Genomic DNA, 54,535 nt, shown 5'->3' on the forward strand with positions numbered 1-54,535 from the left:
GACGTCGATGTAGGAGGGCGTCACGGACACTGAATGCTTCTGCCGCGTCTCGACGTAGGAGCTAGCAAGCTCCGCCTTCTCCACGCGGGTCATGCCGTTGTAGGCCGGGTCAGTGATGTGCAGCTCGGTCGCCGCGGGAGGAGCGTCTAACCGCGACTGTCGAGCGGCCTCGAGCTTGCGCGCCTGGCGGATGGATTCGACGCCATCGGCCATGACGCCGTTAGCGCCGAGCGGGACTCCGACGATGCGCATCCTGTAGTTCTCGGGGATGGTCGGATCAAGGGTGATCTCTTGCGTCTGCTGATCCATCGACCACAGCCGGCGCGGAACAGGCACCCAGTCCCACACGGTCCCGTCCGTTGCGAGACGGCAAGCGAGTACGGCGTAGCCTTCCCAGAACAGCTCCTCGACGAGCTTCTTGTACGCCACGTATCGGTTCATGCCGGGGTAGTTGCACGAAGACACCCAGTAGGGCTGAATATCGTCGGCCACATCCGCGCCAGGCGCGAACTTCTCAAACCGGAGGGGAGCGACAAGCGCCTGATGCGCTTTCAGCGCCCGCTTGAGTTCCGGCACGCGGGGCGCATTCTCACGGGTCACGGCCTCGGGCGGGAGGTATCCGATGATCTCGCCGACAATGGCCTGCGACAGCGCGTCACTGGATCCGGGCGCGGCTAGAGCCGGTGCCCCGACCGAAGCCGAGGGCACCGGCACACCCAGGAGCCAATCCACGAACTTACCCACGAAATCAAGTCTGACGTGGGGTTTTTGGACACTGTGTCCAGGGCTACTGTGCTAGGAAACTCCGACAAAGGCGTCGGCGAGAGCGAGGGTGTCGGCCTCATCTTCTAAGGCGTAGAGCGCGCGGGAGACAGCCTCGATCGGCGTGATGTCGTCGTCAGGACGGTAACGCTCATCCGGGCGACCCAAGCCGAACGCCCCCGTGTCGCCAATCTTCCTCTTCACCGCGATCTCGACCGCCCCGTCGAGCGGCTCCTGCGAGTAGTGAACCAGGTTGCCCTCGCGAAGCAGCTTGAGCGTCAGCACGGCGGCGCGGCTGACATCACGGGTACCGAGGTAGCGCGCCTGAATGGGCGGGTTTGCGGTCAGCAGGGGACCGATCTCGATCGCCTCCGGTGAACGCCTGTCGTCGTACACGATGCGCCGATTGTGCTTCCGGTAGTTCAGCAGAATCTTGTTGCGCAGGCCGTCGACGCCGTCCTGATGGTGCAGGAGAGCTACGTGCCGACGCTCGCCCTCACCCTTCCATGCTGCGGCGATGGACGCCCAACGTCCGTCCGGGTGGATGGCGATCGCCACGGACAGCAACTTCGGCAGCTCAAGCGTCTCTAGCTCGGACTGCGGGCGCGCGGCATCCGACCAGTCCTTCGGGGGGATCAGGGCCGTGTTCGACCCCTCCTCCCCGATCTTCCCCAAGTACTCGGCGTCGAACGCGCCGGGGGTAACCTGCATCGCTTTCCAGTTATCGTGCACGTCGGACAGCGGCGTCGTGAACCCGATGCCCGGGTGGTAGAGCTCGACCAGCTCACGAACGCGCGCAACGGGATGATCCTCGTCGGGCTCCCACGCCTCAAGCTCCTCCGGGTCCGTATCGTCAGGGATGCCGTGGTGAAGGACGCCGGCCCCCTCCATCGTCAGCAGGTTCCACAGCAGGTTCCCGCGGCGGTACTCCGGAGCCGTCCCCGAGCCGATCATCTGCGGCTTGTAGCGCCCATCCATCGTCGGGGGTATCGACGTCATCAGATCCGCCCCAACCTCGGGGGTCGCATCCTGCGCCTCATCCACCCACGCGATGTCATAGGCGCCCGACGTGAAAGCCTCGTTACCCGGCGCGTAGGCGTTGAAGAACGTGCCCCTGTCGCGCCACTCGATTGCCTCCGTGCCCTTGCCTTTGTTGATGATGAACGGCCGACTCTTCGGATTCGGGTACAGACGTTCCAGGTGCGACACGATGTCCTTCCGGAATCGCTCCCCCGTCTTCTGCCCGCCGTCCCGCTTCGTCATCGTCCAGCCGACGAGGTAGTCGTCCCGGAACGCGCACCGGCCCAGGATGACCGCCTGCACCGCCGTCGTCTTCGTCGTGCGCCGGGGCTCGAGAATCGCGTTGAACTTCCGCCCCGCATTCAGCATGTCCGCGATGACGAGCTGCACCGGGGACGGCCCGAAGCCGCCATCGGGACGCTTGCGCTTGTCCATGCGCAGCAGACGCGCGCCCTCTAGGAACTCGCGCCTCGTCTCCTCCGAAGTCACCAACTCCGTCACCGTCGCAGCAGCCGGGATGCGCGACCGCCACTCAAGCCACGTCGCCTCATCCTGCAGGTCAGCGATCGTCGGCAGGGCGGGCGTCACGAGGCATCCGATCCAGGGAGGGGGACGCGTGTAGAGCCGTAGGCGGGGGTTGCCACGACACCCCCCAAAAAAGGGGTCACAGCGCGTCCGCCAGTCGGGAGGCGCTCAGTGTGCCGACGAGGCTGATGCGGAGTGAGACGCGGTCGGGGTCGTCGGTTTGGTAGAGCTGAACGCCGTTGTCTTCGACGTAGCTGACGTCCACTCCGATTGCGTTGGCGATGGCGATCTGCTGTCGCCGGTCGAGTGGGATCTCGTTTAGGCCCATGCGGGTTTCACCATTCCTGTCGTGTTGGTGCGGTGGCGTGCGTTGGTGATGCGGGCTCCGAGGCGTCCGCCGTGGCTGCGGTTCTCGTGTCGGTGTTCGGGTGCTGCGTTGTCGAGTCCTTCTCCTCCGTTTGGGTTGAGGTGGCCGACGTCGTACTTCTGCCCAGGTTCGATGAGGTGTCCGCATCGCCAGCATTCGACGTCGACGCCTCGTTCGTGTGCTTGCCGTACTTGCGTGCGGATGATCTTGCAGGTGCGTCGCCACTGTGGTGACTGGTGCTTGGCAGTCATTGGCTCGCCTTTGCGGTGAGGCGTCGGAGTGCCTTGAGCACGCCGGAGTGCGACATCTTGACGGCGGCGGCGATTGCTCTGGCGCTGAGTCCATCGGCTCGGAGGCTCGCGATCTTCACGTCTCGTTTTGCGTTGACCTTCGGGCCGTGGGGTCGGTTGAGGGTTTTGACTCGCGTCTGCGTTCCGTGGGTGCGGGCGTGCATTGTGGCTTCGAGTCGTGCTGATGTGTGGTCCCAGCACCATGCTCCGCGTTCGCATGAGGAGCATCCCCAGACTGCTGACCCGTCGTCTCCGGGATGCTCGACCCAGACTCCGAAGTTATCCACAGGGGGCAAGCTCTCGCTTGCGCCTGCGGGATCAATTGAGGGTTGAGCTAAGGGGTGGTCTAAGGGTTTATGTCCCACCGTGGCACTAGGGTCGTCCCACCCTGGCACTACCCCTAGTCCCACTGTGGCACTACCCCTAGTCCCACTGTGATACATGGGCGATGGGTCAACCGATGGGCCAGCACTAGGGTCAATGTGCTCGACCATGTGCTCAAGCAGGTGCTCAGATGCCATAGCTAGGGACCACCTCTCCGGTCGCGAAATGGTGAGGGAACGTGTCGTACTCGATGGATCCCTCGTTGTTGAACTGCTTGTGCACGAGGACCGGCAACGTCGCTGCGCGTCGGGACTTCGGGTCGTGCATCGGGAGGCAGTAGCGGGTGTTCAGCTTGGAGAACGTCCCGAACATCACCCAGGGTTCGCGCTCGATGAGGCCCTCTTTCTCTAGTTCGTCTAGCGCTCTGTTCACAGTCGAGTGACTCAGCGCGGTCTCTAGCTCGATTCGCTGCTGACTAGGCCAGGAGCGGTGTGCCCGCTCGTTGTAGTGGTCCGCGATGCTGACCAGCACGAACTTCGTCGAGGACTTGAGGCCCGTCCATGAGATCGCCCACCTGTAGGCGTCCATGCTCATTCACGCCCTCCTCTCGGGCAGGGCAAAGCCCCGAGAGACGTCATCGCCTCTCGGGGCTTCACTCGTTTCCGGGTCACTCGTCATCCAGCGCCCGAAGGTTGTCCTCGACGGTCCTGAGACGACGTATCGGCCGTGGAGAGATCTCCTGCGCAATGTCCTGCGCGTCGTCGAGATGCTCGTCCCTGAAGTCGCTCACTCGGCACCTCCGTGGCATTCGTTGCAGACAGCGGCGGTGGTACGCCCGTTCTCGATGACGGGGTGCCATCCGTCACGCTTGACCTTCTGCGGAGTTGCGGTGTTCCCGCAGGACTGGCACGTCACGCGGTACATGAGGTCGCGACGCGGGTAGCTGTTCCCGTTCAGTGGGCTCATGCCTGCACCTCCTCGACGGTTTCGCCGGAGAGGAACGCGGCGACGCGCATGAGGTGAGGGCGGACGGATTCGGCGTAAGCGTCCGCCTGGTCGTCTCCGATCTCGCTCTCGGCGGCGACGGCTTCCTCGAGGAGTTCGGCCGCGCGGCGCACGTTGTTGACGGCCCGCACGATCGGGGCGCGCTCGTCGGGTACGAGCGTCATGATCTTGCCCGGGTCAACGCCGAGGCGCTGGGAGAACCTGAACAGGTCGACCAGGGTCAGGCCGTCGAATTCTTCGGTCTCTTCATGTACTGTGGCTTTAGTAATCACGATGCCCTCCTGAGGCGTCGAACCCTCGTGACGATCTGGTTGCAGCCAAGTCACGGGGGTTTTTTCTTGTGCGAGATCCGCTCGCACGTCGGTTGTGTAAGCGGCCATCATCAGGTGCCGCTCGCGACGGGTCGCCAGCGGGTTGTCGTGTTGCCGTGCAGGCTGACGCCCGCCTGCGGATGCGCGGCGATGACCCCACGGCGGACCATTGCGGCGCGCGCGGTCCGGATCCGTTGCTCGGTCACGCGGGGCACGTCGGGGTAGGCCTCGGCACGCTTCTGATAGAGCGTGACGATTTGGTCGTCTGTGGCGGCTTCGATGCGTCGGAGGATGTCAAGGATGACGACCTCTCCTGGAAGGCGGCGGCGATGTAGGCGTCTATATCCGACTGTCGAAACATTCGGCGGCCGCCGATTTTCGCTGATCTCGGCGCGGTTCCCTGGTGAACCATCCATCTCAGACCCGAGTCGGTCGTGCGCATCTGTTGCGCAGCCTCCTTGAAGGTCAGCAGCTTGTTGCTCATATCACTTCCGTTCGAAGTCGTATTCGTGAATTCGGGAGTCGCTGGTGTGAGGCTACCCTAGCGCTGGAAGTCGCGCAACTGGATTTTGATGTGATGGTGCGGATACAGTGGTGGCGTGACGGAAGCGAAGACTCTGCGAGACAAGACCATTGGCGAGAACCTCGCGCGGATACGCGGCGAGCTGAGCCAGCAGGCGCTTGCGGACGCGATGAGAGACCGCGGCTACGAGTGGACGCAGGCGACCGTCTGGGCGATCGAAAAGGGGCGTCGCCCAATGCGACTAGCTGAGGCCGAAGCGCTGGCGGCCCTGCTCACCGTTGACATCACCGATCTCCTGCAACTTCCGAACTGGATACAGTTCGAAAGCTCAATTAGTGCTCTCGTGAAAGCGGAAACGGACGTTCTAGACGCGGCCGCCCGATTCGAGGATCACCTTCTCGAGGTAGCTCATTACGCTGACTTGCTCATCGCAGAGGGTGAACTGCCCGACGATGTTGAGCGCGAACTAGTTCGCATGGGGACAGTTCGATTTGAGGAAACGGTCGTCGACGTTGTGAGGCGCCGTGTGAACTTGCGCGGCTTCGGCTCCCCCTCCGGGAAGTACATGCGTCGGTACCTCAGTCGGAACGATGAGGAGAGTGATGGCGAGCGTCAAACAGAGGCCTAACGGTTCATGGCGTGCTCGATACCGCGACGCTGGCGGCAGGGAGCATGCACGACACTTCGCGCTAAAGCGTGACGCACAGCGCTGGCTTGATGAAGTCACGGCCTCCGTAGTTACCGGTATGTACGTCGACCCACGCGCAGGAACTGCGCTCTGGGACGATTGGGTGGCTGCGTGGGTCGAGCGGCAAGCATGGGCCCGTGGCACGGTACAGGCGGCTGAGACGGCGCTATACAGCGTTCCGTGGAGAAGCCGACCCATTGGTCATGTCAAGACGTCCGACGTCCAGGCGTGGGTGAGCGGTGAGACGAAGCGCGGCATCGCGGCATCTACCATGCGGACCCGTCTCAACTACGTGCAAATGGCGTTTCGTGCTGCCGTGCTCGATAAGGTCATTGCCGAGAGTCCCGCGTCCGCGGTCAAGCCTCCGAGGGCGCGCCGCACTGACGCAGCTATGGAGATCCTCTCGCTCGAGCAGACGGCTACCGTGCTCGCTGAGGCGGGGGAGTTCCTTCCGTTCGTGGAGGTCTGCCTCTTCGCCGGCCTCCGACTCGGGGAAGCCGCGGGGCTGCAACTCGGCGACGTGAATTTCCTCGGCCGCTCCATCCAGGTGCGTCGCCAGGTGCAAGGCTCATCTATCGCGACGACCTCCGTCGTGACTCCGAAATACGGGAGTGAGCGAACGGTCTACGTACCCAGTGAGCTCACTGCCTCACTCTCGGCCCACGTCGGCCGCTACTCGATCACGGACCCGGATGAGCACCTGTTCCGCACGCCCGTTGGTCACTTGTTCCAGCGCAACAATGCGGGGGAGGAGTGGCGCGGCATCCGCAAGCGCGCTGGCCTCCCTGACTCGATGACGCTGCACACGCTGCGTCACACGTTCGCGTCGAACTTGATCGCCTCCGGCTGCGACGTCGTCACCGTGCAGAGGGCGCTTGGGCACTCGCAACCGTCGATCACGCTCAACGTCTACTCGCACCTGTGGCCCTCCGCTGAGGACAAGACGCGAGCGGCGACCGCGGACCTCATGGCCTCGATCGCCGCTCTTGCGGACTCTCCGCGGACCGTGGACAAGAAAGACCAGGTCAGCGGCAACTCTTACCGGTAGTTCGTGAACTGCAGGTCAACGTCGAGGTCGGCGGCCTTGAGCAGGCGCTGCACCTCCTGCAGATCGTCGCGCGACTTGGACTGCACACGCAGTTCGTCGCCCTGGATCTGCGACTTGACGCCCTTGGGGCCCTCGTCGCGGATGATCTTGCCGATCTTCTTCGCGTCGTCCTGCGAGATGCCCTCTTCCAGCGTGGAGGTGATGCGGTACTCCTTGCCGCTGGCGACGGGCTCACCGCTCTCAAGGCTCTTCAGCGAGATGCCTCGCTTGATCAACTTGGTCTGGAAGACGTCGAGCACCGCGTTCGCGCGCTCCTCGGAGTTCGCCTTGATGACGATCGACTCGCCGCTCCACGCGATGGAAGCGTCGGTGCCCTTGAAGTCGTAGCGCTGCTCGACCTCTTTGTGCGCCTGGTTGAGCGCGTTGTCGGCCTCTTGCCGGTCGATCTTGGACACGATGTCGAATGATGAGTCAGCCATTCCCCAAATCTACCGGGGCTCCCGGCCCGGCACACGGGCTGGACACCCCGCGACCGTTCCGTCGCGTGTGCCGATCGACGGCCACCTCGCCGCCCCCGCCGCCCGTGGCGCTCGTAGACTCGGATGCCATGCGAGCACTCACCGAAGACGAGGTCAGGGACGCGTTCGTCAACGCCACCCCCGACGAGCTGAGGGTCATGACGCTGCCCCACGACTTCGTCCTGGCCGACTGGGATCACCTCGATTTCCTGGCCTGGCGCGACCCCCGCACACGTGGGCGCGGTTACGTCGTCACGGAGCACGGGGGTGAGGCGACCGGGGTCGTGCTTCGCGCGGCCGAAGGGCAGTCGCGGGCGCGGTCCGCGATGTGCAACCTGTGCCACACCATGCAGCCGGGTGACCAGGTGTCGCTGTTCACTGCGCGCAAGGCGGGGACCGCGGGCGAGCACGGTGACACCGTCGGCACCTACATCTGCGCCGACCTGTCGTGCCACGAGACGGTGCGGCTGGCGGCGCCCCTCGCGCCGAGCGAGATCCGCGCGAGCGTCGACCGCAAGATCGACGGCACGAAGCGCCGCACCGAGGAGTTCGTCGAGCGCGTGCTCGACGCCGCCGAGGTGAGCCGGTGACCGGTCGGGTCGTCGTCATCGGCGACGCGCTGATCGACGAGATCCGCGACGAGGCGGGCGTGCGCGAGTTCGTCGGCGGCGCCGCACTCAACGTCGCCGTCGGACTGTCGCGGCTCGGGGTGCCGGCATCCCTCATCGCGATGGTGGGCGACGACGCGGCGGGAGAGCAGATCCGCGCGTACTGCGTCGATCACGACGTCGAGCTGCTCGCGAGCCCGGCTGCCCACGGGTCGTCGCGCGCGGTCAGCACCCGCTCGCCCGGCGGCGAGCCCGAGTACGTCTTCAACGACGCAGCCCAGAACCGCCGCGTGGCCTACGGTGAGGCGGAGCGCGCGGCGATCGCGGCGGCGCCGATGGTCGTGGTGAGCTGCTTCCCCTTCGACGATCCGGAACAGACCGAACTTCTGGTGGATGCCACGGCCTCGGCGTCGACGCCCCTCGCCATCGACCCGAATCCTCGCAGTGGCATGCTGCACGACCGCGCCGAGTTCGTGCGCGGCTTCGAGAGGGCGGCATCCGGGGCCCTGCTCGTGAAGGTCGGCGAAGACGACGCGCAGCTGCTGTACGGCGGCCCCCTCGACGACCTGCGCGAGAAGCTCGTGGGCCTCGGCGTCGGGGCGGTGCTCGCGACCTACGGCGCCGGGGGAGCGGCGATCGACGCGGGCGGCACCTCCCTCTCGCGCGGCATCTCCGGCCTGCCGGGCCGCATCATCGACACGATGGGCGGCGGTGACGCGGTGCTCGCCACGACGGCGGCGCTCGTGCAGAACCGTCTGCCCGATACGGCGGAGGAGTGGGATGCCGTGCTCGCGCGCGCCATGGACGTCGCCGCCGCCACCTGTCGGCACGAGGGGGCGCTCCTTCGCGTTCCGGAGTGAGACCGGCGTGGTTTGAGGCACCCCTCTCGGGATAGTAGAGTGGTTTCTCGCGCCTCCGGTCGACTGCGAAAGCCGGGCGGGTGCGCATCTGGCGAGTTACCCAAGCGGCCAAAGGGATCTGACTGTAAATCAGACTGCATTGCATTCGGGGGTTCGAATCCCTCACTCGCCACCAGAACGACGAAGCCCCGGCTCGAGAATCATCTCGGCCGGGGCTTTCGTCGTTCGGGGGCGCCTCAGCCTGTGGCGAGCAGCGCCTTGGACTTCGTCTCGAGGAAACCCACGAGCGCGCCCAGCACGTTGACCTCGTTGCCGAGGTTGACCAGCTGCACAGCGCCGAGCTCGATGGTGGCGTCACGCGCTTCCATCGTCGCCTTCCAGCTGCCGTGGCCGCCGGCGATCGGCTGCAGGTAGGTGATGGTCTGGGCTTCGCTCAGGTCGACGACGATCAGGCCGGTGTCGGGATCGGTGTCGTCTTGTTGCTCGAGCACGCGGATCTCGCTGCCGGTCAAGTAGCCGAGGGCGCGGAACTCCGCCAGCCACCGCTCGAGCAGCGTCTTGTCGAGCAACCTGCGTACCGGCACCGCACACTCCGAATCCGCGCGTGGGTGAAACGCGTCCCCCACAGTATGACGGGGATCAGCGCGGTGGAGTGCCGGGTGATCCTCCGGGGTCAGGCGGCGCGGACGGCGCGGCCGGTGGTGGCGGGACGAGCCGCGCGCGCGGGGGTGCGGGCGGCTTCTTCGGCGGACTCCCACGTACGGGTGTCGACGACGAGGCCCGACGCGGCGTTGGCCTGATCGGCCAGGGCGCGCAGGTATTCGCCGACGAGCTGCTCGGGCTCGGGCGAGGTGAAGACGAAGCGCAGGGGGATGGCGGGCTGGAGCCAGATGGTCGAGCGGCCCCCCTCGTCGTCGGAGCCGGTCCACGTGAACGTGAACGACTCTCCGCGGCGCAGTTTGGTGGAGGTGATGACCTTGATGTACCCGAGCAGACGGTCGGGGAGGGCGATGGGGGCGGTGTCGGAACCGTAGTACAGCGTTGCCATGACGATCTCCTTCAGTCGGGAACGACGGGCTGATCTCTAAGGTAGCACGTATTTCACGGAGTTAATTAATGTCGTGAAATATTTGAGAAATTCACTATGGTGGAGGAAAGCGGCCGGCCGGGCCGCGATGAGGAGGTGGTGACCGTGGCACATACCTCTGCGCTGGTATCGGCGCTCGACGAATACGTGGCGGCCCGCGACGCGGCCGTGGCGAAGGCCCGCTCGGAGCTCAGCGTGAGCGAACTCGAGGCTTCCGCTCTGACATGCATCGGGGAGCAACCCGGCATCCGTCCGTCCGTGCTGCGCGGTCACCTCGGGGTGACCGCCGCCGGAGTGACGACGATGGTGGATCGCTTGATCGGTCGCGGGCTCGTGCGCCGCGAACTCGACGCCGACGACCGTCGGGTCAACCACATCTACCTCGAGGTCGACCTCGACGAGGAGCCGTGGGTCGCCCTGCAGCGCTTCGCCCTCGACACCGAAGCCGCCGTGCGAGGGGAGTCCGCGGACGCCGCCGACGCCGCCGCCCAGCTGGTGCGCCGCATCACCGAACGGGTGAGCGCTCGGGTCTGACGCGTCCGGCGTCGACCTCGACCACGTGATCGGCGTCGCCGATGAGGCGCTCGTCGTGGCTGACGCAGACGACCGTCGCGCCGCGACGCAGTTCGGCGGCGATGGCTCCGCGATTGAGCTCCGCGCTCGCCGCGTCGAGGCCCGTGGTCGGTTCGTCGAGGAGGAGCACGTCCGCGCGGCGCGCGAGTCCCTGGGCCAGCAGCGTGCGCTGTCGCTGACCGCCGGAGAGGGCGGCGAAGGGTCGTCGCGCCAGTGCGGTGATGTCGAGCGTCTGGAGGGCTGCGTCGATGGCCGCCCGCTGCGCCGCCCCGCGGGGCCGGGGCGCGGTGGGGCGACCCCACGTCCCGACGGTCACGACGTCGCGCGCGGTCAGGGGCAGATGCTCGGAGACCGCCGCCCGCTGTGGGACGAAGGCGCGAGTGCGCCCGCCCGTGTCGACGGTTCCGGATGCCGGCACCCGGGCGCCCGCGAGCACCTCCAGGAGCGTCGACTTGCCGGCGCCGTTGGGGCCGACGATCACCGTCAGCGCGCCGAGCGGCACGTCGAGATCGACGCCGTCGACCGCGACGACGCCCTGGAAGTCGACGCGGATGCCGCGGGCGGAGAGGGCGTGCGGGGTCGGAAGCGAGAGAGGCACGGCGCCAATGATACGAGTTTGAGAATCGTTATCACTTAACGCTACGGTCGGACATCGTGTCCTGGTTGTCCGATCCCTTCTCGCTCGAGTTCGTGCAGCGCGCCCTGCTCGCCGGCGTGCTCGTGTCGGTGCTGTGCGCCGTTGCGGGCACATGGGTGATCGCCCGCGGCATGGCCTTCCTCGGCGAGGCCCTCGCACACGGCATGCTGCCCGGCGTCGCCCTCGCGACGGTGCTCGGGCTCCCGGTGCTGTTCGGCGCCGCCGTGAGCGCCGTCGCGATGAGCCTCGGCATCGGCGCTCTGCAGCGCCGCGCGAAGCTGTCGTACGACACGAGCATCGGTCTGCTCTTCGTCGGCATGCTGGCCCTCGGCGTGATCGTCATCTCGCACGCCGGAAGCTTCGCCACGGATGCCACCGCCATCCTGTTCGGCGACATCCTGGCGGTCGGTGGCGGCGATCTCGTGGTCCTCGCCATCGCCGCCGCGCTCGGTGTGACCGCTGCCGCATTGGCGCACCGGTCCCTCGTCGCCCTGGCGATCGATGAGCGCGTCGCCCGTGTGCTGGGTCTCGGGCCGCGGCTCGCACAGACCGTGCTCGTCGGCATCGTCACCCTCGCGGTGGTCGCCTCGTATCAGGCGGTCGGATCGCTCCTGGTCGTCGGTCTGCTCGTCGCCCCGGCGGTGGCGGCGCGGCAGTGGACCATCCGCATCCCCTCGACCATGGCGCTCGCCGCCGTCATCGGCGCGGCGGCCGTCGCCGGGGGACTGCTCGTGTCGTGGCACGCCGCCACCGCCGCGGGCGCGACCATCGCCGCCACCGCGATCGCCGCCGCGGGTCTGTCGTGGGCTCTCCGAGCGCTCGTCGAGGCCGTCCGCCGCCGCGCGGCATCCCCCATCGCCCTGCCCGTCTGACCCGGAAAGTCTTCGATGCTCCACCCCGTCGCCCCCCGACGATTCGCGCCCCTCGGCGCGCTGATCCTCCTCGCCCTCGCCGGCTGCGCGTCTCCGACCGCGCCGGCACCCGACCCGACCGCCGACACCCACGGCGAGATCGCCGGGGCCGCCGAGCTCGCCGAACCGGCGCTCGGGCTGACCTCGATCGACGCCGCCGGTCGGGTGTCGCACCTCGACCTGCTGGAGGAGTCGACCGCCGAGCTGGGCACCGTCCGCGCCCCCGCGGCCGTGCACTCCGACGGGCGCTACCTCTTCTCGATGGATGCCGAGGGCCTGTCGATCGTCGACAGCGGCGTGTGGACCTGGGACCACGTCGACCACTTCCACTACTACCGGGCCGAGGCGCGCGTGCTCGGCGACGTCGCGGGAGAGGGCGTCGCCACCGTCGCGACCTCGAACTCCTCGACCACCGGCGGGACCGGGGTGTTCTTCCCCGACTCCGGTGAGGCCGTGCTGCTCGACACCGAGGCGCTGTCGAAGGGCGACATCGTCGAGCGCTTCCGTCTCGAGCGCGCGATCGGTGCCGGGCTCGTGGTGCCCGCGGGTTCCTTCGCCGCGATCGCCTCGGGCGATGAGATCACCCTGCACACCGCCGACGGCGACGAGGTGGGCGACGCGACCCCCTGCGTCGACCCGGCCGGCACGATCACCACCCGCGTGGGAGCGGTCATCGGATGCCGCGACGGCGCCGTGCTCGTCTCGGTCGCCGACGAGCAGCCCGTCGTCGAGGTCGTCCCCTACCCTGCGGGCGCGACCGCGCCGCGCGCGAGCGCCTTCGCCAACCGCGAGGGACGCCCCAGCGTCGCCGCCGTCGCCGGGGATGCGGGCGTGTGGGTGCTCGACACCCGCGAACGCACCTGGACGCTCCTGCCGACGCCCGAGCCCGTCGTGCAGGCGAGCGCGGTCGACGACAAGGACGCGAATCTCCTCGCCCTGACCCCCGACGGCCGCGTGCTCGTGCTCGACGGTGAGACGGGAGCGCTGCGCGCGGCCTCGGCGCCGCTGGTGGGTGCGAGCCTGGGCGCGGGGCAGCCCGTGTCGCTCATCGCCGACCAGCAGCGGGCCTACCTCAACGGCCCCGCGGAGGGGCGGATGTGGGAGATCGACTTCGCCGACGGCGCTCGCGTCGCCCGCGAATTCTCGCCCGCCACCGCGCCGCTGTTCTTCGCCGAGACGGGACGCTGACCGATGCGCAGGATCCTCGCGACGGCCCTGACGGCCGCTCTGCTCGCCCTCACCGGCTGCGCCGGGGGAGCGGCATCCGATCGCCCCCTCGTGGCGGTGTCGACCAACATCCTCGGCGACGTCGTGTCGAACCTCGTCGGAGACGACGTGGAGGTGCTCACCCTCATGCGCCCGGGCGCCGATCCGCACTCGTTCGAGATCTCGGCCGCCGAAGCCGCGCGCGTGCGCTCGGCCGACCTCCTCGTGGCGAACGGCCTGGGCCTGGAAGAGGGCCTGCAGCAGCATCTCGACGCGGCTACGGCCGACGGCGTCGAGACGTTCGTCGCGGGCGACGCCGTGGACGTGCTGCCGTACACGTCCACCGACGCCGACGGAGCCGACGACCCGCACTTCTGGACCGACCCCGCGCGGATGATCGCGGTCGTCGATGCCCTCGTCCCCGTGCTCGAGGGTCTCGACGGCGTGGACGCCGCGGCGATCGCGGACCGCTCGGCGGCGTACCGGGCCGAGCTGGCGGCCGTGGATGCCGAGATGACCGCCGCGTTCGCCGCGATCCCGGCCGAGCGGCGGGCCCTGGTCACCAACCACCACGTGTTCGGCTATCTCGCCGACCGGTTCGGCTTCCGCCTGATCGGCGCGGTGATCCCCGGCGGGACGACCCTCGCCGCTCCCAGCGCCAGCGACCTCGCCGACCTCGTGTCGGCGATCGACGAAGCGGGCGTGCCGACGATCTTCGCCGAGTCGTCGTCTCCCGACCGGCTCGTGCGGGCGCTCGCCGAGGAGGCCGACCTGCGGGTCGAAGTCACCGAGCTCTTCACCGAGTCGCTGACCGAGGCCTCCGGTGACGCCCCTGACTACCTGACCATGATGCGCGTCAATACGGAGCGCATCGCCACCGGGCTCTCTCCCTGACGAGCCCCCACCCCCAGAAAGAGAAATCACATGCGCACCTCCCCCCTCCGCCGCGCGGGCCTCGTCGCTCTCGCGGTCGGCGCCACCGTCGGGCTCGCGTCCTGCGCCGGCGGCGCCGGCACCGGCTCGGCCGCCCCCGCCTCCAGCGCGGCCTCCGACGACACGGCCACGCGCGTCGCGCTGTCGTACCCCGGCGGCATCGTCGTGCTCGACGGCGAGACCCTCGAGACCCTCGCCGACGTCAGCTCCGAGGAGTTCACCCGCCTGAACCCCGCCGGCGACGGTCGGCACGTCATGGTCACCACGAGTGCGGGCTTCCAGGTGCTGGATGCCGGCACCTCGAGCATCGAGCCCGAGCTCACCGACCTCGTGTTCGAGGCCTCCAAGCCCGGACACGTCGTGACCCACGGCGGCAAGACCGTGCTGTACGCCGACGGAACGAGCGACTCCACGATCTTCGACACCGATGCCCTGCTGGCATCCACCGACACGCTCCCCGCGGTCGAGACGATCCCGGGCGTCGAGGCGCACCACGGCGTGTCGATCGTGCTCGAGGACGGCACGTTCCTCACCACTGTCGGCAACGCCGACGGCCGCAACGGCGTCGTGGCCAAGGACGCCTCGGGCGCCACCATCGCCGAGACGGCGGACTGCCCCGGCGTGCACGGCGAGGGCACCGCGAAGGACGAGGTCGTGGTGTTCGGCTGCGAGAACGGTGCGCTCGTGTACGACGACGGCGCCTTCACCAAGCTGACCGCCCCCGACCAGCCCTACGGTCGCATGGGCAACGCCTACGTGAGCGAGGACAGCGCCCTGATCGTCGGCGACTACAAGGACGATCGGGATGCCGAGGGCTACCTGCTGCACCGTCTCGCCCTGATCGACACCGCCGCCAAGACGCAGCGCGTGGTCGACATGCCCGCCGGTGCGGAGTACACCTTCCGCGACGTCGCGCGCGGCCCCGGCGACCTCGCCTACGTGCTGGCCTCGGACGGGTCGATCCACGTGCTCGACCCCGAGACGGGGGCCTTCACCGACGCGTTCCCCGTGATCGGCGCATGGGAGAGCCCGGTCGAATGGCAGGACGCCCACCCCGCCATCAAGGTGTCGGGTGACATCGCCTACGTGACCGAGCCCGCGAAGAACGCCGTGCACGCGGTGGACCTCACCACCGGCGAGACGGTGAAGAGCGTCACCCTCGACGAGACGCCCAACGAGATCGCGCTGACCAAGTAACGCGCGCCGGGGTTCGGGCGGCGCGGCCGCTCGAGAATCCAGGCCCGCCGAGCGACACCCGCGCCTTCTCTACCGACCGCCCTGGTCGTACGCCGCCTGCAGTGCACCCCGCACCGCGCGTACGCCGGGGCGGTCGGCCGTTCCCCGACGCACGGCCGCGAACACCTCGCGACGCGGCTCGCCGGGGAGGTCCACCAGCCGCACGGGCGGCGTCTCGCGGGCGAAGACGAGGTCGGGGATCATGCCGACGGCGTGACCGGATGCCACGAGCCGGGCGTGCGCGGTGAGATCGGCCATCTCGAACCGCACGTCGGGCTCGAAGCCCGCGGCGCGGCACTGCTGCGTGGCCCACTGCCGGGCGGCCGTGCCCACCGGTTCCATCACCCACGCGCGGTCGCGCAGATCGAGGAGCGTGGTGGACGGGTCGTCGAGCGCGACGGCGAGGCGGATGGCATCCCGGCCCAGGAGGCCGCGCTCCAGACCCTCGCGGTGCTCACGCGTGTGACCGGGGTACTGCTCGGCGACGGCGAGATCGAAGCCGCGGGCCGCGACTTCGAAGAGTCCCTCCTCGGGCGCGAGCTCGGCGACCTCCACCCGCAGCTGCGGCTCGGTCTCGGCGAGGGCGTCGAGAGCGCGGGGGAGCAGGCCGTGCGCTGCGGACTGCATCACGGCGAGGCGCACCGGGGCCAGAGAGGGGCGCATGCGCTCGAGCTCGGCGCGGGCGGCCTCGTCGGCGGCGAGCATGCGCGCGGCGTGCGCCGCGAGGGCGGCGCCCTGGGCGGTGAGCCGCACGCGTCGACCGTCGGGCTCGAGCAGGGGCACCCCCGCCTCCTTCTCGAGCAGCGCCAGCTGCTGCGAGATCGTCGACGGACTGTACGACAGCGCCTCGGCGACGGCGGCGAGCGTGCCGCGCACCGACAGCTCGTGCAGCAGGCGGAGGCGTCGCAGATCGAACATGGCATCCTTTCGTTTCTGTCGAACATTATCCGTCGGTAATGATCGCTTTTCTCGAATGGATGCGAGCCCCACACTGAGGTCATCCGAGGAAGGATCGCCATGTCGCTCACCGATGCCCCCGACACGACGTCGGCCCCCACGTCCGGCACCACCCCCGCCGAGCCGGTCGCCCCCGCAGAACTGGCCGACGAGGCGATCGCCCTCGTGCGGCGCTGGCTGGCCGAGAGCCGAGACGAGCCCGTCGACGCCGCCGCCCAGCGTCTCGCCGGCGTGCTGCGCGACCCCCACGGCCTCGACTTCACCGTCGGCTTCGTCGACGGCGTCGTGCGTCCCGAGGACGTGCGGGTCGCCGCGCGCAACCTCGCCGCCCTCACCCCGCTCATTCCGGGCTTCCTCCCGCTGCACCTCAAAGCCGCGATCCGTCTGGGCGCCTTCGCCGCGCCGATCCTGCCGCAGATCGTCGTCCCGGCCGCCCGCACGGCGCTGCGATCGATGGTGCGCCACCTCATCGTCGACGCCAGCGACCGCAAGCTCGGCGACGCCATCACCTCGATCCGCGGTCGCGGAGACGGCATCCGCCTCAACGTGAACCTTCTCGGTGAGGCGATCCTCGGGAAGAAGGAGGCCGCGCGACGCCTCGCCGGCACCCGCAAGCTCCTCTCGCGCGACGACGTCGACTACGTCTCGATCAAGGTGTCGTCCACCGTCGCACCGCACACGCCCTGGGCGTTCGACGCCGCGGTCGCCGACGCGGTCGCTGCCCTGCGCCCGCTCTACCGCGTGGCCAAGGAGACCGGCACCTTCCTGAACCTCGACATGGAGGAGTTCAAAGACCTCGACCTGACCCTCGCCGTCTTCGAGACGCTGCTGTCGGAGCCGGAGTTCCACGGTGTCGAGGCCGGCATCGTGCTGCAGGCCTATCTGCCCGACGCCCTCGCCGCCATGATCCGCCTGCAGGAATGGACCGCGGCCCGCGTGGCATCCGGGGGAGCGGGCATCAAGGTGCGGGTCGTGAAGGGTGCGAACCTGCCGATGGAACGGGTGGATGCCGACGTGCACGACTGGCCGCTCGCCACCTGGCCGTCGAAGCAGGCGACCGACGCCTCCTACAAGGCAGTGCTCGATTACGCGCTGCGCCCCGAGCACACGAAGAACGTGCGCATCGGCGTCGCGGGCCACAACCTCTTCGACGTCGCCCTCGCGTGGCTCCTCGCCGAGCGGCGCGGGGTCACCGGCGGCATCGACGTCGAGATGCTGCTGGGCATGGCGACCGCGCAGCAGGCGGTCGTGCGCCGCACGGTCGGCTCGATCCTGCTGTACACCCCCGTGGTGCACCCGCAGGAGTTCGACGTCGCGATCGCGTACCTCATCCGCCGCCTCGAAGAGGGCGCGTCGAGCGAGAACTTCATGTCGGCGGTGTTCGACCTCGACACCCACGCGGCCCTCTTCGCCCGCGAGCGGGACCGGTTCCTGGCCTCCCTCGCCGAGATGCCGGAGGGCGTGCCGGCTTCGCACCGCGTGCAGGACCGCACGGCCGCGGCCGAGCCCGCCCCGACGCACGGCTTCCGCAACACCCCCGATTCCGACCCCGCGATCGAGGCGAACCGCGCGTGGTCGCGGGCGATCATCGGGCGCATGCAGCACTCGGAGCTCGGGCGTGCCGCGATCGCGGAGCACACCGTGACCGACGAGGCCGCCCTGAACACGCTGATCCAGGATGCCGCGACCGCCGCCGAGGCGTGGCGCGGGCTGGGAGCCGCGCAGCGCGCCGAGATCCTGCACCGCGCGGGCGACGCGCTCGAGAAGCGTCGCGCCGACCTGCTCGAGGTCATGGGCGCCGAGTGCGGCAAGGTCATCGAGCAGAGCGACCCCGAGGTGTCGGAGGCGATCGACTTCGCGCACTACTACGCCGAGCAGGCCCGCTCGCTCGAGACCGTCGACGGCGCGACCTTCACCCCGGTCGGCGTGACCGTCGTCACCCCGCCGTGGAACTTCCCCGTCGCCATCCCGGCCGGCTCCACCCTCGCCGCCCTCGCGGCCGGGTCCGCCGTGGTCATCAAGCCCGCTGCCCTCGCCGAGCGCTCCGGCGCCGTCATGGTGGAGGCGCTGTGGGAGGCCGGGGTCCCCCGCGAGGTGCTCAAGCTCGTGCAGGTGTCCGAGAGCGACCTCGGGCGGCAGCTGCTCACGCACCCCGCCGTCGAGCGCGTGGTGCTGACCGGGGCGTACGAGACGGCGGAGCTGTTCCGCTCGTTCCGTTCCGACCTCCCGCTGCTGGCCGAGACGAGCGGCAAGAACGCCGTGATCGTCACCCCCAGCGCCGACCTCGACCTCGCCGCGAAGGACGTCGCGATGTCGGCCTTCGGACACGCGGGGCAGAAGTGCTCGGCGGCATCCCTCGTCGTGCTCGTCGGCTCCGTCGCCCGCTCGCGTCGCTTCCGCGACCAGCTCGTCGACGCCGTGACCTCGCTCGAGGTCGGGATGCCGTGGGACGAGGCCTCGCGCGTCGGACCGCTCATCGAGCCGGCGCAGGGCAAGCTCCTGCAGGCCCTGACGACCCTCGAGCCCGGCCAGCGCTGGGTGGTCGAGCCGCAGAAGCTCGACGATGACGGGATGCTCTGGCGTCCCGGCATCCGCGAGGGCGTCCAGCCCGGAAGCGCCTTCCACCGCACCGAGTACTTCGGACCGGTGCTCGGCATCATGACCGCCGAGACGCTGGATGAGGCGATCGAGATCGTCAACGCGATCGAGTACGGCCTCACCTCGGGCCTGCACGCCCTCGACTCGTCGGAGATCGGCACGTGGCTCGCCCGCATCGAGGCCGGCAACGTCTACGTCAACCGCGGCACCACCGGCGCGATCGTGCAACGTCAGCCCTTCGGCGGATGGAAGAAGTCGGCCGTCGGAGCCGGCACCAAGGCGGGCGGACCGCACTACCTGTTCGGGTTCGGATCGTGGACGGATGCCGAGACCTCCGCGCCCCGCACGCCCGACGCCCTCGCCGCTCCGGCGCTGGCCGCCGTGCCCGCCGCGGAGCGGGAGTGGCTGGCCGGGGCGCTGGCGAGCGACACCGCCGCGTGGGCCGAGGAGTTCTCGCTCGCTCGCGACGTGACCGGCCTGGAGTCGGAGCAGAACGTGCTGCGGTACGCGGCCGTGCCCGTGACCGTGCGTCTCGAGGACTCCTCCGAGGCAGCTCTCGTGCGCGTGGTCGCTGCGGGTGTGCGCGCCCGCTCGGCGGTGACGGTCAGCTCCTCATGCGAGCTGTCGCCCGCGGTTCGCGCGTGGCTCGAGGGCGTGGGTGTTCGGGCGTCGGTCGAGGACACCGGCGACTGGGGCCGCCGCGCAGCGCGCCTGGCCCGCACCGGCGGCCGCATCCGCCTGCTCGGCGGGTCGCCCGTTGCGGTGGCCGAGGCGACGAACGGCTCGCCCTCGGTGGCCGTGTACGCCGGCGAGGTCACCCGCGCCGGGCACGTCGAACTGCTGCCGTTCCTGCGCGAGCAGGCCGTGTCGATCACCGCGCACCGCTTCGGCACGCCGCGCCGCTACGAGGTGCCGCCGCTGGTCGGCTGACGATTCCGGCCGACGGGGCTGCTCCTTCGGGGCAGCCCCGTTCGCCGTTTCCGGTGCCGGGCGTTCGTCGTGGCCGGCCGAAGGACCGCCGTCGTGCGGATGCCGCGGGCGACACGCCGCGTGTGGGCTCGGCCCGACCGCGTGCCGGCCCCGAATCCGCAGGACGGCGGGTGAGCGAGCGGTTCAGGCCGTGCCCGAGGCCTCGACGCGGCGCGCGGCCCGACGAACCGACTCCGGCACCGGCGTCCCCGCCACCGTCTGCGGTGAGGTGACGGGGTCACCGGCGACGACCCGCAACGGGAGCATCCCGGCCCAGACGGCGCGATCCTCCCCGTCGTCGTCGACCTCGACGAGCGAGCCGGCGTTGTCTTTCACGCTCGCCTCGGCGAGCGGGATGCGCAGCACCATCGTCGCGGCGATCTCGCGCGCGGTCATCGGTCGCACATCTTCGCTCCGCCCCGGCATGAGGTGCTCCGACAGGGTGAGCAGGGCCGCTTCCTTTCCCTCGGAAGGGATGACGGATGCCACAGCGTGCACGACCGCACAGCGGTAACGCATCGAGCTGTCGAACAGGGAGCGGGCGTACTTCAGGCCCATCAGGTGCGTGATCGTCAGGCTCACCGGGGTTCCGGCGGCGATGCGGCGGAAGAAGTCGCTACCGGTCGAGCCATGCACGAGGAGGTCGTCGCCGTCGCGACCGATGCCCACCGGAAGGGCGACCGGGCGGTCGTCACGGACGATCGCGAGGGTGGCGTACAGGGCCGTGTCGATCACGTCGTACAGGGCCGCGCGGTCGGTGCGCTGGTGGTGGGCGCCGCGGCGGACCCGGGTCAGAGCGGTCAGGGGCAGGTCGGTCATGGGTCCAGTTGATGCGAAACCGTGGTCCATGTCATAGTCCGCTTTTCACGCATTTTCGTGGACCAGTGACAGAATCCGAGACATGATCTCCGCCGGCATCCTGGATCGCGAATCATCCGTGCCCCTGCACGAGCAACTCGCGCACAACCTGCGCGCGGCGATCCTGTCCGGACGGACGGGTGGGGGAGAGCCCGTCCCCTCGACGCGCGCGCTCGCCGCCGATCTCGGGATCGCGCGGGGGACGGCGGTGGCCGCTTACGAGATCCTCGCGGGGGAGGGCTACCTGGTGACGCGCGCCGGGAGCGCGACCGTCGTGGCCGAGGTCGTCGGCTCGTCGACCGGCCCGGTCCAGAGGGGGCACCGGGCCTCGCCGACGGCGACTCCCACCCTCGTCGACCTGCGGCCCGGGCGTCCGCACACCGCCGGCATCGCCGACGCCGCCTGGCGCTCGGCCTGGCGCCGGGCGGGAGGCGTCGATCCGGCATCCGAGGTCGACGATGTGCGGGGCGACCCCTTTCTGCGTGACCAGATCGCCCGGCACCTCGGCCGCACCCGCGGACTCGACGTCGTTCCCGACGAGGTCATCGTGACCGCGGGGACGAGCGATGCGGTGCTGCTGACGCTGCTCGCGCTCACGCCCCGAAACGTCGGCCGCCCACTTCGCGTGGGCATCGAGAACCCGGGATACCCGCGCGTTCGTCACGTCCTGCACCGGCTGGGGGTCGAGACGGTGCCGTTCCCGGTGCGCCTCGACGACGGTCTCGATCTCGACGCCGTCGAGGCCCGCACCGATCTGGACGCCCTCGTCGTCACCCCTCACCATCACTACCCCCTCGGAACACGATTGGATGCCGCCGCCCGCGCGCGACTGCTCGCCTGGGCCGCGCGCACCGGCGCGGTGATCGTCGAAGACGACTACGACAGCGAGTTCCCCCACGGGCGGGCACCGCTGCCCCCGCTCCACCTCCTCGATCCCGCGCGGGTCGTCATGATCGGCACCCTGTCGAAGGTCCTCAGTCCGGCGCTGCGGAGCGGGTGGATCGTCGCCACCGGCGAGCTGCGCGATCGCCTCGTCGCGGCTCGGGCCGACCTCGACCCGCCGGTGTCGCAGGTGCAGCAGCGCGCCCTGGCCCTGTACCTCGGCGAGGGTGCGCTCGCGCGGCACACCGCCCGTCGCCGACGCGACTACCGCCACCGCCGCCGCCTTCTGCTCGAGGCGTTCGCCGAGATCGAGGGGGTCGAGCTCACCGCGACCGACGGCGGGCTGCACGCCGTTGTCCTGCTCCCCGCAGCCGGGGCCGCGACCGAGCAGGACGTCGTCGACCGGCTCGCGGAGGCGGGCGTCCTCGTGGCCCCTCTCACCTCGTACGGGGTGCCCGGCGCCTCGACCGATCTCCCCGCGGGCATCGTCTTCGGTTACGCGGGTCCGTCGACGGTCGTCGTGATGGATGCCGTGGAGACCATGATCCGCGTGCTGACGCGTCGGGACGATCTCCGCGATTGACGCCCGCTACCGACTGAGGATCTCCAGCGCCGCCATCGCCGCGTTCTGGCCGCCGATGCCGCTGACCGCCCCGCCGCGCTGAGCGCTCGAGCCGCACAGCAGCACGCGCGCGTGCGGGGTCGCCACGCCCCAGCGATCGGCGGGGGAGTCGGCCGGCGCCGACAGCCAGGGCCACGACAGCGCGCCGTGGAAGATGTCGCCGCCGACCATGTTGAGCGACTCCTCCAGATCGCGCGTCGTGCGCGCCTCGATGCAGAGCCGGCCGTCGGGCGCGCGCAGGATGCAGTCGCGCAGCGGCTCGGCCAGCACGGACTCCAGCGAAGCCTGCGCCGCAGCCAACAGACGCGCCCCCGCCGCGACGGGGTCGGTGTCGTCGATGAGTCGATGCGGCACCTGCAGGCCGAACATCGTCAGGGTCTGCGCCCCGGATTCCCGCAGCTCCTCGCCGAGGATCGAGGGATCCGTGAGCGAGTGGCAGTAGATCTCCACGGGGAGCGGATCGGGCAGCAGCCCCCCGGATGCCGCTGCGTACGCGGCATCCAGCTGAGTCATCGTCTCGTTGACGTGGAAGGTTCCCGAGAAGGCGGCCTCGGGTGCGACCGTTTCGTCGCGCAGTCGCGGCAGCCGCGACAGCAGCATGTTCACCTTGACCTGCGCCCCCTCGGGCTGCTCGGCCCTCGTGGTTGCCGCACCGCCTGCTGCCAGCAGGCGATCAAGCACCGCGCGGCCCACGCCGCTGAGCACGAGGTCGCCGTGGAACACCTCGGAGCGGTCGGTCATGGTGTGCACGTCGCCGTCGGGCGAGATGGAGATGACCTCGACGCCCGTGACGATCTCGGCGCCGGCCTCGCGCGCGGCGCGTTCGAGCTCGGCCGTGATGGCGCCCATTCCGCCCACGGGCACGTCCCAGTCACCGGTGCCGCCGCCGACGACGTGATAGAGGAAGCAGCGGTTCTGCGCGAGCGAGGGGTCATCGGATGCCGCGAAGGTACCGATCAGGCCGTCGGTGAGGGCGATGCCGCGGGCGAGGTCGCTCTCGAGCGATCGCCGCAGCAGATCACCGAGCGGGCGCGTCGTCAGGGCCTCCCACAGGTCGTCGTCACCCACTCGCTCCCGCAGTTCGTCGGCCGTGGGCAGGGGCTCCGTCATGGAGGGGAACACCGCCTGCGCCAGAGGTGCGAGTCGCCCCGTGAACGCCGTGAACCGTTCCGCCTCGGCGGCACCGTCGTCGCCGAGCGCGCGGGCGAACGACGCGGCCGTCGCCTCGGCATCCTGGGTGTCGACCAGGATGCCGCGCGAGGGATCACGCGGATCCGGTGTGTACGAGGAGTACCGACGTCGCTTCAGCGTGATCCGCAGCCCCAGATCGTCGACGATCTTCCGCGGCAGCAGGCTCACCAGATACGAGTAGCGCGACAGGCGCGCGTCGACCCCCGCCCACGGGCGCTCCGACACCGCGGCGCCGCCCACGGCATCCGATCTCTCGATCACCACCACGCGGCGCCCAGCGCGCGCGAGGTAGGCCGCGGAGACGAGGGCGTTGTGCCCGCCCCCCACGATGACGACGTCGTACCGGCGAGAATCCGAAGCGGTCATGCCACCACGCTAACCACGCCGACGAAAGTGGCGCAGGGGGTGGCGCAGTAGCGTGGATGCCATGACCCTCCCCGCCGAACTGCTCGACATCGCCGCGCGCATCGCCCGCGACGCCGGCGAACTCGCCCACCGCCGCCGTCGCGAGGGCGTCACCGTCGCCGCGACGAAGTCGGCCGCCGCCGACATCGTCACCGCCGCCGACCGCGAGGTCGAGGCCTACATCCGCGCCGAGCTCGCGCGCGAGCGCCCCGATGACGGCTTCTTCGGTGAGGAGTCCGGGGCCGAAGAGGGCACGAGCGGCATCACGTGGGTCGTCGATCCGATCGACGGCACGGTCAACTACGCCTACGGCATCCCCGCATGGGCGGTCAGCATCGCCGCCGTCGAGGGGACCGCCGATACCGCGCGGTGGACCGCGCTCGCCGGGGCCGTGTTCAACCCCGTGACAGGCGAGCTGTTCCGCGCCTCGCGCGGCGGGGGAGCGTGGCTCGGCGATCAGCGTCTCTCGGTGAGCGAGGTCAGCCCGGCCGGGGGACTGGTGGCGACCGGCTTCGGGTACAACCCCGAGACGCACGGTCCCGCGCTCGCGCAGCTGGCGCGCGTGATGCCGATCGCGCGTGACGTGCGACGCATCGGCGCGGCGTCTCTCGACCTCGCGTCGGTGGCCGCCGGCCGCGTGGACGCCTACTACGAGCGGGGTACCCAGCCCTGGGATCACGCCGCCGGAGCGCTCCTCGTGGAGGAGGCCGGGGGCACGGTGGGCGGTGCGCCGGGCGGGCGCCCGGGCAACGGCATGGTCATCGCCGCGGGCCCCGCGTTCTACGACCGGCTGGAGCCGCTCCTCGACATCGAGGGCTGATCCGGGCCGGCTTTCATGGCATTCTCAGACCGCCCGGGGTAGGGTGTTTACCAGTTCGTTATCTTCCGCAACCCGAACCTGCGGAAACGGCCAAGCCCCACAGCCCGAAGCCGTCGCGCCTGCGACACGACACGAGAGCCCCCGCGCGTTGCCGTCAGAAGCCTCCGAGACTGAGCCCGCCTCCACCCGGCGGTCTCGTCGCCCCCTCCCCACGCCCGCACCCGAGACCACTCCCCGGTTGACCCGCGCTGAAATGCGTCGTCGAGCCGCGAGCGAGTCCGCGGTCGCCACGATCGATGACCCGGCCGTGGCGCCGAAGTCGGCCGACCCGGCTCCCGTCGACGCCGAGGCCGCCTCGCAGTCCGAGATGATCGAGACCGTCGCCGCAGCCGTCCTCGAGACGGTCATCGCCGCGACCATCGAGCCCACGCTGCCGGCGCGCGACGCGAAGGCCTCCGCGGCCCGCGCCGATGCCGTCCCCGCCGGTGAGTCGTCCGACGCGCTCGACGTCACCGTCGTCGAAGAGCACCGCTCCGACGAGGTCGCCGTCATCCTGCAGAGCGCCGACAGCGACACCGCGACCACCCCGGTCTCGCTGCCGACCTCTCCCATCACCCTTCCGGTGACCCGCCGCTCGCGTCGTCGCCCGGTCGCCTCGGTGATCATCGACTCGGCCGCCGACGAGTCCGTGGCGTCCGAGCACGTCGACACCGAGCCGGATGCCGAGGCGCCGCGCGTCGCGGCATCGGTTCCCGCTCCGGAGGTCACAGCCGGTGCGTCGTGCGTCTCGGCCTCCGACGACGCCGACGAGTTCGTCACCGCTGCGCGTCTGTTCTCCTTCACCGGCGAGACCGCCGTGCAGGCGCCCGCGCCGATCGTCGCGGCCGCCGAGCCCGTCGTGCAGGGCCTCCCGGCCGCCGCGGCGGCCCCCCGCACCCGCCGCAACGTGCGCCGCATCGCGGCGACGTCGTTCTCGGTCGGCGTCATGGGTGTCGTCGGACTCCTCACGGTCGGCATGACCATGCCGGTGAGCGCCCTCGCCTCGGCGAGCGGCACCGACAGCGTCACCGCCCCCGAGACCGCCACCACGCGCCTCGCAGTCGGCGGCGACGTCTCGGCATCCGACGGCGAGATCCAGGCCTACGTCGCGCCCGCCCAGGCACAGGCCGCCGTGGTCGACCGCGCCGACGGCTACAGCGCCACCACCTACTCGAAGATGGCCGCCGACTCGGGCATCTCGAACTTCTCGAACTTCTACGTCAACGACCCGACGGCCGCCATCCAGTGGCCCTTCGCGGTGGGCGTCCCGATCACCTACGGCTTCGGCATGCGCGATGGCCGCATGCACGAGGGGGCCGACTTCGTGCCCGGCGAGGGTTCGCCCGTGCAGTCGATCGCCGACGGCACCGTGCGCATCGCCACCGAGCAGGGTGGCGCCTTCGGCGTCACGGTGCTGATCGACCACGTGGTCGACGGTCAGCTCGTCTCAAGCCGCTACGGCCACATGCAGTACGGCACCCTGCAGGTCACCCAGGGCGAGCACGTGAAGGTGGGCCAGTTCCTCGGCCGCACCGGCAACACGGGCCGCTCGTTCGGCGCCCACACCCACGTCGAAATCCTGCAGAACGGCACCACCCCGGTCGACCCGATCGCCTGGCTGCGTCAGCACACCGGCGGGTGACCCACGATTCGTAAGAGAGTGTCCTGGTCTGATATTCTCTTCTAGTTGCCCGGATCGATCCGGGTACGCCCCGATAGCTCAGTGGCAGAGCACTTCCATGGTAAGGAAGGGGTCGTCAGTTCAATCCTGACTCGGGGCTCAAGGCATCCTCATCTGAATCTAGGATGCCGTGCGGCGGGGTAGCTCAGTTGGTGAGAGCGCACGACTCATAATCGTGAGGTCGCGGGTTCAAGCCCCGCTCCCGCTACAGTTCATTCGATCGGCCCCGGCTCACACCGGGGCTTTTCTCTTGTCGACGCGACCGTCGCGTGCGCGGTCCGCTCGTGCCGGGCACCATGGGAGGGGACACCTCCTTCTGCGCCAGTGCGGGGCGAGGGGGTCGTCGAGGAGAACAGTGAGCACGACGACGAACGGCCCACGCCGCGCGGTCGTCTTCGCCCCCGACAGTTTCAAGGGCACCGTGTCGGCGGCCGAGGCCGCGCAGCTTCTCGCCGCGGGGTGGGCGCAGGTCGATCCCCGCGTCAACGCGGTGCTGCGGCCGATGGCCGACGGAGGCGAGGGGACACTCGATGCCTTTGCGACGGCCCTTCCGGGCGCCCGCCGCATGCCCGTGCGCGTCGATCCGCCGCCGGGGCGTGGGGATGCCGGGACGCTCGAGGCCGAGTGGCTGCTCCTCCCGCCCGACACCGGTGCGCCGGGCGGGACCGGGGTGGTCGAGCTGGCATCCACCGCGGGCATCATGCTGCTCGGGGCCGAGCTCGACCCGTGGGGGATGGACACGCGCGGCTTCGGTCAGGCCATCGGGGCGGCGCTCGATCACGGGGTGACCCGGCTCCTGCTGGCGATCGGATCGAGCGGCTCGACCGACGGGGGCGCGGGGATGCTCGAGGCCCTGGGCGCGCGTTTCGGTGGCGTGGGGCGCGTCCGCGGGGCGCGAGGGCTCGCGCGCGTCGCGGCGGTGGATCTGTCCGAGCTGCGGCCGCTGCCGAGCGGGGGCGTCGAGGTGTTGACCGATGTCGCCACCCCCCTGCTCGGACCTGTCGGCGCGGCGGCGGTCTTCGGGCCGCAGAAGGGATTCCGCGGCGGTGACATCGCCATGGTGGATGCCTCTCTCGCGAGGTACGCGCGTTTGTTCGACGTCGATCCGGCCACTTCGGGAGCGGGCGCGGCCGGCGGCACCGGCTTCGGGCTCCTGGCGTGGGGAGCGCGTCTGCGCGCGGGTTCCGCCCGCGTCGGGGAGCTGATCGGACTGCCTGCCGCGGTCGCCGCGGCGGATCTCGTCGTGACGGGGGAGGGCTCGTACGACGCGCAGTCCGCGGCGGGCAAGGTACCGGGTCACGTGGCTTCGCTCGCGGCCGCGGCGGGCGCGAGGGTCGTCCTGGTCTGCGGTCGCTTCGAGGGCGGACCGCTCAGCTCATTCCCACACGTCGTCTCTCTCGCCGAGCTCGCGGGAAGTCCCGAGGCGGCGATGCGCGACGCGCGCCGGTACCTGCGGGCCGCGGGTGCCGAGATGGCCCGGCGCACCTCCTGAGACGGGCCGGACCTGGCAATCGCCTGGGCAAGAGGAGGCCCCCCGCGGCCCGGAACCGCGTCTTTCCGCCGATGTCACCGCACGGATATACCCCGTCCCGCATATCCGGGGCGTACGTTCGGTATCAGTCCTCGGCATCCGCCTGTGGCTTCCGGCCGAAGCGGTCACCCCGAACCGAGGAGCAACCCATGGCTGCACCCGTCATCGAGTCCCGTATGGGGCCGATCCGCCAGACGTACAAGGGAACGACCGAGTTCCCCCCGATGGCCAAGGCCTACACCGAGCTGTCGCAGGTCGTACGCGAGACGGGACTGCTCACGCGGGCCCGCCGCTTCTACGCCTTGGTCGGAACCGTGCTCGCCCTCGGCTTCGGCGGAGCCATCACCGGCTTCATCCTGCTCGGCGACAGCTGGTTCCAGCTGCTCATCGCCGCCGCCCTCGGCATCCTGTTCACGCAGGTCGCGTTCCTCGCGCACGAAGCGGCGCACAAGCAGATCTTCGCCTCGGGCAAGGCCAATGAGCGTCTCGCGCTGTGGCTCGCCGCCGGCGTCGTGGGCATGAGCGTGTCGTGGTGGAGTGCGAAGCACACCCGCCACCACGCCAACCCGAACCGCGTGGGCAAAGACCCCGACATCGAGATCGACACGATCTCGTTCCTCGACGTCGACGCCGCCAAGGCTCGTGGTGTTCAGCGCTGGATCACCCAGCGCCAGGGCTGGGCGTTCTTCCCGCTGCTGACGCTCGAGGGCGCCAACCTGCACGTCATCGGCCTGCGCCACCTGCTCTCCCGCGAGCCGGTCAAGGGTCGCTGGATCGAGCTGTCGCTCATCGCCCTGCGCTTCGCGATCTTCGTCGCCCCGGTGTTCGTCTTCCTGCCCCTCGGCATGGCCTTCGCCTTCCTCGGCGTGCAGCTGGCGGTCTTCGGCGTGTACATGGGCGCCTCGTTCGCCCCGAACCACAAGGGCATGGCCGTCATCGCCCCCGACGCCAAGCTCGACTTCTTCAGCAAGCAGGTGCGCACCTCGCGCAACATCACCGGCGGCTGGTGGGCCACCTGGCTCATGGGCGGTCTGAACTACCAGATCGAGCACCACCTGTTCCCGAACATGCCCCGCCCGCACCTCAGCAAGGCCCGTGCCATCGTCAAGGAGCACAGCGCCACGCTGAACGTCCCCTACGTCGAGACGACGCTGCTGCAGTCGTACGGCATCGTGATCGCGTACCTGAACCGCGTGGGCCTGGCCGCCCGCGACCCGTTCGAGTGCCCGATGACCTCCGCGAGCGCGCGCGCCTGAGTCGCGTCCACGCGACCCCGATCCACCGAACGGCCCCGGCCGGCGTCCTCACGCCGCCGGGGCCGCGGCGTTTCCGCGCACGGGTGTTCCCGCACGCCGGCGTCTCTGCAGGCCGGCGTCTCTGCAGGCCGGCGTCTCTGCAGGCCGGCGTCTCTGCGCGTCGGCGTCTCTGCGCGTCGGCGTCGCGCCGCTCGGTCGACGTGCACCGGGATCGGCCGGATGCCGCGGCATCCGTCTCCGCCGCGCTCAGACCGCGGTGGGCTCGGGCCAGTGCACGGAGACGCCGAGACGGCGCCGCTCGCCCGTGTCGACGCGCGAAGCGCGCAATCGGACGAGGGCGCTCATCGCCTCGCGGCCGAGCTCCTCGCCGTCGACGTCGATCGCCGGCACCTCGTCGGCGCCGATGGCCTCGGCCACCAGGCGCTCGGCGCTCACCACGATGCGCCCGGGAGAGGAGACCCCCCGTGCACGCAGGGCGAAGACGAGGCCGAGACCGATCGAGGTGGCGTAGGGCACCACGGCGGTCGCGCCCGAGGCGATGACGGCCTCGGTGGCGGCGACGCCGGCGGCGAAGGTCGCCGGGAAAGGCCCCAGCGCCGTCAGCTCCGCGCGGTCGGCGACCGCGGCGGCGATCGCGGCGCTGCGCTGGGCGTCCTGCCACGACCCCTCGGGCCCGCCCAGATAGGCGATGGAGCGGTGGCCCGAGTCGGCGAACCGGCCGGCGAGGTCGGCGAAGGCGCTCGCGGTGTCGGCGACGATCGAGGTCATCCCCTCGATCTCGCGGTCCACGAGCACGGTCGGTCCGAAGGCACCTGCCGCGCGGACGATGTCGTCGGGTCCGCGCGGAGCGACGAGGATGCAGCCGTCGACCTGACGCGCGAGCCGCTCGAGCTCGACGAGTTCGTCGGCGTCGTCGAGGCGGTGCACGGCCACCGTGAGCTGCAGGTCTGAGGCGCGGGCGCGGGCCTGGGCACCGGCGACGATCGGCGTGAAGAACGCGTTGTCGAGCGTGGGCACCACGAGTGCCACGATGCCGCTGCTGCCGCGCGCGAGATGACTGGCCGCCCGGTTGGGGACGAAGCCCAGTTCGAGGGCCGCGGCGCGCACGCGCTCCACGGTCTCGGGGGCGACGAGGTCGGGGCGGCCCAAGGCCCGGGAGGCGGTCGACTTGGCGACTCCCGCGCGGGCGGCGACATCGGCGAGCGTCGTCACCATGCCCCCTTCCACCCGGCGCGCGTATCGCGCGCGGTCGGTTCATCCTACTGACGCGGCACAACCGGTTGCATCCGCGGTCTTTCCGCGTTTTACACGCTGTTTACACGGGTGGTCGCGATCACGGCGCTTCGCCCCCTACGGTGGTAGCAACCGGTTGCGCAACCGGTTGCGAATCCCCTCACGAACGGAGTCCGCCCGTGCTCTCACGCCGCACCGGACTGCTCGCCCTCCCCGGGCTGGCGCTGCTGCTGGTGGGCTTCCTGATCCCCTCGGTGGCGATGCTGTTCGCCCCACCCGGGGTCAGCGCGCTCGACATCTTCGCCCGCCTCGGGCGCATGCTCACCGACCCCTACGACCTCGCCATCGTCGGGCGCACGGTGGGCCTCGGACTCATCGTCACCGCGGTGTGCATCGCGCTGGGATTCCCGATCGCCTACCTCCTGGCACGGTCGACGTCGCGTTGGGCCGGCGTGCTCCTGGCCCTCGCGATCTTCCCCCTCCTCCTCAGCAACGTCGTGCGCACGTTCGGGTGGCTGGTGCTGCTCGGCTCGAACGGGGCGATCGGCCAGCTGCTGGTGGGCCTCGGTCTGGTCGAGCGCGCCCCGCAGTTGCTCTACACCGAGCTGGCGATCGTGCTGGGCCTGACGCAGCTGTTCCTCCCCCTCGCGGTCATCTCCTGCTACTCCGCGGTGGCCCAGGTCGACCCCGGCCTGGACGACGCCGCACGCGGTCTGGGCGCCGGGCGCACGCGAACGTTCTGGGGCATCGTGGTCCCGCTGTCGGCACCGGGCATGGTCGTGGCCGCGACCCTCGTCTTCGCGGGCAGCGTCACGGCCTACACCACGCCCTACCTGCTCGGCGGGTCGGGCCAGCGGATGCTGTCGACCCAGCTGTACTCCTACTCCAGCGTCACGATCGACTGGGCGGCCGCGAGTGCCACGGCGATCATCATGACCGTCCTGGTCTTCGCGGTGTCGGGCCTGTCGGCCGTGGTCGGGCGACGGGGGGCCACCTCGTGAAGACGTCCCGCCCCGTCGCGGCATCCCTCGCGGTCGCCGGTTACATCGTCATGATCGTGCCGATCCTCTTCGTCGTGGCGACGGCCTTCACGGGAGGACGCACGCTGCGGTTCCCGCCGGAGGGCTTCTCGCTGCGGTGGTTCGAGGCGGCCTTCGCCTACCGCCCGTTCACCTCGGCCCTCGTGTCGAGCCTCGAGCTCGCGCTGCTGGCGACCGTGCTGGCCCTCGCGATCGGGGTGCCGGTGACCCTCGCGATCCACCGCGGGCGCCTGCCGGGCAAGGGGATCGTCGAGGGGCTGTTCCTCTCGCCCCTCATCGTGCCCGAGCTCGTGGTCGGTCTCGCGCTGTACCAGCAGCTCATCATCGGTCTGCGCCTGGACAACTTCCCGGTGCTGCTCATCGGCCACACCGTGCTCATGCTCCCGTACGCCGTGCGCGTGACCGGCGCGTCGCTGGCGCTGGCCGACCCGAGCATCGAGGAGGCGGCCCGCGGGCTCGGCGCCTCGCCGGTGCGCACCTTCTTCACGGTGACGCTGCCGCTGCTGCGCCCCGGCATCTTCTCGGCCGGGCTGCTGAGCTTCGTCACCTCGTTCAACAACGTGCCGCTGTCGCTGCTCCTGCAGAGTCGCGACGTGCGCACGCTCCCGGTGACGATGCTCGATTACGTCCAGCAGAGCTACGACCCCATGGTCGCGGCCACGAGCACCATCATCCTCGCGGGGACCGTCGTCGTCGCCGTCATCGCCGAACGCACCGTCGGCTTCGCCCGCATCTTCGGAGGGATCAACCGATGACCACTGCAGCAGAGTTCGTCGGGGTCACCCAGCGGTTCGGCGACTTCACCGCCGTCGACGCGATCGACCTCGCCATCCCCACCGGGAAGCTCACCACCCTGCTCGGCCCGAGCGGTTGCGGCAAGACCACCTCGCTGCGCATGCTCGCCGGATACGCGCAGCCCACCTCCGGGCGCATCATGATCGCCGGGACGGATGCCACTCGCACGCCGCCCGAGCGGCGCGGCCTGGGCATGGTGTTCCAGTCGTACGCTCTCTTCCCGCACTTGAGCGTCGCCGAGAACGTCGGCTACGGCCTCAAGCTGCGCAAGGTGGCGGCGCCCGAGCGGCGGCGGCGCGTGGCGGAGGCCCTCGACCTCGTCGGACTGGGCCACCTCGCGGCGAGCCGCCCCAAGAAGCTCTCGGGCGGCCAGCAGCAGCGCGTCGCGCTCGCCCGCGCGATCGCCATCCGGCCCACGCTGCTGCTCCTGGACGAGCCGCTGTCGAACCTCGACGCACGGCTGCGCGTGCAGATGCGCGCCGAGATCCGTCGTATCCAGGCCGAGACCGGCCTGACCGTCGTCCTGGTCACGCACGACCAGGACGAGGCGCTCGAGATGTCGGACCGGATGGTGCTGATGCGTGAAGGCCGCATCATGCAGGAGGGCGCACCGAGCGAGGTCTTCACCGCCCCGGCCAACCGCTTCGTCGCGGAGTTCCTCGGCTACGAGAACTTCCTGTCGCTGCCCGACGGTGCCCTCGCGACGATCCGCCCGGAGCACCTGGCCGTGGGCCGCGGCATCCCGGGGGAGGGCCTCGCGCTCGACGGCACCGTCACCGACGTCGCGTACCGCGGCGTGGACCGCCTCGTGACCGTCGAGACGGTCGACGCGCAGGGCACCGCGGTGCGGCTGGTCGCCGACGTCCGCGACGAGGACGTCACCGCCCGCGCCGGAGACCGGATCACCGTGTCCGCGCCCGCCCACCGCCTCATCCGCCTCGCCGCCTGAGACGCCCCGACCGCGCCCCCGCGCCCCCGAACGCTCCATCCGCCCCACCTTCGCCCATCCGCCCGCGGCCCCGCCCGCGCACGAGAGGACCCCGCATGATCCGCCCCCTCCCCACCCGCCGCCTGCTCGCGGCCTCGTCCGTCGTCGTCGCCACCGCTCTCGTGGCCACCGGATGCTCCGGCTCCGGCGACGACGCCGCCTCGAGCGACACCATCGTCGTCAGCACCTTCCCGTTCGGCGTGGAGGAGTTCCAGCAGGCGATCATCGACCCCTTCACCGAGAAGACCGGCATCCGGGTCGAGGTCGAGACCGGTAGCAACGCCGACCGGTTGTCGCAGCTGCAGCTCGCGGCCGGCGACCCGGGCATCGACGTCATGCTCATCTCCGACACCTTCGCCGCGTCGGGGCAGGAGCAGGACCTGTTCCAGGACTTCGACGAATCCGACGTGCCGAACCTGGCGAACATCGCCGACTTCGCCGTCGAGGACGGCTTCGACGGCCCGGCCTACAGCTACCAGCTCAACGGCACGCTCTACGCCACCGAGCAGGTCACCGCCGCGCAGGCCGCCGACTGGTCTCTCTACGCCGACCCCGCCCTCGCCGGTCGCCTCGCCTTCCCCGACATCTCCGTGACCGCCGGTCAGCTCGCGGTGTCCGGCGTCGCCTCGGTCTACGGATCGGGGCCCTACGACGTCGACGCGGCCTACTCGACCATCGGCGGATGGGCCCCCGGCATCCTGCAGTTCTACACCTCGTCCACCGAGGTGACGAACCTGCTCACCCAGGGCGAGATCGTCGCGGCAGACGCCTTGAGCGGCTTCGCGACCACCCTCATCGCCTCCGGTGAGCCGGTGGCCTGGACGGCGCCGACCGAGGGACGCTACATGGCGACGAACCGCGCCATGATCCCCGCGGGCGCCCCCAATCTCGAGGGCGCGTACGCGTTCATCGACTATCTCCTGTCGGTTGAGGCGCAGAGCGCATCGGCGAAGATCGTCGGCGACCTCCCGGTCGCGCTCGACGCCGAGATCCCCGACGAGATCACCGCCGTCGTGGGCGACATCGCCGCCGACCCGGTGGCCGCCGGCTACGCCACGCTCGATCCCGCCGAGGTGCTCCCGTACCGTGCCCAGTGGGTGGAGCGCTTCGCGCGCGAGGTCACGTCGCGCTGACCCCCCGACCGGCCGTCGCGGACCCCCCGCCTCGACGGCCGCCCGCCCATCCCGGAACCCCACCGGGGTGGGCGGGATCCCCGTCCGCCTCTCGACGTTCGAACGGCTCCATGATCTCCGCACCGCCCCTCCCCGCCGACTACCTCCGCCGCCTGCCCAAGGCCGACCTGCACTGCCACCTCATCGGCACGGTGCGCGCGTCGACGTTCGCGGAGCTCGCCCGTAGGGAGTCGCTGGCCCTGCCGGCGGATCCCGAGCGGATCTTCGCCGACATCAACTCCCTGCCCCCGGATCCCGCGCTGTACCGCGACACGCGCATCCCCGTGCCGCACGAGCGCAGCGCCGACGAGCCGGAGGTGTCGTACTCGCTCTTCCAGGTGTCGAACTGGGTCGTCGAGGTGCTGCGCGACGCCGATGACCTCACCCGCATCGTCTACGAGGCGTTCGAGGACGCGCACCGCCTGAGCGGCACGCGCCACCTCGAGCTGTTCTTCGACGCGCTGCCGCCGCACCTGGAGTCGCTCGGGTACCGCGGTGCCGTCGAGGCCTACGCCGAGGGCATCCGGCTCGCGGAGCGCGACTTCGGGATGACGGGACTGATGATCCAGGGCATCGACCGCAGTCGCAGCGGCGAGGAGGCGCTCGAGGTGGTGCGCCGCGTGGTCGACGACCCGCACGAGCTCGTCGCCGGCATCGGGCTCGACAACCTCGAGACGGCCGGTCCGCCCGAGCGCTTCGCGGCCGCCTACCGGCTGGCCGGGGAGGCGGGGCTGCGGCGCACGGCGCACTCGTCCGAGCACGCCCCGACCGCGGTCAATACGATCACCTGCCTCGACGTGCTCGGCTGCGACCGCATCGATCACGGCTACTACGTGCTCGAGGACGACGCCGTCGTGGCCCGCCTGCGCGATGAGCAGGTCGCCTTCACCGTGGCGTCGACCACGTCCCGCCGGTCGTGGCGGCCGTGGCGCCGCGCATCGATCGCCGCGATGATCGAGGCCGGGCTCAACGTCATCCCGTGCTCGGACGACCCCGGCATGTTCCCGACCACCCTGCTCGCCGAGTACGGCATCGTCTCCGACGGCATCGGCGCGCCGCCGGCGGAGGTGCGTCGAATGGCGCTCGCCTCGGCCGCGGCCTCCTGGCTGCCGGGCGCGGCGCGTGCGGCACTGGTGGAGTCGTTCGCGCGCGAGATCGCCGCGCTCGACGCCGAGTTCGGGGTCGTCCCCGACGCGGCGCACCGCTGACGCACCGCCCGCCCGGTGCCGCCCGCCACGCGCCGCCCGTTGGGGCGTCGTGCCGTCCGTTCCGCCGGCCCGGCGCGGTGCCGGGTGCCCGAGCGCCGGTGCCGCGTGATCGCGGGCGGGTCGCGCTCAGTCCCAGCGGGTGTCGCGTTCGTCGTCGTCGTCGAGGCGCGCGGCATCCCTCGGGGTCCACGCCATCCGGAAGCCGCACTCGCGGCATTCGTCGGCGCCGATGCCCTCGTCCAGGAGCGGATGCATGGTCACACCGCACGACGGGCAGATGGGCTGCGCGTCGTCGGCGAAGGGGTTCGCGTACGTCATGGGCCGTCCGTTCGCGCGGCGGATGCCGAGGCGCTCGGCGCCGCGTGGATGATCACGCATCCATTGTGCGCGCGAACCGGCGCGGTCGGCCCGCCCGGCGGCTAGCGTCGGAGCATGAACGACGCCCCCGCCTCCCGTCTGGGCCTCGGCCTCGCCGCCGTCGGGCGGCCGGCCTACATCACCACGGCTCGCGACGACGAGCTGGGCGACCCCGCCGCACGGTCGGTCGAGGCCCTGCGCGCCCGGGCCCACCTGCTCCTCGACGAGGCGTGGGCGCTCGGCATCCGGTACGTCGACGCCGCTCGGTCCTACGGGCACGCCGAGGAGTTCCTCGGTTCATGGCTCGCGGTGCACCCCGACCGCCGGGCCGCGCTGACCATCGGGTCGAAATGGGGGTACGCCTACGTCGGCGGATGGCGGATGGATGCCGCCGTGCACGAGCGCAAGGAGCACTCGGCGGCGATGTTCGACCGCCAGTGGCCCGAGACCCTCGCCGCGCTCGGGTCGAGGCCCGACATCTACGTGATCCACTCAGTCACCCCCGACAGCCCGGCGCTCCGCGACGACGCCGTGCTCGAGCGGATGCGGCGCCTGCGGGAGGAGGGGGTGCGCGTCGGGATGTCGACGAGCGGGCCGCGGCAGGCGGACGTCGTCCGCGCGGCTCTCGCGCTCGACGACACGCCCTTCACCGTCGTACAGGCCACCTGGAACCTCCGTGAGCAGTCCGTGGCGTCGTCCCTCGGAGAGGCGTCGGCGGCGGGGTGGACGGTCGTGCTCAAGGAGGTGCTGGCCAACGGCGAGCTCGCGGGCGCACCGCGGGGGAGCGGGCTGGAGGCCGCGGCATCCGGAACCGCCCCCGACGTGTTCGCCCTCTCGGCGGCGCTCGCCCAGCCGTTCGCCGACGTCGTGCTGACCGGGGCGACGACCGTCGCGCACCTGCGCCGCGGAGCGGGCGCGAAGCCCGTGACGCTCGACGACGACGTGCGGCGGGGGCTCGCCCACGACCCGGTCGACTACTGGCGCCGTCGCGCGGAGCGGCCCTGGCGGTAGGCCCGGGAAGACGTCGGGCTCAGGGCACGCAGCGCACGTCGGCGACCGCGCCCGACACGTTCGCCGACGATCCGGCGATGGCCGTGGCGAGCACCGACCCCGATGAAGACCGCGCCTGCACGTACCCCGCGGAGCGGGCGTTCGCGATCGAGCGCACCGTGATCCCGGGCGCGTAGGTGCCGCACGACGACCACGACACCCGTGTGCCGGAGAGCCCCGTTCCGCTGAAGGCGCAGACGTTCCCGGTGGCGCAGCTGCCGACGGCGCGCTCGTCGTCGGCGGGCACGTCGATGCGCATTCCGAGCTCGGGCCAGTGCGCGTGCCGCGCGTCGATCACGACCCCGCCGGGAACGCGCTCCAGCGCGGCGGCGACGTCGGGGTGCAGGTCTTCGGGTGCGTTCATCGCGGTGCGTCCTCTCGGTCGTGCACGTCCCACAGGGTGTAGTCGGTGATCGACCCGGCGGGCAGGTCGAGATCGGTGTTCGCTTCGGCGAGGGCCGACTCGAAGCCCACGATCCGTCCGGTCTCGGTCGACAGCAGCAGGGTCACCTGCGGGGAGACCGGTCCGGAGGGGATGCCGCCGAGACCCACGACAGGGCGCCCCAGGCGATCGCTCGTCTGGCCGAGCACCCGCAGATCGGGTGCCGCGGCGACCACGTCGAGCAGGGCCGACTGCTGCTCACCGGTGAGCGTCCACTCGCCGAGCAGGGAGCGCGCGCCCAGCATGGCGTCGCCGGCGGTGAGGCCGTCGCCGGCTCCGGTCGAGGTCAGCACGAGCTCGCGCATGGCCGCGGCGGTCGGCTCGGGCGGGGTGCGCGAGAGCGGCGAGAACTGGTTCTGCACGTACCGCATCTCGCCCACGACCGTGCCGGGGACGGGGTCGGTGGTGGGTACCGTGTCGCCGTCGGCGTTCGTGGCGTCGGCCGCGGTGGTCACGAGCGAGCCGGAGAGGTTCTCGTTCCACCGCAGGTCGACCCACTCCCGGCGGAAGACCGTGGCCTCCGCGCCGTCGGGTGAGGCGCTGAAATACCAGCCCAGCGAGAGCGAGCGGCGCTGCGCCTCGCTCGGCCCGTCGTCGTCGGCGAGCAGGCGCTGCGCGTCGGCGATCACCTCGGCGGCGTCGGCGGCGACGGGGGCGTAGACGAGCGGCTTCGGGGTGAGGGCGGATGCCGAGGGGGCCGGCATCCAGAAGACCCCGGCCACGATCGCCACGATCAGGGTGACCACCGCCGCCGCGGACCCCCAGGCGAGCACCGGGCGCCTCCGTCGCGCGGAGGGACCACCCACGATCTCGCGGAGGCGTCGCTCGGCGGCGAGGGGGAGCGGCGCGTCGAGGGGGGTGCGGGCCGGGTCGAGACCGCGGAGGGCGCGCGCGAGGTCATCGTCGCTCATCGGACACCTCCTCGACGGTCGGCACGGTCTCGCCGAGCAGGGGGCGAAGGCGTGCCCGAACGCGGTTCAGACGGGTCCACACGGCACCCGTGTTCATGCCGATGACGACCGCCACCTCGGCCGCCGACAGCTCCTCCCAGTAGGTCAACCAGAGGATCTCGCGCTCGCGTTCGGGGAGCGCCCGGATCGCCTCGATGAGGCGTTCGGTCAGGGCCGATCCGGACTCGCGCGACAGGGAACGAACGTTGTCTTCGATGTGCGACCATAACGCTGCCTCCCTGTCTCGTCGTCGGTATTCGTTGGCGATGAGGTTCCGCGCGGTGCGATACAGCCACGGCAGGCCGAACGGATCGCGTGGATCCCGCTTGCGCCACGCGATCTCGAAGCAGTCCATCGTGAGGTCGGCCGCCGACTCCCGGTCGGAGACGCGCCGTTCGATGAATCGTCGAACCGCATTGTGGTGCTCGCGGAAGAGCGCCACGAATTCCGTTTCATCGGTCACGGGCGCGTGTCTCCGTGCATTCGTGTGGGCTGTGTCGGCAGGCGACGAATCCTTACGCCGAGAGATTCCGGAAATTCTTTTCGCGGGTGTGTAAGGAATGGCCCGGCCATGACACCGCAGTGGTGGGGGTGGGTGTCTTCTCCGGCTTCGAGGAGACGCCCGCACGCCTGTCGACCGATGTTCGGGTCAGACGTCGACGGGCGAGGGGTTGCGCCGCTGGGGGGCGGTGCAACCCCTCGGATCCCCGTCATGCGATCAAGGATGCCAGACCACCGCGCTCAGTCCGGATCGACGACGAGGTTCGTGATGCGCGCCGTCGCGACGAGACGTCCGTCGTCGTCGACGACGCGGACGTCGTACGTCGCCACGCGCCGTCCGCGGTGGGCGGGCGTCGCGACCGCGTGGATACGGCCGTCGCGGGCGCCGCGGTGGTGCGTGATGTTGAGGTCGACCCCGACGCAGACCCGGCCGAGGGTCGAGGCGTGGATCATCGCGGCCCACGAGCCCACCGCCTCGGCCAGGGCCGCCGTCGCTCCGCCGTGGAGGCGCCCGAGAGACTGCGTGTTGCCGGTGACGGGCATGGTGGCGGCGACGCGGTCGGCCGACTGCTCGATGACGACGATGCCCAGGCGCTCATCGAGAGCGCCGGGGACGATGATCCAGGGTGTCATCACGGCTCCTTCCCCGCCTCTTGTCGGGCGGACTCCACTCTGACACTATTACTGAACGCTCGGTCGGTAACGTGTCCTCCGACGGGGCTTTCCCACCGCCCACGGAACGACGGAGTTCTCATGGCCTCGCAGACAGCGGCATCCGCCCCCGCCACCACCGGCGTGACCCGAGAGGAACGGCGCGTGCTCGCCGGCACCCTCGTGGGCACCTCGATCGAGTGGTACGACTTCTTCATCTACGCCCAGGCGGCCGGCCTCGTGCTCGCGCCGCTATTCCTCGCCCCGCTCGCCGAGTCCGACCCCACGGTGGCCCAGGTGCTGTCGTGGGCCACGATCGGCATCTCGTTCCTCTTCCGCCCGCTCGGCGCCGTGGTCGCCGGGTACCTCGGTGACCGCTTGGGCCGCAAGAAGATGCTCGTGTTGACGCTCATCATGATGGGCGTGTCGACCGCGCTCATCGGCGTGCTGCCCACCTACGCGGCCATCGGCATCGCCGCCCCGATCCTGCTGATCCTCCTCCGCGTCCTCCAGGGCTTCTCCGCCGGAGGGGAATGGGGCGGCGCCGCGCTGCTGTCGGTCGAGCACGCACCGGTGAACCGTCGCGGCTACTTCGGCGCGTATCCGCAGATCGGCGTTCCGGTCGGCATGATCCTCGCCACCGCGACGCTGTGGATCCTCACCTCGTCGATGTCGGCCGAGGCCTTCCTCGCGTGGGGATGGCGCGTGCCGTTCCTCTTCTCGATCGTGCTCATCGTGGTGGGCTACGTCATCCGTCGCGCCGTCGAGGAGAGCCCGGTCTTCGAAGACCTCGTGCGCCGCCGCAAGGAGTCGTCGGCCCCACTCGGCCAGCTCTTCCGCACGAACTGGCGTCAGGTCGCGCTCACCGCGCTGGTGTTCATCGGCAACAACGCCGCCGGCTACCTGCTGATCGCGTTCTTCGCGACCTACGCGGTCTCGGTGCTCGGTCTCGAGCGCCCGACCGTGCTGCTGGCCACGACCCTGGCATCCTTCGGGTGGCTCGGCTTCACCCTGTGGGGCGGCCGACTCTCCGACACGCTCGGGCGCGTGCGCACCTTCCAGCTCGGCTACCTGCTCCTGGCGGTGTGGGCCGTGCCGATGTGGTTCCTGATCGACACCGCGAACATCGTCTGGTACTTCGTGGCGCTGTTCGTGATGACGCTCGGCCTCGGCCTCTCCTACGGACCGCAGGCGGCGCTCTACGCCGAGATGTTCCCCGCCAACGTGCGCTACTCGGGGGTGTCGATCGGGTACGCGCTCGGCGCCATCATGGGCGGGGCGTTCGCGCCGATGATCGCCGAGGCGCTGCTGCGCTCGACCGGAGCCTCGTGGACGATCGGCGCCTACATCGCGGTCGCGGCGCTCGTCTCGCTCGTGGCCGTGTCGTTCATCAAGGAGCCGAAGGGCGTCGACCTGCGGGCGTGATCCTGTTCCGGTGTGGTCGGGATGACGCGCACAGTGCGAGAGCACCCGGTGCGCGGCCGTGCGGGCGGGCGGTCCCGACACGAGGGTGATCCCGGCGCGGTGCGGCCCGCCGAGGTGGGGCCGGGGTTCAGGTGGTGCGCAGACCGTCGAGCGCGATGCGCACGATGTCGGCGCCCAGGCGGTCACCGTCGACGCCGCCGCCCGGCCGGTACCACTCCACGACCGAGTTGATCATGCCGAACAGCAGGCGTGCGGCGACGGCGGCGTCGACGTCGTCGCGCACGTCGCCCTCGGCCTGGGCCGCGGCCACCAGGGCGGTCACGCGGTGGTCGAAGACGCGTCGACGCTCGAGTGCCGCCTGCTCGACGGCCCCGTTGCCCCGCACACGCAGCAGCAGCGTCACCGCCGGCAGCTGCGCCACGAGCACGTCGGTCGCGCCGATGAGCACGAAGCGCAGACGATCGGATGCCGCTCCCTCGCCGGCGCGGGGGTCGTCCAGCACCGCCTCGAGACCACCCAGGGCCGCCTCGAGCGCGACCGAGAGCAACTCCTCCTTCGAGGAGAAGTGGTGGTACAGGGCCGACTTCGCCAAGCCGAGGCGGCGGGCGAGGTCGGACACGCTCGTCGCGTCGAAGCCCTGCTCGTTGAACAGCTGCACCGCGACGGCGAGGATGCCGTCGCGGTCGTACCCGGGGCGTCCCCGCCGAGCGGGGGAGCCGGCGGAGACGGTCGTCGGGGTGGCGTCGGCGGCGGTCACGGTTTCAGTGTGTCACTCCAGCAACGCGGGGGCGTCGGCGTGCAGCAGCGCGCGCGCCGCGTTGCCGATCACGGCGCTGTAGGTGGGGTAGGCGAAGCGCACCCCGGCGAGGGTCGCCACGTCGATGCCCGCCGCCATGGCCGTGGTGACCGACTGGATGACCTCGACGGCGTTCTCGCCGACCGCGTGCGCGCCGAGCACCAGCTCGCGGCGCCGGTCGGCGATGAGCATGAGGAAGCCGTTCTCGCGGTCGTCGATCACCGCGCGGTCGAGGTCGGCGAAGCGCACCGTCGCCACGACGCACGAGGGATCGCGGTCGCGCGCCTGCTCCTCGGTCAGGCCGACGCCGGCGTAGTCGGGGTCGGTGAACCCGCCGGCCGGGAGCAGGTGATGGGGCGTGCGCCGGTTCGCACCCAGCACCGCGTTCTCGGCCGCCGCCTCGCCCTCGAACTGCGCGGCCTGCACGAGCATGTCGCGGCCGTTGGCATCCCCCACCGCGAGGATGTGCGGGACGATCGTGCGGAAGTACCGGTCGACGGGGATCGCCGAGCGCTCCACGTCGACTCCGGCGTTCTCGAGCCCGAGGTCTTCGACGTCGGCCGGCCATCCGGTCGCCATCACGACCACGTCGACGTCGAGGGTGTTCGACTCGCCCTTCTCGCGCCACGTGAGCGCGATGGCGCCGTCGTCGGTGCGGTCGAGTCGCTCGACCGTCTCGATGCCGGTGCGCACATCGACGCCGTGCGCCGTGAGCGATGCCGCGATCACCTCGGAGATCGAGGCATCGGATGCCATGAGAACGCGGGGCGCGACATCCAGCAGCGTGACCTCGGAGCCGAAGGAGCGGAAGACCGTGACGAGCTGGGCGCCGGTGTTGCCCGCCCCGATCACCGCGACGCGGCGGGGGAGCGCGGTCAGCGAGAGCACGTCCTCCGGGACGGTGGCCAGTTCGGCGCCCGGGATCGGCAGTCGGCGGGAGTGCCCGCCGACGCACACGAGGATCGACTCGGCCCGCACTCGGCGGCCGCTGTCGAGCACGAGCGTGTGCTCGTCGGCGAAGCGCGCGCGGCCCTCCTGGACGAGGTCGACGCCCGCGGCGGCGAAGCGCTCCGCCTCGCGTTTGATCGACCGCACGGCATCCACCCGCTCGTGCACGCGCGTGACCACGGCCGACCAGTCCACGCGCGGCTCGTCGACGACGATGCCGTAATCGTCGGCCGAGCGCGTCTCGCGCATGAGCCGGGCGGCCTTGGCGAGCACGCGCGTGGGGACGCACCCGGTGTTCACGCAGGTACCACCGACCCGCCCGGCTTCGAGCACCACGACCCGGGCACCGAGCTCCGCGGCCCGCAGCGCGGCAGCCGTACCGGCCGGACCCGCGCCGATCACGGCGATGTCGTACGTGTCGGCGTGTTGCACGGTGTCCTCCCGGAGGGTCGAGGACCCCAGTCAAGCCGGAGGAGCGCGGGAGGCGACGGGGCTTGCGCGCGTGCGCGGATCCGGTCGTGCGATTCGATCGCCGTCGCACCACCGTGCGGACCAGCTCAGCCGGTGCGGTGCGCCGCGCGCAGGTGCGCGCGGGTGCGGCGAGGGCGTTGCAGCGACGACCGGGCCGCTACCGCACGCCGTCCGCTCAGAAGCGCTCGTACAGGTCGGTCGCGGTGAGGTCGGTGCCGCCGATCGCGTGCACTCCGGGGGCGGGGTGCAACTCGAAGGTCTCGCCGTCGTGCAGCAGCGTCGCGGTGTAGTCGCCGCGGGTGTCGAGCTTGACCTCGAACCGGCCCGTGTCGATGAGCCGCAGCGTCACGACCGCTCCGCTGCGAGCGAGGAAGCTCACTTCCTTCTCGGTCGCCGTCGGCAGGGGGATGACAGGCTCGTCGGCGTTCATGCGGTGAGTCTGTCACGCCCTCGTCGCGCGGGGGCCGCCTCTCGGGTGCGGGGCACGTCCGCGTGCCCCACCGTTCACGCCGACCGGATGCCCGCGCCCTCGCGCGCCGGCCACCGGAACCGTCGGACGAATGCAGCGACCGAGTCGGACCGCGTCAGGAGGACGAACAGGCCGTAGCCGATCACGCCGCCCAGGATGTTCGTCATCCAGTCGTTGATGTCGGCGAGGTGTCCGCCGGACGTCAGCTCCGAGATGGCCATCTGGGCCACCTCGATGGTGAGGCTCGAGGCGGCGACGATCGCGATCACCTTCCCCCAGCTCGGCCGCGCGGTGAGCAGGGGGATGAGGACACCGAGCGGGACGAACACCGCGACGTTGATGAGCGCATCCTCGAGCCCGTAGTCGACGAAGGGGACGAGGTACAGCGCCAGCGGTTCAGGCCCGTAGTCGGGCCGGGCACCCACCCAGACGAAGATCGGGAAGACGGTGTTGGCGACCACTCCGCCCACGTAGACCGCGAGCACAGCCGCGACGCTCGCCCGGGGAAGCGTGACCCGGCCGCGGGAGCGGAGCACCCGGAGCAGCACGACGAAGATCACGGCCCCGAGGGGAATCACGATCGGGAGCATCGGGACTTCGATGGTTCTCATTCACTGCTCTCTGCGACGCGCACGGTGCGGCGCACGTTCGGTCCCGGACCGCGGCGACGGGTGCGTCGCGGTCCGGGACCGACGCCACCCGGCCGAAGCGGGGCGGCGTCGGACCTCAGCGGTGGTCGCGCCAGGAGTGCTGCGGGTCGTAGCCGAGCAGCCGGCGCGCCTTGTCGATCGAGAGCAGGGTGGTGTTCTCGCCGAGGTCGCCCCGCGTCTCGACGCCGGGGAACACCTCGCCGACGAGCTCGGCGTTGAACCGGGTCGTGACGGTGTCGGCCGCGGCGATGATGAAGGTCTCGAACCCGGCGGGGGCGGTCTCGAGGGCGCGTTCGATCGCCTGCGCGCCGTCGCGTGCGTCGATGTAGCCCCACAGGTTCCACTTGCGGGTGCGCGCGTCGGCGTCGAAGGGGAATTCCGCGTAGTCGTCGGGCACCATGACGTTCGAGAAACGCAGCGCGGTGATCGAGAGCGAGGGGTTCCAGCGAACGAGCTCGACCGCGAGGCGCTCCTCGAGCGTCTTCACCAGCGAGTACACCGACTCGGGCCGCGGTGCGTACTCCTCGTCGACGGGGATGTACGGCGGCGGGACGTCGAAGGGCAGACCGAGCACCGTCTCGCTGGAGGCGTAGACGATCTTGTCGATGCCGAGCCGCACGGCCGCCCAGAACACGTTGAACGTGCTCGTCATGTTGTTGTGGAACGTCGCGACGTCGGAGCGGATGCCGGGAGCCGGGATCGCACCGAGGTGCACGAGCGCATCGACGCCCTCGTGCTGATCGTTCACGCCGGCGAGGGCGTCGACGACCTGGCCGTAGTCGGTGAGGTCGACCTGAACGAACCCGGGGCCGCGCTCGCCGCGCACGTCGAGGCCGATGACGTCATGGCCCGCGGCGCGCAGTTCGCGCGCGACGACGGAGCCGAGTTTGCCGGACGAGCCGGTGAGGGCGATGCGCATGGGACTCCAAAGGGTCGGGGGAGGATGCCACCGACGTTAGCGTCCTCTCCCGACACGACGCGCGCGACGGGCGACGTCCGCGGGGATACGGCTCCCGGCTGCGCGCGACACGCGGTCGGGCCGGACGTCAGCGGGTGCACGTCATCCGCTGCTCGTCGTCCTCATCGCTCGGGATGTCCGCGACGACGAAGGCGAGTCGACCACCTCTGCCACGAGTTCGCCGTTTCGTCAAGATCCCCGACCGAACCGCGGGCGGGGTGTTTCGCTACGGGGACGGATCCGTTTCGCGAAGTGTCATCACGCGACCGGACGATCTGCTGACAGGAAACACGATGCCCTCTTTGTCCTCCGCCACCGACGCGTTCCTCGCGGCGCGCGCGGCCGACGGCGACCAGTTGGCGTTCGGAGTGCTCGTCCGCCGGCACGCACCGTTCCTCGTCGCTTTCGCGACGCGCCTGACCGGGTCACGGGCCGACGCCGACGATTGCGTGCAGGAGGCGCTCATCACGGCGTGGCGCCGCCTTCCCGACCTGACAGATCCCGAGAAGGTGCGAAGCTGGCTCACGACGATCGTCTCGCGCAAGGCGACCGACCGCCTGCGGTCGCGCCGGATCTCGGATCAGATCGACGAGGAGATGGTCTCCTCGACGGATGATCCGGAACGCTCCGCCGTGGCGTCGTCGCAGATGGACGCGCTGAAGAAGGTGTTGGCGGAGCTCCCCGAAGAACTGCGCGTGGTCTGGGTGCTGCGCGAGGTCGGCGGGCACAGTTACGACGAGATCGCCGTCGAGGTGGGAGAGTCCGCGGCCACCGTCCGCGGCCGCCTCGCCCGGGCGCGCAAGACCGTGTTGGAACGCATGCAGGAGTGGAGGTGACCGGAATGAGCGAGCATAGCGACGACATCGGCGGTTCCGGCTACACGCTGGAAGACCTCTCCGCCTACCTCGACCGCGGACGCACCCCCCGCATCCCCGCGATCGAACGCAACGCCGAGTGCCAGGCGATCCTGGCCTCGATGGAACGAATGGGCCGTCTCTCGCGCGAGATCGTCGAGGAGCAGGCGGCGCAGCCCCTCGCCGACAGCTGGTACGACAGCATCATGCGCGAGGTGATGCGCGAATTCCGCGCCGGACGCGACATCCCCCTCGTGCGCGCCGCCGACGGAACCGAGATCGTCGTGACCGAGGGGGCGCTGTACGAGCTCATCCGCTCGGTCGGCGATGGCATCGAGGGCGTCCTGGTGGGCCGCGTGCGGCTCGATCAGCCCGCGCCGGACGCGCCGCTCGAGGTGCGCGTCACGGTCAGCGTGCGGTTCGGCCGCCCGATGACCGCCGCCGTCGATGAGATGCGCGACGGCATCCGCGCGGCGATCGAGCGCCACGGCGATCTGAAGGTCGGCCGCGTCGACGTCACCATCGGCGACGTGCACACCGAAGAGGGGCAGAACGAATGACCCGTATCACCGCCGCCGAACTGGCCCCGCGCATCGACCTCGCCGTCACGGCCGTGGAAGGCGTGCGTGAGTCGTACTCCGCGCGGCCCGTCGTCGCCCGGGCCTTCGAGCACATGGCCGACGTCGAGGGTTCCCTCGCCGCCGTCGACGATGTCGAGGGAGCGCGCGCGATCACGGTCTGCATCGGCGTGTCCTCCGAGGTCGACGGCGCGCTCGTCGCGACGGCCGTCGCCGCGGCCGCACGCGGCGCGGGCGGCGGCGACGACATCCCCTCCACGGTGCGCGTGCGCGTGGCCCGGCTGGTCGCGCCGCCGACCTGAGACGTTTCCCGGCCATCCCCGGGCGGACGGGCCTACGCTGGAGGCACCGCTCAACCGCCCGGAGGCCGTATGTCCACGCCGCCCGTCATCGCCGTCACCGGATCCACCGGAGCCGTGGGAGGCCGCGTCGCCCGCGACCTCGCGGCCCGTGGCATCGCCCAGCGTCTGCTGGTGCGCGACGCCTCGCGGGCTCCCCGCCTCGAGGGGGCCGAGGTGCACGTCGCCCGGTACTCCGACGCGGATGCCGCCCGCGCCGCGCTGGAGGGGGTCGACACCCTCCTGATGGTCTCGGCATCCGAGACCGCCGACCGCGTCGAGCACCACCGCACCTTCGTCGAGGCCGCCGCCGCCGCGGGCGTCGGTGCGATCGTCTACACCTCGTTCCTCGCCGCCGCCCCCGACGCGGTGTTCACCCTCGGTCGCGACCACGCCGCGACCGAGGAGATCATCCGCTCCTCGGGCATGCGCTGGACGTTCCTGCGCGACAACTTCTACATGGACATGATGGAGCTCTTCGCCGGCGACGACGGCGTCATCCGCGGCCCCGCGGGCGAGGGGCGCTGCTCCCTCGTGTCGCGATCCGACGTGGCGGCCACGGCCGTTTCGGTGCTCCTCGACCCCGCCGCGCACGCCGACACCGCGTACGACCTGACGGGGCCGGAAGCCCTGACCATGGCCGAGGTGGCCGCGAAGATCTCGGCCGTGCGCGGTCACCCGGTGCGCTTCGTCGACGAGACGGTCGACGAGGCCTACGCCTCGCGTGCGGCGTTCGGCGCCCCGCGGTGGCAGGTCGACGCCTGGGTCAGCACCTACACCTCGATCGCGAGCGGCGACCTCGCCCGGATCTCCTCCGACGTCGAGCGCGTGACCGGCCGGCCCGCGCAGAGTTTCGAGGAGTTCCTCGGGGCCGTGTCGTGACGACGCGCGACCGGGTATGCTGACCGCGTGCTGACCTGTCGCTGTTGTCGCTGAACGCCCCCTCGCGTTCTCTTTCGACGACCCCGTCAGCCGCGCCCCCCGGCGCACCGACCCCACAGGACTCCACCGTGCGTTACGCCCAGAGCGTCGCCGACCTCGTCGGCAACACCCCTCTCGTCCGTCTGTCCCGCGTCACCGACGGCATCGCCGCCACGGTGCTCGCGAAGATCGAGTACTTCAACCCCGGCGGCTCGGCCAAAGATCGCATCGCCGCCAACATCGTGGATGCCGCCGAGCGCGACGGCCTGCTGCGGCCCGGCGGTGTGATCGTCGAGCCGACCAGCGGCAACACCGGTGTCGGTCTCGCCCTCGTCGCCCAGCAGCGCGGATACCGCTGCGTCTTCGTCGTGCCCGACAAGGTCGCCGAAGACAAGCGTGCGGTCCTGCGCGCCTACGGCGCGGAGGTCGTGGTGACGCCGACCAACGTCGAACCCGACGATCCGCAGTCGTACTACAGCGTGTCCGACCGCCTCGTGCGGGAGATCCCCGGGGCCTTCAAGCCCAACCAGTACGCCAACCCGAACGGCCCGCGCAGTCACTACGAGACCACCGGGCCCGAGATCTGGCGCGACACCGACGGTGCGCTCACGCACTTCGTCGCCGGTGTCGGCACCGGCGGGACCATCACCGGAATCGGGCGCTACCTGCGCGAGGTCGCCGGCTCCTCCGTGCGCATCGTCGGGGTCGACCCCGTCGGCTCGATCTATTCGGGCGGCGACATCCACGGCTACGACGTCGAGGGCGTCGGTGAAGACTTCTGGCCCCCGGCCTTCGACCCCACCCTGGTCGACGGGTACGAGCGCGTTTCCGACGCCGAGTCGTTCGCGATGACCCGTCGCCTCGCCCGCGAGGAGGGCCTGCTCGTGGGCGGCTCCAGCGGAATGGCCGTCGTCGGCGCGCTGCGAGTGGCCCGCGACCTCCCCGCCGACGCCGTGGTGGTCGTGGTGCTGCCCGACCACGGCCGCGGCTACCTCAGCAAGATCTTCGACGACGACTGGATGACCGCCCGCGGTTACGCCGTCGAGCCCTCGGCATCCGTTCTTCCCCCGACCTCCCAGGAGCACTCCGCATGAGCACCCACGACGCCGCCCGCGGCTTCGACAGCCTCGCCGTCCACGCGGGCCAGGCGCCCGACGAGACCACCGGCGCCGTCATCCCGCCGATCCACGTCTCCACCACCTATGCCCAAGACGGCATCGGAGGCCTCCGCGGTGGCTACGAGTACGGCCGTAGCGGAAACCCCACGCGCACGGCGCTCGAGACGCAGATCGCCGCTCTCGAGGGCGGCGCTCGCGCGCTGTCGTTCGCCTCCGGCCTGGCCGGTGAGGACGCCCTGCTGCGGGCCGCCCTCGTCCCGGGCGACGAGGTGCTGCTGGGCAACGACGTCTACGGCGGCACGTACCGTCTGCTGTCGCGCGTGCTCGGCCCCTGGGGCGTGAAGCTCCGCGTGGTCGACATGAGCGACCTGGATGCCGTGGCCGCGGCGATCGAGGAGCGCGCTCCCCGCATGGTCTGGGTCGAGACGCCCAGCAACCCGATGCTGCGCATCACCGACATCGCGGGTCTGGCACGCCTCGGGCACGAGGCCGGGTCGCTCGTCGTCGTCGACAACACCTTCGCCTCCCCGGCCCTGCAGCGCCCGCTCTCGCTCGGCGCCGACGTCGTGGTGCACTCCGCGACGAAGTACCTCGGCGGGCACAGCGACGTCGTGGGCGGTGCCCTCGCGTTCGCGGACGCGGATCTCGCCGAGAAGGTGCAATTCCTCCAGTTCGCCGCGGGCGCCGTGTCGGGCCCGTTCGACGCGTACCTCACCACGCGCGGCATCAAGACCCTCGCCGTGCGCATGCAGCGCCACAGCTCCAACGCGCAGGCGGTCGCCGAGCACCTCGACGGGCACGACCGCGTCGCCAAGGTGTACTACCCCGGTCTGCCCGCGCACCCCGGGCACGCGCTCGCCGCGTCGCAGATGAGCGGCTTCGGGGGGATCGTCTCGCTCGAGCTCGCCGACGCGACGGCAGCCCGCCGCTTCGCGGAGTCGACGCGCCTGTTCACGCTCGCCGAGTCGCTGGGCGGCGTGGAGTCGCTGGTGAACTACCCGGATGCCATGACCCACGCCTCGGTGCGCGGCACGGAGCTGGCCGTTCCCGAGACGATCGTGCGCCTGTCGGTCGGCATCGAGTCGGTCGACGACCTCGTCGCCGACGTCGACCAGGCCCTCGCCGCTCTCTGACCCCGACCCCCGACGCCCCGCGCCCCGCCCCCCGACCACGCATAAACGCGATCCGCGCCGAGAAACACGTGCAGAGCGTGTTTATCGGCGCGGATCGCGTTTATGCGTGAGGTACGACGGGTGACGGCTCAGCGCTGGGCGCGGGCCAGGTTCTGCTCGAGCTCGTCGCGGTTCTGACGCACGACGTAGGCGGGCTGGTCGCGCTCGACGCGCCAGCTCTCGGCGAGCGGTCCGACGTTGACGGTGTCGTAGCCGAACTCGTCGTAGACGCGGGCGACGAGGGCGGCGGCCTCGTCGAAATCGCTCGACGTGGCAAGGGCGCGCCGGTCGGCGCTTCCCGCGGGGGTGCCGTCGGTGAGGATGTCGGCGGCCATGATGTGGTTGAACGCCTTCGCCACGCGCGACTCGGGGAGGTGCTCCTGCAGCATCTGCGAGGTGGTGGTCTTCTTCTCGTCGAGGGCAGCGATACGACCGTCGCGCTCGAAGTAGTAGTTGTTGGTGTCGAGCACGATCTTCCCGGCGAGCGGGGCGACGGGGACCTCGGCGTACGCCTTCAGCGGCACGGTGACCACGACGACGTCGCCGGCTTCCGCGGCATCCTGGGCCGTTGCGGCGCGAGCGCGCTCGCCGATGGAGCCGACCAGGTCGGAGAGGGTCTCGGGGCCGCGCGAGTTGGAGATGACCACGTCGTATCCGTGCTTCGCGAAGCCCTTCGCGAGAGCCGAGCCGATGTGTCCTGCGCCGATGATTCCTACGGTTGTCATGAGGGTCGGAACGGTGCGCGGGGGTCGCGCATTCCCGGAAGCGGGTTCCGATCCTTCACCGGCATAAATAGTTAGCAGTTCTAGTAATCAGTGTCAACCGGTCGAGGGCGAGACGGCGCCCGCTCTATCGTCAATCCTGTCGCACCCTCACACGAGTGGTCGCGGGCCGGTGTTCGGGTCACCGTCCTGCTTGACCTGTGAGGGCGACGGCCCCCGGTGGACGCGGCTTCGGACCACCGGGGGCCGCTTTCTTCTCCGGCGAAGACACCTCGAGCGGATGCCGCCGGGTGGCAGGATTGTCGACGGTCCGGTGACGCGGGCCCCGCTCGAGACGAGGACTCCTTCCGTGACGAACGACACGCACCCGCCCCGCACGGCGCGCTTCTTCGCCGTGTGCATCGCCGTGGGCCTGCTGGCCGGGCTCATGTCGGGATTGTTCGGCGTCGGCGGGGGGACGGTGATCGTGCCGCTGCTCGTGCTGCTGCTCGGTTTCGACCAGCGGTTGGCCGCGGGCACCTCTCTGGCCGCCATCGTGCCCACCGCCTCCGTGGGCGTGATCACCTACGCCGTCGACGGGCACGTCGCCTGGCTCCCCGCGCTGATCCTCGCCGCCGGCGCGGTGATCGGCGCGCAGATCGGCACCTGGCTGCTGCCGAAGCTGTCGCAGACGGCGCTGCGATGGTCGTTCGTGGTGTTCCTCGTCGCGGTGATCGTGAGCCTGTACTTCGTCATCCCCTCCCGCGACGCCGAGCTCGTGTTGACCTGGGTGACGGGTCCCGGGCTCGCCGCGCTCGGTGTGGTCACCGGCATCCTGGCGGGTCTCCTCGGCGTCGGGGGCGGCATCATCGTCGTCCCGGCGCTGCTGCTGCTGTTCGGCGCGAGCGACCTCGTCGCCAAGGGCACGTCGCTGCTGATGATGATCCCCACGGCGGTGTCGGGCACCGTCGGCAACCTCCGCCGACGCAACGTCGATCTCGTCGCCGCCGCGTGCGTCGGTGTCGCGGCGTGCGCGACGACCGCGGCGGGCGCCCAGATCGCCAAGGCCGTCGATCCCTTCGTGGCCAACGTGCTGTTCTCGCTCTTCCTCGTCTTCATCGCCTCGCAGATCGCGGTGAAGGCGGTCCGCGGCCGCCGCCAGCGCTGAACGCCCCGTCGGTAGACTGATCCCGTGCCCGTGAACCCCGAACTGGTCGGTCGTGCCTTCCCGCCGACCGCGCCCTACCTGGTCGGCCGCGAGAAGGTGCGCGAGTTCGCCCGCGCCGTCTTCGCCGACGCCCCGCAGCACTCCGACCCCGAGGCCGCGCGCGCCCTCGGCTACGCCGACGTCGTCGCGCCGCCGACGTTCGCGATGGTCGTGCAAGACCTCACGCTCCAGCAGCTGCTGGGCGATGCCGACTCCGGTATCGAGCTGTCGCGCCTCGTGCACGCGGAGCAGCGCTTCCGCTACACGCGACCGATCGTCGCCGGCGACGAGCTCGTCGCGACGCTGTCGGTCACCGGCATCCGTTCGATGGGCGGCAACGCCATGATCACCAGCGAGGCCGAGATCGTGGATGCCACCGGCGCCCACGTCGTGACGACGACGAGCGTCCTGCTCGTGGGGGAGGCCGGCGCATGAGCGCGTTCACCGTGGGCGAGGTCATCGCCGAACGCTCCGTCCACCTGACCCGCGAGTCGCTCGTGCGCTACGCCGGCGCCTCGGGCGACTTCAACCCCATCCACTACCGCGACGACGTCGCCGCCGCCGTGGGGCTTCCCGGCGTGCTCGCCCACGGGATGCTCACGATGGGCATCGCCGTCGGCACCCTCGCCGACGCGCTGGGCGATTCCGGTCGCATCGCCGAATACGGGGTGCGTTTCACGCGACCCGTCGTCGTCGACCCCGACACGGGCGCCGATCTGCACGTGAGCGCCAAGGTGGGCGCGGTCGACGACGAGACCGCGCGCATCGACCTCACCGTGACCTTCGCCGGCACCACCGTGCTCGGCAAGGCGCAGGTGCGGGTGCGGCTGCCCTGATGCCCGAGGTCGCTCCGGTTCCGCTCGCGCAGCTGACGACGCTGCGCACCGGCGGCGTACCCACGCGCCTCGTCGAGGCCGACACGTCCGCAGAACTGGTGACGGTCCTGCGCGAGGTGTGGGCCGAGGGGGCGCCGTGGTTCGTGCTCGGCGGCGGGTCGAACCTGTTCGTGGGCGACGAGGCGTTCGAGGGCACCGTGATCCGCGTGCGCACGACCGGCATCGACGAGCTCCCCGGGTCGCGGCCCGAGACCGCGCGTCTGCGCGTGCAGGCGGGACACGACTGGGACGCCCTGGTCGCCGAGACCGTCGAGCGCGGGCTCGCGGGGATCGAGGCGATGTCGGGGATCCCCGGCACGGTCGGCGCCGCCCCCGTGCAGAACGTCGGGGCCTACGGCCAGGAGATCGTGCAGACGCTCGTCGAGGTCGAGTTGATCGACGAGTCATCGGGCGAGGTGTCGATCGTGCCGGCGTCGGAGCTCGGCCTGGGTTTTCGCACCTCGGTGCTCAAGCACCACTACGGCTCCGTGCCCGAGCGTCCCGCGGTCATCCTCTCGGTGACGCTCGAGCTCGAGCGCGTGGGGGCGGGGGAGCGTCCGATCGCGGGCGCCCAGCTGCGCGGCGCACTGGGATTGGATGCCGACGACGCGGTGTCGCTGCGCTGGATCCGCGATCACGTGCTGGCCACGCGGGCCCGCAAGGGCATGGTGCTCGACGCCGAAGACCCCGACACCTGGAGCGCGGGCTCGTTCTTCCAGAACGCCATCGTGTCGGAGGCGTTCGCGCGCACCCTGCCCGAGGCGTGCCCCCGGTGGCCGATGGGGCCGGAGCTCGATCCGGTGACCGTGATCCCGCTCGCCGCGTTCGACGGCATCCTGCCCCCGCCGCCGGTCGAGACCCGCGAGGTCAAGGTCAGTGCCGCGTGGCTCATCGAGAATGCCGGGCTGTCGCGCGGATTCCGCTTCCCGCGCTCGCGCGCCGGTCTGTCGACCAAGCACACGCTCGCGCTGACCAACCGGGGCGAGGCCACAGCGGCCGAGATCGCCCAGCTCGCGCGGTTCGTGCAGCAGCGCGTGCAGTCCGAATTCGGCCTGCTCCTCCAGCCCGAGCCCGTCCTGATCGACGTCGAGCTCTAGTCTCCCTCCCTCCCCAACCACGGCGTGAGGGGCGATTCCCGTCGCCCCGCTCTCCGCTGGGCGACGGCTCACGACCCCTCACGCGCAAGACGGAGCGAGAAGCCCGCGGATGCGATCGAGCAGCCGCGGGGTCGTCGACGTCGGGGCGCGAGGCGGCTCAGGCGAACAGGCGCTGGAGGCGCTGCACTCCCTCGAGCAGCTGGTCGTCGCCGAGGGCGTACGACAGGCGCAGGTAGCCGCTCGGGCCGAAGGCCTCTCCGGGCACGACGGCGACCTCGGCCTGCTCGAGGATGAGGTCGGCCAGCTCGAGCGAGGTCGTGGGCGTGACC

The 54,535-nt window shown here is 70.8% G+C and carries 59 protein-coding genes and 3 tRNA genes (2 of these 62 running past the window's edge); 35 read left to right on the forward strand and 27 right to left on the reverse strand.

The window, feature by feature from the left end; all coding sequences use genetic code 11:
• From ACK4LS_RS00585 to ACK4LS_RS00615, 7 genes are all read right to left on the reverse strand, one after another.
• Positions 1-744: the 5' portion of a hypothetical protein gene (locus ACK4LS_RS00585; protein WP_409712040.1), read on the reverse strand. The gene continues 345 nt to the left of window position 1, outside the view; the window shows 744 of its 1,089 coding nt (coding positions 1-744); its start codon is at positions 742-744; the stop codon falls past the left edge of the window.
• A 51-nt stretch (positions 745-795) separates the two neighbouring features.
• Positions 796-2,370, reverse strand: coding sequence for a hypothetical protein (locus ACK4LS_RS00590; protein WP_409712042.1), 1,575 nt, complete (start codon positions 2,368-2,370; stop codon positions 796-798).
• Between the two features lie 76 nt (positions 2,371-2,446).
• Positions 2,447-2,635 (reverse strand): hypothetical protein, encoded by a 189-nt coding sequence (locus ACK4LS_RS00595; protein ID WP_409712044.1) that lies wholly within the window; start codon positions 2,633-2,635, stop codon positions 2,447-2,449.
• A gap of 839 nt (positions 2,636-3,474) precedes the next feature.
• Positions 3,475-3,882: a helix-turn-helix domain-containing protein gene (locus ACK4LS_RS00600; RefSeq protein ID WP_409712046.1), complete on the reverse strand. Its 408-nt coding sequence runs from the start codon at positions 3,880-3,882 to the stop codon at positions 3,475-3,477.
• A gap of 192 nt (positions 3,883-4,074) precedes the next feature.
• Positions 4,075-4,254, reverse strand: a complete 180-nt coding sequence (locus ACK4LS_RS00605) for a hypothetical protein (protein WP_409712048.1) — start codon at positions 4,252-4,254, stop codon at positions 4,075-4,077.
• A complete protein-coding gene (locus ACK4LS_RS00610) occupies positions 4,251-4,676 on the reverse strand; it encodes a hypothetical protein (protein WP_409712050.1) in 426 nt (141 codons plus the stop codon). Before ACK4LS_RS00610 ends, ACK4LS_RS00605 begins: the two co-directional genes overlap by 4 nt.
• 130 nt (positions 4,677-4,806) lie before the next feature.
• Positions 4,807-5,088 carry a helix-turn-helix transcriptional regulator gene (locus ACK4LS_RS00615; RefSeq protein ID WP_409712052.1) on the reverse strand — a complete coding sequence of 94 codons (282 nt, stop codon included), beginning with the start codon at positions 5,086-5,088 and terminating at the stop codon, positions 4,807-4,809.
• A gap of 115 nt (positions 5,089-5,203) precedes the next feature.
• On the opposite strand from ACK4LS_RS00615, the gene ACK4LS_RS00620 reads away from it, so the two are divergent.
• Entirely contained in the window at positions 5,204-5,755 is a 552-nt protein-coding gene (locus ACK4LS_RS00620) for a helix-turn-helix domain-containing protein (protein WP_409712054.1), read from the forward strand.
• A 451-nt stretch (positions 5,756-6,206) separates the two neighbouring features.
• Positions 6,207-6,863: a tyrosine-type recombinase/integrase gene (locus ACK4LS_RS00625; protein ID WP_409712056.1), complete on the forward strand. Its 657-nt coding sequence runs from the start codon at positions 6,207-6,209 to the stop codon at positions 6,861-6,863.
• Here ACK4LS_RS00625 and ACK4LS_RS00630 read toward each other — a convergent pair.
• The gene (locus ACK4LS_RS00630; protein WP_409712058.1) at positions 6,854-7,342 is read right to left on the reverse strand and encodes a YajQ family cyclic di-GMP-binding protein; all 489 of its coding nucleotides are present in this window, start codon (positions 7,340-7,342) and stop codon (positions 6,854-6,856) included. The two genes, ACK4LS_RS00625 and ACK4LS_RS00630, sit on opposite strands and share 10 nt — an antisense overlap.
• Positions 7,343-7,470: 128 nt before the next feature.
• On the opposite strand from ACK4LS_RS00630, the gene ACK4LS_RS00635 reads away from it, so the two are divergent.
• From ACK4LS_RS00635 to ACK4LS_RS00645, 3 genes are all read left to right on the forward strand, one after another.
• Positions 7,471-7,971 (forward strand): FBP domain-containing protein, encoded by a 501-nt coding sequence (locus ACK4LS_RS00635; protein WP_409712060.1) that lies wholly within the window; start codon positions 7,471-7,473, stop codon positions 7,969-7,971.
• Positions 7,968-8,849 carry a PfkB family carbohydrate kinase gene (locus ACK4LS_RS00640; RefSeq protein WP_409712062.1) on the forward strand — a complete coding sequence of 294 codons (882 nt, stop codon included), beginning with the start codon at positions 7,968-7,970 and terminating at the stop codon, positions 8,847-8,849. Before ACK4LS_RS00635 ends, ACK4LS_RS00640 begins: the two co-directional genes overlap by 4 nt.
• A gap of 90 nt (positions 8,850-8,939) precedes the next feature.
• A tRNA-Tyr gene (locus ACK4LS_RS00645) sits at positions 8,940-9,024 on the forward strand.
• Positions 9,025-9,085: 61 nt separating this feature from the next.
• Here the strand turns inward: ACK4LS_RS00645 and ACK4LS_RS00650 are convergent.
• Both ACK4LS_RS00650 and ACK4LS_RS00655 read right to left on the reverse strand, forming a co-directional pair.
• Positions 9,086-9,433 (reverse strand): hypothetical protein, encoded by a 348-nt coding sequence (locus ACK4LS_RS00650; RefSeq protein WP_409712064.1) that lies wholly within the window; start codon positions 9,431-9,433, stop codon positions 9,086-9,088.
• An 89-nt stretch (positions 9,434-9,522) separates the two neighbouring features.
• Complete coding sequence (locus tag ACK4LS_RS00655) at positions 9,523-9,897, reverse strand: hypothetical protein (RefSeq protein ID WP_409712066.1); 375 nt, start codon at positions 9,895-9,897, stop codon at positions 9,523-9,525.
• 144 nt (positions 9,898-10,041) lie between these two features.
• Here ACK4LS_RS00655 and ACK4LS_RS00660 point away from each other — a divergent pair, with 144 nt between their 5' ends.
• Entirely contained in the window at positions 10,042-10,470 is a 429-nt protein-coding gene (locus ACK4LS_RS00660; RefSeq protein WP_409712068.1) for a MarR family winged helix-turn-helix transcriptional regulator, read from the forward strand.
• Here ACK4LS_RS00660 and ACK4LS_RS00665 read toward each other — a convergent pair.
• On the reverse strand, positions 10,442-11,107 hold the full coding sequence (locus ACK4LS_RS00665) for an ATP-binding cassette domain-containing protein (RefSeq protein WP_409712070.1): 666 nt from the start codon (positions 11,105-11,107) through the stop codon (positions 10,442-10,444). The genes ACK4LS_RS00660 and ACK4LS_RS00665 overlap by 29 nt on opposite strands.
• A 56-nt stretch (positions 11,108-11,163) precedes the next feature.
• On the opposite strand from ACK4LS_RS00665, the gene aztB reads away from it, so the two are divergent.
• From aztB to aztD, 4 genes are read left to right on the forward strand one after another with little or no spacing between them, the layout of a single operon-like run.
• Complete coding sequence (gene aztB / locus ACK4LS_RS00670; RefSeq protein WP_409712071.1) at positions 11,164-12,018, forward strand: zinc ABC transporter permease AztB; 855 nt, start codon at positions 11,164-11,166, stop codon at positions 12,016-12,018.
• A gap of 15 nt (positions 12,019-12,033) precedes the next feature.
• On the forward strand, positions 12,034-13,245 hold the full coding sequence (locus tag ACK4LS_RS00675; protein WP_409712073.1) for an ABC transporter: 1,212 nt from the start codon (positions 12,034-12,036) through the stop codon (positions 13,243-13,245).
• A gap of 3 nt (positions 13,246-13,248) precedes the next feature.
• Positions 13,249-14,157, forward strand: coding sequence for a zinc ABC transporter substrate-binding protein AztC (gene aztC, locus ACK4LS_RS00680; protein WP_409712075.1), 909 nt, complete (start codon positions 13,249-13,251; stop codon positions 14,155-14,157).
• Positions 14,158-14,187: 30 nt separating this feature from the next.
• On the forward strand, positions 14,188-15,393 hold the full coding sequence (aztD, locus tag ACK4LS_RS00685; protein ID WP_409712077.1) for a zinc metallochaperone AztD: 1,206 nt from the start codon (positions 14,188-14,190) through the stop codon (positions 15,391-15,393).
• Positions 15,394-15,462: 69 nt separating this feature from the next.
• Here aztD and ACK4LS_RS00690 read toward each other — a convergent pair whose 3' ends face one another.
• Positions 15,463-16,350: a LysR family transcriptional regulator gene (locus tag ACK4LS_RS00690; protein ID WP_409712079.1), complete on the reverse strand. Its 888-nt coding sequence runs from the start codon at positions 16,348-16,350 to the stop codon at positions 15,463-15,465.
• Positions 16,351-16,449: 99 nt separating this feature from the next.
• Here ACK4LS_RS00690 and ACK4LS_RS00695 point away from each other — a divergent pair, with 99 nt between their 5' ends.
• On the forward strand, positions 16,450-19,917 hold the full coding sequence (locus ACK4LS_RS00695) for a bifunctional proline dehydrogenase/L-glutamate gamma-semialdehyde dehydrogenase (RefSeq protein ID WP_409712081.1): 3,468 nt from the start codon (positions 16,450-16,452) through the stop codon (positions 19,915-19,917).
• A gap of 183 nt (positions 19,918-20,100) precedes the next feature.
• On the opposite strand, the gene ACK4LS_RS00700 is transcribed toward ACK4LS_RS00695, so the two are convergent.
• Entirely contained in the window at positions 20,101-20,775 is a 675-nt protein-coding gene (locus ACK4LS_RS00700) for a pyridoxamine 5'-phosphate oxidase family protein (RefSeq protein WP_409712083.1), read from the reverse strand.
• 82 nt (positions 20,776-20,857) lie between these two features.
• Here ACK4LS_RS00700 and ACK4LS_RS00705 point away from each other — a divergent pair, with 82 nt between their 5' ends.
• Positions 20,858-22,279: a PLP-dependent aminotransferase family protein gene (locus ACK4LS_RS00705; protein WP_409712085.1), complete on the forward strand. Its 1,422-nt coding sequence runs from the start codon at positions 20,858-20,860 to the stop codon at positions 22,277-22,279.
• A 6-nt stretch (positions 22,280-22,285) separates the two neighbouring features.
• On the opposite strand, the gene ACK4LS_RS00710 is transcribed toward ACK4LS_RS00705, so the two are convergent.
• Positions 22,286-23,875, reverse strand: coding sequence for a phytoene desaturase family protein (locus ACK4LS_RS00710; RefSeq protein ID WP_409712087.1), 1,590 nt, complete (start codon positions 23,873-23,875; stop codon positions 22,286-22,288).
• A gap of 61 nt (positions 23,876-23,936) precedes the next feature.
• Between ACK4LS_RS00710 and ACK4LS_RS00715 the strand changes: the two genes are divergently transcribed.
• From ACK4LS_RS00715 to ACK4LS_RS00740, 6 genes are all read left to right on the forward strand, one after another.
• On the forward strand, positions 23,937-24,734 hold the full coding sequence (locus ACK4LS_RS00715; RefSeq protein WP_409712089.1) for an inositol monophosphatase family protein: 798 nt from the start codon (positions 23,937-23,939) through the stop codon (positions 24,732-24,734).
• A 238-nt stretch (positions 24,735-24,972) separates the two neighbouring features.
• Entirely contained in the window at positions 24,973-26,415 is a 1,443-nt protein-coding gene (locus ACK4LS_RS00720) for a peptidoglycan DD-metalloendopeptidase family protein (protein ID WP_409712091.1), read from the forward strand.
• Between the two features lie 67 nt (positions 26,416-26,482).
• Positions 26,483-26,554: transfer RNA gene (locus ACK4LS_RS00725), tRNA-Thr, on the forward strand.
• A gap of 34 nt (positions 26,555-26,588) precedes the next feature.
• Positions 26,589-26,662, forward strand: a tRNA-Met gene (locus ACK4LS_RS00730).
• Between the two features lie 147 nt (positions 26,663-26,809).
• Entirely contained in the window at positions 26,810-27,946 is a 1,137-nt protein-coding gene (locus ACK4LS_RS00735) for a glycerate kinase (RefSeq protein WP_409712093.1), read from the forward strand.
• A gap of 188 nt (positions 27,947-28,134) precedes the next feature.
• Entirely contained in the window at positions 28,135-29,241 is a 1,107-nt protein-coding gene (locus tag ACK4LS_RS00740; RefSeq protein WP_409712095.1) for a fatty acid desaturase family protein, read from the forward strand.
• A gap of 246 nt (positions 29,242-29,487) precedes the next feature.
• Here ACK4LS_RS00740 and ACK4LS_RS00745 read toward each other — a convergent pair whose 3' ends face one another.
• Positions 29,488-30,456: a LacI family DNA-binding transcriptional regulator gene (locus ACK4LS_RS00745; protein WP_409712097.1), complete on the reverse strand. Its 969-nt coding sequence runs from the start codon at positions 30,454-30,456 to the stop codon at positions 29,488-29,490.
• Positions 30,457-30,653: 197 nt separating this feature from the next.
• On the opposite strand from ACK4LS_RS00745, the gene ACK4LS_RS00750 reads away from it, so the two are divergent.
• The 5 genes from ACK4LS_RS00750 (at position 30,654) to ACK4LS_RS00770 (ending at position 35,677) form a co-directional block, all read left to right on the forward strand.
• Positions 30,654-31,475, forward strand: coding sequence for an ABC transporter permease (locus ACK4LS_RS00750; protein ID WP_409712099.1), 822 nt, complete (start codon positions 30,654-30,656; stop codon positions 31,473-31,475).
• Positions 31,472-32,269, forward strand: a complete 798-nt coding sequence (locus ACK4LS_RS00755) for an ABC transporter permease (RefSeq protein WP_409712101.1) — start codon at positions 31,472-31,474, stop codon at positions 32,267-32,269. Before ACK4LS_RS00750 ends, ACK4LS_RS00755 begins: the two co-directional genes overlap by 4 nt.
• Positions 32,266-33,258: an ABC transporter ATP-binding protein gene (locus ACK4LS_RS00760; RefSeq protein ID WP_409712103.1), complete on the forward strand. Its 993-nt coding sequence runs from the start codon at positions 32,266-32,268 to the stop codon at positions 33,256-33,258. The genes ACK4LS_RS00755 and ACK4LS_RS00760 overlap by 4 nt, the downstream gene beginning before the upstream one ends.
• A gap of 95 nt (positions 33,259-33,353) precedes the next feature.
• Complete coding sequence (locus ACK4LS_RS00765; protein WP_409712105.1) at positions 33,354-34,430, forward strand: PotD/PotF family extracellular solute-binding protein; 1,077 nt, start codon at positions 33,354-33,356, stop codon at positions 34,428-34,430.
• 110 nt (positions 34,431-34,540) lie between these two features.
• Positions 34,541-35,677 (forward strand): adenosine deaminase family protein, encoded by a 1,137-nt coding sequence (locus ACK4LS_RS00770; RefSeq protein WP_409712107.1) that lies wholly within the window; start codon positions 34,541-34,543, stop codon positions 35,675-35,677.
• Positions 35,678-35,803: 126 nt separating this feature from the next.
• Here ACK4LS_RS00770 and ACK4LS_RS00775 read toward each other — a convergent pair whose 3' ends face one another.
• Entirely contained in the window at positions 35,804-35,995 is a 192-nt protein-coding gene (locus ACK4LS_RS00775) for a zf-TFIIB domain-containing protein (RefSeq protein WP_409712109.1), read from the reverse strand.
• Positions 35,996-36,109: 114 nt separating this feature from the next.
• Here ACK4LS_RS00775 and ACK4LS_RS00780 point away from each other — a divergent pair, with 114 nt between their 5' ends.
• On the forward strand, positions 36,110-37,045 hold the full coding sequence (locus ACK4LS_RS00780; RefSeq protein WP_409712111.1) for an aldo/keto reductase: 936 nt from the start codon (positions 36,110-36,112) through the stop codon (positions 37,043-37,045).
• A gap of 19 nt (positions 37,046-37,064) precedes the next feature.
• On the opposite strand, the gene ACK4LS_RS00785 is transcribed toward ACK4LS_RS00780, so the two are convergent.
• The 4 genes from ACK4LS_RS00785 to ACK4LS_RS00800 all read right to left on the reverse strand — a co-directional run bounded on the left by ACK4LS_RS00785 (position 37,065) and on the right by ACK4LS_RS00800 (position 39,610).
• Positions 37,065-37,448: a hypothetical protein gene (locus tag ACK4LS_RS00785; RefSeq protein WP_409712113.1), complete on the reverse strand. Its 384-nt coding sequence runs from the start codon at positions 37,446-37,448 to the stop codon at positions 37,065-37,067.
• A complete protein-coding gene (locus ACK4LS_RS00790; protein WP_409712115.1) occupies positions 37,445-38,437 on the reverse strand; it encodes a hypothetical protein in 993 nt (330 codons plus the stop codon). Before ACK4LS_RS00790 ends, ACK4LS_RS00785 begins: the two co-directional genes overlap by 4 nt.
• Positions 38,424-38,939, reverse strand: a complete 516-nt coding sequence (locus tag ACK4LS_RS00795) for an RNA polymerase sigma factor (RefSeq protein WP_409712117.1) — start codon at positions 38,937-38,939, stop codon at positions 38,424-38,426. The genes ACK4LS_RS00790 and ACK4LS_RS00795 overlap by 14 nt, the downstream gene beginning before the upstream one ends.
• A 278-nt stretch (positions 38,940-39,217) precedes the next feature.
• Entirely contained in the window at positions 39,218-39,610 is a 393-nt protein-coding gene (locus ACK4LS_RS00800) for a PaaI family thioesterase (protein ID WP_409712119.1), read from the reverse strand.
• A 120-nt stretch (positions 39,611-39,730) separates the two neighbouring features.
• On the opposite strand from ACK4LS_RS00800, the gene ACK4LS_RS00805 reads away from it, so the two are divergent.
• Positions 39,731-41,053: an MFS transporter gene (locus tag ACK4LS_RS00805; protein WP_409712121.1), complete on the forward strand. Its 1,323-nt coding sequence runs from the start codon at positions 39,731-39,733 to the stop codon at positions 41,051-41,053.
• Positions 41,054-41,180: 127 nt separating this feature from the next.
• Here ACK4LS_RS00805 and ACK4LS_RS00810 read toward each other — a convergent pair whose 3' ends face one another.
• From ACK4LS_RS00810 to ACK4LS_RS00830, 5 genes are all read right to left on the reverse strand, one after another.
• Positions 41,181-41,810, reverse strand: coding sequence for a TetR/AcrR family transcriptional regulator (locus ACK4LS_RS00810; protein ID WP_409712123.1), 630 nt, complete (start codon positions 41,808-41,810; stop codon positions 41,181-41,183).
• A 12-nt stretch (positions 41,811-41,822) separates the two neighbouring features.
• Positions 41,823-43,229 carry a dihydrolipoyl dehydrogenase family protein gene (locus ACK4LS_RS00815; RefSeq protein WP_409712125.1) on the reverse strand — a complete coding sequence of 469 codons (1,407 nt, stop codon included), beginning with the start codon at positions 43,227-43,229 and terminating at the stop codon, positions 41,823-41,825.
• Positions 43,230-43,443: 214 nt separating this feature from the next.
• On the reverse strand, positions 43,444-43,698 hold the full coding sequence (locus ACK4LS_RS00820) for a hypothetical protein (protein WP_409712127.1): 255 nt from the start codon (positions 43,696-43,698) through the stop codon (positions 43,444-43,446).
• 74 nt (positions 43,699-43,772) lie between these two features.
• Positions 43,773-44,348 carry a VanZ family protein gene (locus ACK4LS_RS00825; RefSeq protein ID WP_409712129.1) on the reverse strand — a complete coding sequence of 192 codons (576 nt, stop codon included), beginning with the start codon at positions 44,346-44,348 and terminating at the stop codon, positions 43,773-43,775.
• A 115-nt stretch (positions 44,349-44,463) separates the two neighbouring features.
• On the reverse strand, positions 44,464-45,306 hold the full coding sequence (locus ACK4LS_RS00830; RefSeq protein ID WP_409712131.1) for an NAD-dependent epimerase/dehydratase family protein: 843 nt from the start codon (positions 45,304-45,306) through the stop codon (positions 44,464-44,466).
• A gap of 332 nt (positions 45,307-45,638) precedes the next feature.
• On the opposite strand from ACK4LS_RS00830, the gene ACK4LS_RS00835 reads away from it, so the two are divergent.
• The 6 genes from ACK4LS_RS00835 (at position 45,639) to ACK4LS_RS00860 (ending at position 50,287) form a co-directional block, all read left to right on the forward strand.
• Positions 45,639-46,181, forward strand: a complete 543-nt coding sequence (locus ACK4LS_RS00835) for an RNA polymerase sigma factor (protein WP_409712133.1) — start codon at positions 45,639-45,641, stop codon at positions 46,179-46,181.
• 5 nt (positions 46,182-46,186) lie between these two features.
• Positions 46,187-46,759, forward strand: coding sequence for a hypothetical protein (locus ACK4LS_RS00840; RefSeq protein ID WP_409712135.1), 573 nt, complete (start codon positions 46,187-46,189; stop codon positions 46,757-46,759).
• Complete coding sequence (locus ACK4LS_RS00845) at positions 46,756-47,079, forward strand: hypothetical protein (protein ID WP_409712137.1); 324 nt, start codon at positions 46,756-46,758, stop codon at positions 47,077-47,079. Before ACK4LS_RS00840 ends, ACK4LS_RS00845 begins: the two co-directional genes overlap by 4 nt.
• Positions 47,080-47,148: 69 nt before the next feature.
• Positions 47,149-47,997: an SDR family oxidoreductase gene (locus tag ACK4LS_RS00850; RefSeq protein WP_409712139.1), complete on the forward strand. Its 849-nt coding sequence runs from the start codon at positions 47,149-47,151 to the stop codon at positions 47,995-47,997.
• Positions 47,998-48,125: 128 nt separating this feature from the next.
• Positions 48,126-49,130, forward strand: coding sequence for a pyridoxal-phosphate dependent enzyme (locus tag ACK4LS_RS00855; RefSeq protein ID WP_409712141.1), 1,005 nt, complete (start codon positions 48,126-48,128; stop codon positions 49,128-49,130).
• Positions 49,127-50,287, forward strand: coding sequence for a cystathionine gamma-synthase (locus tag ACK4LS_RS00860; RefSeq protein WP_409712143.1), 1,161 nt, complete (start codon positions 49,127-49,129; stop codon positions 50,285-50,287). The genes ACK4LS_RS00855 and ACK4LS_RS00860 overlap by 4 nt, the downstream gene beginning before the upstream one ends.
• A 128-nt stretch (positions 50,288-50,415) precedes the next feature.
• On the opposite strand, the gene ACK4LS_RS00865 is transcribed toward ACK4LS_RS00860, so the two are convergent.
• Entirely contained in the window at positions 50,416-51,051 is a 636-nt protein-coding gene (locus ACK4LS_RS00865) for an NADPH-dependent F420 reductase (protein ID WP_409712145.1), read from the reverse strand.
• A gap of 346 nt (positions 51,052-51,397) precedes the next feature.
• Here ACK4LS_RS00865 and ACK4LS_RS00870 point away from each other — a divergent pair, with 346 nt between their 5' ends.
• Genes ACK4LS_RS00870 through ACK4LS_RS00885 form a run of 4 tightly spaced genes read left to right on the forward strand, consistent with a single transcriptional unit; the run spans position 51,398 to position 54,206 of the window.
• Positions 51,398-52,195 carry a sulfite exporter TauE/SafE family protein gene (locus ACK4LS_RS00870; RefSeq protein ID WP_409712147.1) on the forward strand — a complete coding sequence of 266 codons (798 nt, stop codon included), beginning with the start codon at positions 51,398-51,400 and terminating at the stop codon, positions 52,193-52,195.
• A gap of 24 nt (positions 52,196-52,219) precedes the next feature.
• A complete protein-coding gene (locus ACK4LS_RS00875; protein ID WP_409712149.1) occupies positions 52,220-52,669 on the forward strand; it encodes a MaoC family dehydratase N-terminal domain-containing protein in 450 nt (149 codons plus the stop codon).
• Positions 52,666-53,070 carry a MaoC/PaaZ C-terminal domain-containing protein gene (locus ACK4LS_RS00880; protein ID WP_409712151.1) on the forward strand — a complete coding sequence of 135 codons (405 nt, stop codon included), beginning with the start codon at positions 52,666-52,668 and terminating at the stop codon, positions 53,068-53,070. Before ACK4LS_RS00875 ends, ACK4LS_RS00880 begins: the two co-directional genes overlap by 4 nt.
• Positions 53,070-54,206, forward strand: coding sequence for a UDP-N-acetylmuramate dehydrogenase (locus ACK4LS_RS00885; RefSeq protein ID WP_409712153.1), 1,137 nt, complete (start codon positions 53,070-53,072; stop codon positions 54,204-54,206). The genes ACK4LS_RS00880 and ACK4LS_RS00885 overlap by 1 nt, the downstream gene beginning before the upstream one ends.
• Positions 54,207-54,363: 157 nt before the next feature.
• On the opposite strand, the gene ACK4LS_RS00890 is transcribed toward ACK4LS_RS00885, so the two are convergent.
• Positions 54,364-54,535 carry the 3' portion of a pyridoxal phosphate-dependent aminotransferase gene (locus tag ACK4LS_RS00890; RefSeq protein ID WP_409712155.1) on the reverse strand. It continues 1,028 nt past the right edge of the window, so the window shows 172 of its 1,200 coding nt (coding positions 1,029-1,200); its start codon lies off the right edge, out of view — the gene reads right to left on this strand; the stop codon is at positions 54,364-54,366.

The organism is Microbacterium sp., from assembly GCF_046295495.1.
Lineage (GTDB): Bacteria > Actinomycetota > Actinomycetes > Actinomycetales > Microbacteriaceae > Microbacterium.

Coding starts and splice junctions, on each gene's coding strand:
- ACK4LS_RS00595 (WP_409712044.1), bottom strand. CDS start 2,635: ATGGGCCTAAACGAGATCCCACTCGACCGGCGACAGCAGATCGCCATC.
- ACK4LS_RS00600 (WP_409712046.1), bottom strand. CDS start 3,882: ATGAGCATGGACGCCTACAGGTGGGCGATCTCATGGACGGGCCTCAAG.
- ACK4LS_RS00605 (WP_409712048.1), bottom strand. CDS start 4,254: ATGAGCCCACTGAACGGGAACAGCTACCCGCGTCGCGACCTCATGTAC.
- ACK4LS_RS00610 (WP_409712050.1), bottom strand. CDS start 4,676: ATGATGGCCGCTTACACAACCGACGTGCGAGCGGATCTCGCACAAGAA.
- ACK4LS_RS00615 (WP_409712052.1), bottom strand. CDS start 5,088: ATGAGCAACAAGCTGCTGACCTTCAAGGAGGCTGCGCAACAGATGCGC.
- ACK4LS_RS00625 (WP_409712056.1), top strand. CDS start 6,207: ATGGAGATCCTCTCGCTCGAGCAGACGGCTACCGTGCTCGCTGAGGCG.
- ACK4LS_RS00630 (WP_409712058.1), bottom strand. CDS start 7,342: ATGGCTGACTCATCATTCGACATCGTGTCCAAGATCGACCGGCAAGAG.
- ACK4LS_RS00635 (WP_409712060.1), top strand. CDS start 7,471: ATGCGAGCACTCACCGAAGACGAGGTCAGGGACGCGTTCGTCAACGCC.
- ACK4LS_RS00655 (WP_409712066.1), bottom strand. CDS start 9,897: ATGGCAACGCTGTACTACGGTTCCGACACCGCCCCCATCGCCCTCCCC.
- ACK4LS_RS00675 (WP_409712073.1), top strand. CDS start 12,034: ATGCTCCACCCCGTCGCCCCCCGACGATTCGCGCCCCTCGGCGCGCTG.
- aztC (WP_409712075.1), top strand. CDS start 13,249: ATGCGCAGGATCCTCGCGACGGCCCTGACGGCCGCTCTGCTCGCCCTC.
- aztD (WP_409712077.1), top strand. CDS start 14,188: ATGCGCACCTCCCCCCTCCGCCGCGCGGGCCTCGTCGCTCTCGCGGTC.
- ACK4LS_RS00690 (WP_409712079.1), bottom strand. CDS start 16,350: ATGTTCGATCTGCGACGCCTCCGCCTGCTGCACGAGCTGTCGGTGCGC.
- ACK4LS_RS00695 (WP_409712081.1), top strand. CDS start 16,450: ATGTCGCTCACCGATGCCCCCGACACGACGTCGGCCCCCACGTCCGGC.
- ACK4LS_RS00700 (WP_409712083.1), bottom strand. CDS start 20,775: ATGACCGACCTGCCCCTGACCGCTCTGACCCGGGTCCGCCGCGGCGCC.
- ACK4LS_RS00705 (WP_409712085.1), top strand. CDS start 20,858: ATGATCTCCGCCGGCATCCTGGATCGCGAATCATCCGTGCCCCTGCAC.
- ACK4LS_RS00710 (WP_409712087.1), bottom strand. CDS start 23,875: ATGACCGCTTCGGATTCTCGCCGGTACGACGTCGTCATCGTGGGGGGC.
- ACK4LS_RS00715 (WP_409712089.1), top strand. CDS start 23,937: ATGACCCTCCCCGCCGAACTGCTCGACATCGCCGCGCGCATCGCCCGC.
- ACK4LS_RS00740 (WP_409712095.1), top strand. CDS start 28,135: ATGGCTGCACCCGTCATCGAGTCCCGTATGGGGCCGATCCGCCAGACG.
- ACK4LS_RS00745 (WP_409712097.1), bottom strand. CDS start 30,456: ATGGTGACGACGCTCGCCGATGTCGCCGCCCGCGCGGGAGTCGCCAAG.
- ACK4LS_RS00760 (WP_409712103.1), top strand. CDS start 32,266: ATGACCACTGCAGCAGAGTTCGTCGGGGTCACCCAGCGGTTCGGCGAC.
- ACK4LS_RS00765 (WP_409712105.1), top strand. CDS start 33,354: ATGATCCGCCCCCTCCCCACCCGCCGCCTGCTCGCGGCCTCGTCCGTC.
- ACK4LS_RS00770 (WP_409712107.1), top strand. CDS start 34,541: ATGATCTCCGCACCGCCCCTCCCCGCCGACTACCTCCGCCGCCTGCCC.
- ACK4LS_RS00775 (WP_409712109.1), bottom strand. CDS start 35,995: ATGACGTACGCGAACCCCTTCGCCGACGACGCGCAGCCCATCTGCCCG.
- ACK4LS_RS00780 (WP_409712111.1), top strand. CDS start 36,110: ATGAACGACGCCCCCGCCTCCCGTCTGGGCCTCGGCCTCGCCGCCGTC.
- ACK4LS_RS00785 (WP_409712113.1), bottom strand. CDS start 37,448: ATGAACGCACCCGAAGACCTGCACCCCGACGTCGCCGCCGCGCTGGAG.
- ACK4LS_RS00790 (WP_409712115.1), bottom strand. CDS start 38,437: ATGAGCGACGATGACCTCGCGCGCGCCCTCCGCGGTCTCGACCCGGCC.
- ACK4LS_RS00800 (WP_409712119.1), bottom strand. CDS start 39,610: ATGACACCCTGGATCATCGTCCCCGGCGCTCTCGATGAGCGCCTGGGC.
- ACK4LS_RS00805 (WP_409712121.1), top strand. CDS start 39,731: ATGGCCTCGCAGACAGCGGCATCCGCCCCCGCCACCACCGGCGTGACC.
- ACK4LS_RS00820 (WP_409712127.1), bottom strand. CDS start 43,698: ATGAACGCCGACGAGCCTGTCATCCCCCTGCCGACGGCGACCGAGAAG.
- ACK4LS_RS00825 (WP_409712129.1), bottom strand. CDS start 44,348: ATGAGAACCATCGAAGTCCCGATGCTCCCGATCGTGATTCCCCTCGGG.
- ACK4LS_RS00830 (WP_409712131.1), bottom strand. CDS start 45,306: ATGCGCATCGCCCTCACCGGCTCGTCCGGCAAACTCGGCTCCGTCGTC.
- ACK4LS_RS00835 (WP_409712133.1), top strand. CDS start 45,639: ATGCCCTCTTTGTCCTCCGCCACCGACGCGTTCCTCGCGGCGCGCGCG.
- ACK4LS_RS00840 (WP_409712135.1), top strand. CDS start 46,187: ATGAGCGAGCATAGCGACGACATCGGCGGTTCCGGCTACACGCTGGAA.
- ACK4LS_RS00845 (WP_409712137.1), top strand. CDS start 46,756: ATGACCCGTATCACCGCCGCCGAACTGGCCCCGCGCATCGACCTCGCC.
- ACK4LS_RS00850 (WP_409712139.1), top strand. CDS start 47,149: ATGTCCACGCCGCCCGTCATCGCCGTCACCGGATCCACCGGAGCCGTG.
- ACK4LS_RS00860 (WP_409712143.1), top strand. CDS start 49,127: ATGAGCACCCACGACGCCGCCCGCGGCTTCGACAGCCTCGCCGTCCAC.
- ACK4LS_RS00865 (WP_409712145.1), bottom strand. CDS start 51,051: ATGACAACCGTAGGAATCATCGGCGCAGGACACATCGGCTCGGCTCTC.
- ACK4LS_RS00880 (WP_409712151.1), top strand. CDS start 52,666: ATGAGCGCGTTCACCGTGGGCGAGGTCATCGCCGAACGCTCCGTCCAC.
- ACK4LS_RS00885 (WP_409712153.1), top strand. CDS start 53,070: ATGCCCGAGGTCGCTCCGGTTCCGCTCGCGCAGCTGACGACGCTGCGC.